Below are 55,832 nucleotides of genomic sequence, written 5' to 3' on the forward strand. Positions count from 1 at the left end.
AGCGTCGATATCGAGAGGACTTGGCACTCAAACAGGGATGCCTATTCTGATGGAAAAATCAAGAAGATTATTCCGGACAGCAGTGCGCCTGCGCGGGAACGACGTACTGGGGCAACTCCCCCGTCAGTGCAGCTTGACCAGCGGCGTACTACGCCGGATCAGGAAGCGCGCCACCGCCAGCAGCGCGGTGCGGGTAATGCCCATCACCGCCCGGTGGTGCATCAGGTGCAGGCTGGCGTACATCGTGCGCGCCACCGCGCCCTGCACGAACCAGCTGGCCCCGCGCAGCGAACCCATCAGGCTGCCGACGCTGGTGCTCTGCCCCACCGAGACCAGCGAACCGTAGTCGCGGTACTCATACGGCGTGTCCTGCGGCGCCTGGCCCTTGTCCATGCGCAGGAAGGCCGTCACCAGGTAATCGGCCTGCTGGTGCGCGGCCTGGGCGCGCGGCGGCACCGGTGCGCCATTGCCGTCGATGCAGACGGCGCAGTCGCCCAGCGCCCAGATATTCGGCACGCCTTTGACACGCAGATTGGCGTCGACGTCGAGCCCGCCGCCGCGCGCGGTCGGCAAGCCCAGGGTGGCCAGCAGTTCGGGCGCGCGGATGCCGGCGGCCCATACGCACAGGTCGGCCGGATACACATTGCCCTTGCCGTCGATGACCTTGTCGGCCTCGATCGCGGTGACGCGGCAGTCGGCCACCACATTGATGCCGCGCTTGCCGAGCAGGTCGTGCGCCGCGTTCGACACCCGTTCCGGCAGCGGCGCCAGGATGCGCGGCGCGCCTTCGAGGATGGTGATGCGCACGTCGCGCTTGACGTCCATGCGTGCGAAGCCATAGCGCGCATAGGCGCCCGAGGCTTCGCGCAGCTCGGCGGCCAGCTCGACGCCGGTGGCGCCGCCGCCGATGATGACCACGTCCAGGCCGGTTTCCTTGCCTTCTTCGCGCTGCTGTTCGACCGCCAGCATCAGGCGCAGCATGCGCAGGCGGAAGCGCTCGGCGTCCTCGGTCGCGTTGAGCGAGATCGAGTGCTCTTCGGCGCCCGGGACGCCGAAATAATTCGAGGTGCTGCCGATCGCCATCACCAGCGAGCCATAGCCCAGGCGCCGCACGGGCAGCACTTCTTCATTGTCGCTGGCGGCGCGCACGGCGCCGATCTCGATCGCCTGGCCGGCGGCATCGAGCCCCGTCATCGGGCCCAGCACGAAATTGAATCCATTGTCGTGGGCCAGCATGGCGTACGACAGTCCTTCCTGGTGGATGTCCAGGGTGCCGGCCGCGACTTCGTGCAGCGACGGCTTCCAGATATGATAAAGGCGGCTGTCGACCAGCGTCACCTTGGATGGGCCCAGTTTGCGGCCCAGTTTGCAGGCCAGCTCGAGTCCGCCGGCGCCGCCACCCACGATCACGATATCGCTACGCAAGTTGCCTCCTTCACAATGCCCTGCCCGGCAACGGCGCCGGGTCCTCGGACAATGTCGATTTTACTATGGCGGCGTGAATAACGTTGCGCGTGTCAATATTGTTGACTACATATTACGGAACAAGCCCATGAACGACTGACTGACAGTCAGCGTCTCGGGCCGGTTCCTGAGCCGGATCGTGCCGCGCCCGCTTTCGTCGCGCGCCACGCCCGCCACCGCGCGCAGGTTGACGATGGTCGAGCGGTGCACCTGCTTGAACATGGTCGGGTCGAGCACCTCGAGCAGGTCGCGGATGGGTTTGCGCAGCAGCGACTCCCCCTCGGCCGTCATCACCACCGTGTACTTGGAATCGGCCTGAAAATACGACACGTCGTCGACCAGAATCAGGCGCGTCTCGTTGCCGCGACTCGCCGTCAGCCACACCAGCGGCTGCGCGCGCGGCGCCGGCGGCGCCACCACCTGCAGCCGCGCCAGCAGCTCGGCCAGTTGGGCGGCGTCGACGCCGCCGCGCGCCAGCCGCTCGCGCACCCGCGCCACGGTAGCGTTCAGGCGCTCGCGCGCCACCGGCTTGAGCAGGTAATCAACCGCGCCGCGATCGAAGGCGTCGAGCGCATACTGGTCGTAGGCGGTGACGAACACGATTTCGGTACGCAGGCCCGCCGCCAGCATGTTGGACGCGACTTCCAGGCCCGACAGCCCCGGCATGCGGATGTCGAGGAAGGCGACCGCGGGCCGGTGGGTCTCGATGGCTTCCAGCGCGCTGCCGCCGTCCTCGCAGACGGCGACGATCTCCAGCCCGGGCCAGGCCTCGAGCAGCAACTTGACCAGTTCGTCGCGCAGCAGCGCTTCGTCTTCGGCAACCACGCAGGTGACGGAATCAGGCGGCATGGCGGCCTCCCGCTCCTTGCAGCGCCAGCGGCACCGTGATGGTCGCCGCCACCCCGCTCGGGAAGTTGGCGACGATGGCGAAGCTGGCGCCATTGCCGTAGGCCAGGCGCAGGCGCTCGCGCACATTGCGCAGGCCGATGCCGGTGCCGGCGCCTTCGCTCGAGAAGCCGCGGCCATCGTCGGCGACAGTCACGGCCACCGCCTGCGCATGTTCACCGCCCACCGCCCGCGCCAGGATCCAGACGGTGCCGCCGCCCGGTTTCGGCTCCAGCCCGTGCTTGATCGCGTTCTCGACCAGGGTCTGCAGCATCATCGGCGGGAACACCAGCCGGCGCAGCTCGTCCGGCACGTCGACCTGCAGCGCCAGGCGCGGCCCCATGCGGATGGCCAGGATGTCGAGGTAGGCGCGCGCCCTTTCCAGCTCTTCGCCCAGCGTCGACGGCGCATCCTCGGTGCGAGGCAACGAGTGGCGCAGATACTGGATCAGGTTGCCCAGCATGGCGTCGGCGCGCGCCGGGTCGCTGCGGGTGAGCACCTGGGCGCTGGCCAGCGTGTTGTACAAAAAGTGCGGTTCGACCTGGGCGTGCAGCAGGTTCAGGCGCGCCACCGTGAGTTCCTTCTCGGTCACGCTCTCGCGCACCTGATTCGCTTCGGCGCGGCGCCGCTCGGCGATGCGGCGTGCGATGGCGCGCACCACGGCCTCGGCGTTCTCGAGGTTGGTGCCGTGGTCGACCAGGAACCAGTCGGTCCAGGCCGGCGCCTCCGGCTCGCAGATCAGGGTGACGCTGCCGGCCACGTCGCCATTGGGCGTCACCGTCGCCAGGATCTGGTTGCGCCGGTTACCAAAGGCTTCCAGGCCCCACAGCTGGGATGCCTCCTTGCCATAGGGGTCGATGCGCGCGACCTTGGCCCGCACCTGCAGGCTGTCGCGTGCGCTGTCGACGACGGTGGCGCCGGGCAGTTCGCGGATGGCGGCGTCGATCATGTCGAAGGCCTCGCCCGCTTCGAGCGGAATCTCGATCTGGCGCCGCTGGCGGTTCGACAGGGTGCTGGCGTCCAGGCGGCCAGTCACCAGGCGCACCCGGCGCATATGCGAGAACACTTCCAGCAGCACCCAGCCGCACAGGGCGAAGCCGAACAGCGGACCGATGGGTCCGAGGTCGATGTCGACCCGATCGAGCCAGGTCTCATTCAGGGTGATGACCAGGGCGAGATAAACCGCCAGCCAGGCCAGCAACAGGCGGAATACGTGGAACAGGCTTGCAAACATGATGTGCTTTCGGATGGTGAGAATGGGGCCAGCATAGACAAACCATTCCTTGCAAGACAGCATTATGCGACGGAGTCGGGCCTGGGCCGACGAAATCGGGGCCGGGCGGCATGGAGCCGCTACGCGCTTGGACGAAAAGACTGTCGCTTTCTACCTTTCATTACAATTTTCCGACATGCCCTACCCCACCCCTGCCCGCTACAATCTCGCCTTTCCGATCAAAGGGTTTTACAGATGGTACTGAAACGCATCGTTGTCGCGCTGGCCGCCACGCTGGCCGCCGCTTCCGCCCACGCCGAGATCGGCGCCGCCGTCACCGCCACGCTGGGCACTACCGGCGCCGGCGTGCACCTGGTCGTGCCCATGGAGAGCAATCTCAACGGTCGTTTCGGCATCAATTACCTCAAGCACGATTTCGACAAGCGCACCGGCGGCATCAACTACGACGCCAAGGGCAAGCTGCAGACCTTCGACGTGCTGTTCGACTGGTATGTGATCGCCAACAGCCCGTTCCGGCTGACCGGCGGCATCCTCTACAACGGCAACGAGATCAAGGGCCGCGGCCGTCCGAATGCCAACGGCCAGTACCTGATCAATGGCCGCGGCTATACCGCGGCCGACGTCGGCAACCTGGACGCGAACGTCGATTTCCAGAAGGCCGCGCCGTATATCGGCATCGGTTGGGGCAACGCCCTCACCCCGAACCAGCGCTGGAACTTCAGCGCCGACCTCGGCACCTTCTACCAGGGCAAGGCGCACGTGAACCTGGTCAGCCGCGGCTGCACCAGCTCGCGCGTGACCTGCACCGTGCTGGCGACCGACGTCGCGCACGAAGAAGCGCGCCTGAGCGAAGAACTGTCGGACTACAAGTTCTTCCCGGTGCTGCGCGCCAGCGTCTCTTACAGCTTTTGAGCGGCAGCCGATGGGGTAGTTTGCGCGCTTATGCAGGGCGGTTTGCATCAGCATGTTCGATGCTGAACAATGCAGGTTGATCATTAAGCCGCCGAGTTCCCATGACCGCGTTCAAATATGGATTTTTCCTGGCTGTTTCACTGAGCTGCCACGCTGTTCAGGCCGCCCCAATGCAGGAGGCAGCGCCGCAAGCGCCAGCTGCCCAGCTTTCCGCGCAGGATGAGCGGCTGATCAGGATCCAGGCGCGCAAGGATATCGTGGACGAGTTCATCTCGGTTTGCGGCAAGATGTATCCGGCGACGCGGGACGAGATGCAGAAGCCGCATGATGCCTGGGTTCAGGCCCAGAAGCAGGATCTGGACAAGGCGGCGATTGTCATGCTGACCCACACCAGCCGCGAGGACGCGAAACTAGCGACCCGGCTGCTGGGCGAAGAGCATCAGAAGCTGCAGGGGTGGGCACGGAACGACCTGGGCATGCTGCGCGACGCCCCGCCGAAGGCAAGCGACTGCCTCAATCTGGCGAACAAATTGGACATGCTGCCTTCCTATCCACAGCCATGATTGAACAAGAATGATTGACGAGAACAGCTGAGTCGGACGTGGTCGTGATCGTCTACCGCTCGTCGATCATTAGGGCTGACTTTGCCTTTTCATGCACAGCGATTTGCGAAGTCATTCGCATTGCCAGACAATCCGGATTGTCCATGAAGCCAGCGAAGTTCCAATGACCGCTTTTAACTCTGCACTACTTCTGGCAGTCCTGCTCACATCCCATGCCGTCCAGGCAGCCCCGGTGAAGGATCTGAAACCGCAGGAACTGGCCGCCTACCTGGCTGCGCATGAGACCGTGGTGGTCCAGTTCACTTCCGCCGATCGGAAATGCAGATACTGTCCTGGCGCTGCGGACGCGTACGCGCGTGCGGTCGCGCCTGCCAAGGATCCGAGTGTGAAGTTCGCCCGCGTCCAGTGGCCGGTCTGGCACCAATTCCCCGATTTCGGAAAGGTCGAGAAACCTTTCGGGCTGCCCGAGCAGCTGATCTATTCAAAGGGTGAAGTCATCGGCAGTGTCAACGGCAAACCCGGCGATGCGAGGGTCTTTTTGGCGAAGGTCCAGCAGGCCCGCGACAATCCGATGAACTCCAAGGACCGCCAGCGGGCATACATGCTCGCGGCGCAGGAGCCGGCGAAGCCGATGTCGGCACACGAGGAGCGGCTCGTGCGCATCATGGCGCGCAAGGATTTGCTGACCGAATTCCTGTCGATCTGTGAGCAGCGCTTCCCCAAAGTGCGCAGCAAGGTAAGGAAGGCCCACCGCGACTGGGTGCAATCGCAGGAAAAGGACCTGGACCGCGCCGCCATCGTCATGCTGGCACGCAGCAACCACGAGGATGCGAAGCTGACGCTCTCGCTCGCGGACGAAGAGAACGGCAAACTTCAGACCTGGGTGACGGGGGATCTGGCGATCTTGCCCAGGAAGTCACCGGAAGCCGGGGACTGCCTGAAATTGGCAAATAGTCCCGGCTCGCTGCCTCCGATTACCCAGACCGAAATGATGCAATAACTCGGTCGGCGCATCCTTGTCGCGCGAGCGATCTCAGAATTAAGCACGGCCGAACAGATGAGCAAAAAAATCAGGACATCGATTTGCTTTCGGATTCATCTGCAAGTCCGCCGAGGAACGGAGTGTAGTGCACCGTCAGCCGGGCAGGCGGAATCTGCAGCCAGTCGTTCAGCAACATGGTAAGCGTACGCGCTAACTCGGCGTCAGCAACGTGCCACTCGATAGGCTGAGATGCCCTTGCATGGTCGAGCGCCGCGAGCTGCTGCCGCGCCTGGGCGACGAAGAACAGGCCACCAATCAGCGGCGCGTCGTCGCGCATGTGCGGAAGCAGATTGAACGGATAGCCTCCCAAGATCCTCTTGAACAGCCGCGCATAGAGCAGGACTCCGCGCTCGGCATCGTAGCCGTCGAACACGGTGAATGCAACTGCATATCCGCGGTCCGCCGGTGCGCTCGTCACCTGCTCAAGGTAGGCCTGCTCTTCCGCATCGAGCGGCAATCCGGCCAGCACATGCCGTTCGTTGAGATGGAATTGGTCGAAGACAGCCTGCATGGCCGCCCCTTGCGCGACCTGAACCTGATTGTGGGACTCGGGCACCGCGTCGCCCAGGCACAGGAGGATGCGGTCGTCGTCCAGCCGCGTGGCGGCGTATGGAAGCGTCTCCGGCAGACAGGGCACGATGAGCGGGTGACGCAGATAGTTGAACCAGCCTGCCCGCACCATGCGCGGGATCTCGTGATTACTGACAGCAGCCCTGTAAAAATCAGCCGGCCAGACTTCCAGATTGTCCGGGTCCCAGGACTGGATCGCTACCTCGACGATTGCACGCATGGCTTGCCCATTCAGGAAAGCCTGCTCCCCTGGTGGGAAGTTCATGGACACCCGCGAGGAAGCATTGTCCTCACCAAGGTAGAAACTCAGCTCGACCGGTTCGGGGCGCGAATATTCCATACCACCGCGGGATTTGGCGCCGGCAGAAAACAGAGAGAACGTGAAGCCAAACCGCGCGGTCGACGCATCGGTCAGGTTACCGTCCGCATCGAGTGCACTGACTTCGTGGCGATATTTTTTCTTGGGCTTATCAGCGGCGCGCAGCGTTTCGGACAAATTACCGAGGTCGTGCCGCAGCGGCTCGAACCGCTTCTTTCCAAGTACGTCCCAGTACGTGAGCTCAGGATGCACTTCTTTCAGTGCCAGCAGAAAGCTGCGCACCGCCTCCACGGCCTGCCCAAAATTGAAACGCCGGTTATAGACACGGAGAAACATTTTAACCGTTTGCACGAACACTCCAACCGAATTATCGAGCTTGAATGAGATGGCCAAGGAAGGATGGCGCTAGCGCCGATCACCTGTTCTTTTTCACCCGCGCGATTTCAGAATGCAAAGCGCGAATATTCTTCTCGTGTGCCAGGGTTGTCTCTTGAAGACGCTTGAACTGCTCTGCGTCGAGCTTGGCGCGCATAGCGGGATCTTGCAGAACGCGGATCTTCGACTCGAGCGCCACATTTTCGGCGTGCATCTCTTGTTCAAGAATACTTAGCCGGTCGCGGTCGCGCTGTTGCTGCTCGCCAGCTGCGATCTGGTAGCCTGCAGCCGTGGCTCGAGCCGGCTCAGCGCTCTTCGGGATCGCCAGGGCTCTGCTTACCGGCCCTGACGCGTTGCCATCCTCGCTGCCAACGCCTGCCGTCGGCGCCGGCCTCGCCGCGCGCCGTCCCTGGATCACTTCCACGCCCTGGGCGTTGACATAGCGCGGCGCATCGATCGCCTGTGCCTGCACGAAGGCTGGCGAGATGCACAGCAGCATTGCGCACGACATCGCCACCCGGGTAAAACTGCCTGGAGCTCGCTTGATCATTTGATTCAGCCTGCCGGTAGGTACTTGACATTGGTCCAGGCCCGGCGCAGCACCTCAGTCAGGTTGGGCAGCTTGCCCCTGGTGGTGTAAACGTTGAACACGACCGGGAACTTGCCGGGCGCCTGCCCGACGAACACCGAGACGTCCATCGCCACGCCGTCGGCCTTGCCTGTGAACCAGCCCTCGTAACCCTGGATGTCACCATACCGGGCTAGTCTGACCGGAATGGCGAGGCTGCGCTCGCGGCTCACGCCGAAGTTTTCGCTGGCGCGCCGGATCGCGGCGCCCGCCATCTGGTGCATTCCCTCCGCAGGCACCTTTTCTTCCGGCCAGCTTGCGTAGGTGATGACGGTTGGCGGGTGATAATTCGGCGGGCTTTCGGCCACGAAGGTGGGGCGGCCGGTCTCGTTCGACAAGCGTGTTTCCCACGGCGGCTGGTTCTCCACCCAGACCTCGAGTCCGAGCTCCTGCACATGAAAGATCTGCATGTGCCGCAGCTCGGGTGGCCTGCCATTCGTACCACGAGTCTGGGCACGGGCACCGGAAAATGGCAGCAGCCAGCCCAGCAGAAGTGCATGACTGCCCGCGAGCGCGAGACGGCGGCGCGGCCTCATTGCCCTCCCCCCGATCGCACGATCGCCCCGCCCATTCCCAGCAAGGTCAGGACGACGACGGCGAGTATGCTGTACCAGCGCCGGCTGCGAGTGAAAGCGAGCCGCCAGTCGAAACGGCTCGCCAGGAAGCATGCGACCCAGACCAGGACATAACTGACCAAGGCCCGGCCAAGCAGATTTCCAAGTACAAAGCTCAACGACATCCCGACTCCTCGTTATTGACCGTCGAACAGCGCCCAGCTGCCGCTGCGCCGCACCATCACCTGGGTCGACAGCCGGTGCGCATCGTTGTGCTCGTCAAAGAACTGCTGCGCCTGCTCGCGCAGGGTCACTACCGCATTCGGGTCGGCGCTGTCGCACATCAGGATGCGGTCGCGGCGCGGCGCGCTGACCAGGATGTCGCCACGCACCTGCGACGCCATGGCGTCCCACAAGCCATCCACGAGCAGCAAGGTCGCTTCCAGGTCTTCCCCGGTCACGGCGACCTTGCAACCGTCCTTGGCAAAAAACTTCGGCTGCGGCAAGGCACGCTCGAGATTGGCCCGTGCGATTCCGGGAAGCGCGGTCGCAGAGACAGCGACGCTCTCGACCAGCTTCGGGGTGGCCATCATGAAACTGTCGGGCAAATCGAAAGCATAAGTGACGATCAGCTCGCCGCACAGCGGTGCGTGACTCGGTTGCTGCTCGGGCGGCACGCCCGCGGCCTGCAGCGCCCGCAAGAAATTGATGTGCTTGAGGCGGGGCTGCAGCTGGTCGGCGCGCAAGGCCGGCAGTGCGGCTTGGGCGGGTGCTTTCTTCTTGAACAGTCCAAACATGGCGAGTCCTTATGCTGGTTAATCGTTGTAGACGGCTGCGGGCGTGCGGGTGCGGATTTTCAGGGTGTTGCTCAGTTCGATGAGTTCGGCGTGGTAGTCGGCCTTGACGACGACGGCATGCCAGGCGTCGTCGTCGTTGTCGAGGTCGACCAGGCGGTAGCCGCGCGCTTCCAGCCAGGACGAGAAGGCAAGCAACCCCGCACTGCAGCGGGCCGGTCCAGAAGGTGGTCCCGCTGGACCATCGAATCCGCCGAGCGCCCGATCTTCGGCCACATTGGATGCTTGAATCAAGACCGTTTCGTCGTCCTTGATATCACCGTGAACGGCTTGACCAGCTTCGCTCAGTGCTTCCATCAGTTCATGGATATCATCGAGTTTGCGTGGTTTTCCTATCACTTCCAGAACCGACTCGGTTGCATCCACGTTGCCGTCGCAGACCAGTTCGATCCAGCGTGCTATGCCTTTGCGTTTGGTTTTCGCGAGGTCAGCTTTTTTCGGTGGCGGCGGAGCAATGATCTGTACTCCGGGCCCGGCAGCTATGGGTCGCCACGCATCGCGAGTGTGGCGCACATGCATTCGGTAGTAATCGACCAGATCGCGAGGATAGTAAGGATGGTCATTGAACATGCTGTCGTCGATATCATACGCGCACACCGCCAGCGCAACCTCAAATGCAAAGTCGCAGAACAAGCGATCCTTGCCTGGCGCAGTATCAAGATCAGGCTTCCATCCCCAAGGGCGCATCATGCGACACCAGTTTTTCATATAGGCTGCCAATGCCTCGTTACGATGGTCCGCATCGGCAGCAAGTGCACGCAAAAACGGATCCATCCAGGCCGCCGCGTACTTGTCCGTCTTATATTTTTTTGCGAGAGCGTGATCCGGAATAAACGCTTTCACCAGCAGATCAATAACATAGCTCCTCTTCTCGAAATCGACAGGCAGGAATTTTTGAAACACTGACAGATATTCCGATGACTCGACGAATAGCAGGGCGATGCCCACAAAAGCTGCATCTGCCCGATTTATCGCCTCAATCGTCGAATAATTTCTCTGTTCAGCTCTACCATTAATCCGTATGAATTCGCTATTCTCGGCCATTAAATTGGCACGATCAAGGATCAAACCCTTGATCGATTCTACCGTATCACCGGCACCATATTTACGCACAACAAGCCTTAACGTGGTAGCCACGGCCTGCAACTTAAACCAGGCCTCCTCCTCCAACGATTCTGGCACAAGGGAAGAAATAAATTCTTCTTGCTGAATTATTTCACCAATTTCTTTTCGATAGCGCCCCAAATTACCAAGCGGGTCACGCATTTCCTTCTGATTAGTCATGGATTCCATTTCTTGCCTATCTCTACGTCTCGATTGCCATTATTCGTAATTTCATGATAAGACGTTCCCTTCTCGTCAGTTAACGCGTAAACTTTTTTTACCCTGTTTGCGGCAACGAGGTTTTTTATTTTCTGAGCCTCTGCTGGATCGTCAATCAGGCCATCGATACGGTCCTGCAACCATTCGTTACTCATTTGCCGCGCACCACTTTTCACCGTGCATAACCTGTCAACGCAACCTTCGGGATCCGCTTTTTTCGTTCCGCCGGTCGCTTTTGATTCGATAATCACATAATTTCCATTCTTGTCTTTGTAGATACCATCAATCCCTGTCTGGCCGTCCCAAGCCTTGAAGGCGTCGTCAGGACTCATACCACGCGGATCGAACGATTTCCCAACAGGCTCATAACCTTTTGCCAAAAGGTCAATGAAAACCTCACGCTCGCCCCGGTAACCCTTTTCTTTAGGCGACAGCTTGTCCCAAGCCTTCGTATGAAGTTCGATACTGCACGGCCCAGCATTGTGAACCCATATCTGTTGAGCACCCACGAAATAGCTGTGCGTGTGGGCAACGCTGAAATTGTAGACCTTACGGGGATGCTGAACTATGTCGTTGGCGACGACGACCGTGTCGCCTTGCGCGCTCGCGATGACATCGCCAGGTACCAGCTTGCCAGCTTCGACCCATCCTTTCCCCTGCTGCCACAGAGGATGCTCTTCAGTGATCTCAAACGTCTCTAACTGTGTCGCGAGCCGCCGATAGCTGGGCGCCACCCGGCCGAATACATCGGTAACAACTTGCGGCCGGTCGGCGAAACTATTCTCGTTGCGTGATCCAACGTGCTGCCCCACAACGATCGACTCAATGGACTTGAATCCCTCAGCAGTAAGCACCAGCGTACCCGCCACAAAGCTGGCGCAACCGTACTCCTTGCGCAACGCCTTAGCAGCATCGCCGAGCTTGCCCGAGAACTTGGTCAAGTTAGTTGCCAGCTTGAGTCCAAACGCCGGACTGACATAACTACCGATTACCTTCCCCAAGTCGTAGGCACCGCACTGAGTTGCGCGTGTGAAGGTATCGACCGCCTCCTGACCGAGCATCTGGCCAAGCGCTTGCATCGTTCCCTTCGGATCGTTAAAGAAGGACTTGCCCAGTTCAACCAGACCTGAAATGACCTCGCCCGGATTGGTCACCATATTCCACAGGTCCGCGATCTGGCCCTTGAGCCCCGCAACTACCCCTTTAACGAACTCGTACCCGTAAGTGACCGAACCCTTAACGCTATCCCACAGTGAGCCCCAGAATCCCTTGTCACGCTCATTGGCACCTTTGTGGTCATCGTCGGCACTCGGCTTCTCGCACACGTCCTCGGGAAACTGGCAGTTGTTCTTCTTAGCGTACTCTTCACGTGCCTGCTTTGTCGGGCAAGTCCCGGGCATATCGCAAATCAGCTTGATGCCGCCGCCAGAGCCTGGCGGAACAGGCGTCATTCCGCCTCCGCCACCATTTCCGGGCAACGGTATCTGCCCCAATGCCGCGCCAACAGGCGCCACGCACAGCATGACCGCCACAATGAACAGCAGCACGCACCTGCCGAGCGCCAATCTCATCTTGCCTAACATGTAGGGCCTCCTGGCGGATCTTCCGGGTCGGTCGGGTCGGTAGGATCGATCGGTTCAAAAGGTCCGCCCGGCTCATTCGGATCACCCGGCGCGCCCGTATCGGGAGGCGTCCCCGATCCGCCCCCCAGGTTCTCTTCATGAAAAGCCGACTGCATGCGCAGGATCGCCTCGCTCCGAATCTGCACCCGCGGTCCGCGCACACCCGGCGCCGAACAGGGCGCATCCATCCCCGGCGTCGGGCCGATGCCGAACGGGTTTTGCATGCCACTCCCTTCAGTGGCCGCCGACACCGCATTCACCGCCGAATGCAGCATGCGGTCGATCACCGGCACGACCAGGCGGAAGCAGTAGGTCACGCGCACGTGCAGCAGGTTCGCGTCCTGCACCGACAGCTGCGAGCTGCTGCCCGCGGCCGTGGTGCGGTAATGCAGCGTGTCGTTGGGCAGCTCGCGCCCATCCTCGCCATCCAGCCGCGCGCGGCCGAAGTCGGCAAGCGCGGCGCCGGTGGGGTTGAGCACCTCGATGTCGGTGATATTGCTGGCGGTCGCCGTCTCCAGATTGGCCTTGGCCAGCGCTTCGGCGTAGCCGGCGGAGCTGGCCTGGTGTGCGAACAGCGGGGTCAGGCCGCGCGCGAGCGCATTGCGCATGGCGCCGTGGTCGCCGTTGTGCAGCGCGCCGGCGCGCGCGGCCAGCATGGTGGCGTAGTTGAGCGTCGCGCGCGCCTGGTACATCAGGCCGAGCTGTATTGTCCCGAACAGCATCACCACCAGCACCGGCAGCACCACCAGCAGCTCGACACCGGCCTGTCCAAGCTGGCGCGCGTTCACGGGGCCTCCAGCGGCAGGCGCACGCCCGGTGCGATGGCGCAGCGCGCGGCTTCGCCCGCGGCCAGCTCCAGCACCGCGGCGGCGCGCCAGTGGCCGCGCATGCGGCGCGGCTGCACACCGCCGGCGACCTTCAGCACCAGGCCGTCGCGGCGCAGGAAGACGACGTCGATGGCATAGCCCATGCCGATCGTATGCACCATATTGCATGGGCTGATGTACAGGGCTTCGTGGGCCCGCAACGGCGGACGCGCCAGCAGGCCGCGCATCCGCGCCAGCACGGTCGTGGCTATCATCACGTCGAGCCGGCGCGGCGTGGAGGCGGTTTCGAACTGGATCGGGATGGTCTTGAGCATGGCAATTCAGAACTTGATGCCCGACGCCATGAACTTCATCGCGATCGGGAACATCAGCACCAGGAAGGTCACGGGGAAGATGAAGACGACCAGCGGGAAGATCAGCTTGACGGGCGCCTCCATCGCCAGCTTCTCGGCCAGCTGGAAGCGCTCGACGCGCCGCTGTTCGGACTGCGCGCGGAAGGTCGCGCCCAGGCTGGCGCCCATGCGCTCGGCCTGGATCACGGCGCTGATGAAGCTCGACACCTGCGGGATGCGCACGCGCGCGTCCATGCGGCGCAGCGCGTCCGCGCGGGTCAGGCCGGCGCGCAGGTCGCGCAGCACGAAGGCGAACTCGTTCTTGAGCGGGCCGGCCGGTCCCTTGTCGACCGCCTGGGCGATCGCCCCGGCCATGTTCAGGCCTGCTTCCACCGACATCGTCAGAAAGTCGAGGTAGGCCGGCAGCGCCTTGACGATCAACTTCTGGCGCCGCTTGAGCGTCTCCTTGAGCCAGATGCGCGGATAGATGAAGCCCAGGCCCGCGAGGGCGATGACCCAGAACGGGTTGAACAGGCCCGCCATCGACAGCACCAGCGCAGTGAACCCGGAAAACAGCGTCAGGCTGACCAGGCACAGGGCGATGAACTGCGTCGGGTTCATCAGGTAGAGCATGCCGGACAGCCGCAGCGTCTCGCCCGGGCCGGCCAGCAGGGACTTCGGTATGTTCCGGCACAGGTGGTAATCGACCAGGCGGACCACGGGCCACAGCAGGCGCAATGGCCGCGGCAAGGGGTCGAGGTAGGCGCGGTCTTCCTCGGGCACGTCTTCCTTCAGGCGTACCGCGCCGTGGATCAGGGCGGCGGCCAGCAGCACGAAGGCGGCGCCGACCAGCAGAGCAATGACGAATGGGTTCATGGTCGCGGCTTCCCGTTCAGACGTCGATGGTCGTGATGCGGCGGATGAAGTGGTAGCCGACCAGGATCGTCACCACCATCACGCCCAGCGTCACCCAGCCGTACCAGGCGTTGAACAGCGGCGCCATGGCTTCCGGCTCCATCACGTTCAACACCGCCACCAGCATCACCGGCAGGCCCGCCATGACCAGGCCCTGCATCTTGCCCTGCGCGGTCAGGCTCCTGATCTTGCCTTCCATTTGCAGCTTGGCGCGGATGGTTCTGGCGATCGATTCGAGCGTCGCCGCCAGGTTGGCCCCGACCTCGCGCGACAGCGCCATGCCGGCCGTGACCAGCGCCAGGTCTTCCAGCGGCACCCGCTTTTCCATCGATTCCAGGGCCACGGCAAAGTCGACGCCCAGGCGCATCTCGCGCAGCAGCAACGCGAACTCCTGCGAAATCGGCGGCTTGCCTTCGCTGGCCACGCTGTCGAGGGCGAGCGGCAGGCTGGCGCCCGCGCGCAGGGCGCCGGTGATCATCATCAGGGCGTCGGGCAGTTGCTGCTCGAACTGCCGCAGCCGGCGCCGGGCGATGTGGGCCACCACCAGGCGCGGAGCGACGAAGGCCAGCGCGACGGACATCAGCACGAATACCAGGTTGCCGCTCACGACCCAGGCCGCCAAAGGCAGGACGATCAGCACCGACAGGTTGATCACCATGATGCGGCGCTCGTCGGTAAAGATGAACATGCTCTCCAGGTCGGCCCTGGCGCTGATCGCCACCTCGGCCTGGCGCGTGCGGAACCAGCGGCTGCCGAAGTGCAGCGCCAGCCAGGCCAGCGCCAGCATGGCGAAGAAGATCGCGGCGATGATGAAGGTGCGCTCGTTCATGCCGGATGCACCCGCTTCATCGGCACGCTGTCGCGCCGGAAGATGGAAACGTCCACCGGCATCCCGCGCCGCATCAGGTCCTGGTAGAAGTCCGGTATGTGCCCGGTGGGTACCAGGCGTCCGCACACCTTGCCGTTGGCGTCGAATCCGTCCTGCTCGAACTGGAAAATGTCCTGCAGCTGGATCAGGTTGCCCTCGATGCCGGTCACCTCGCTGATATACGTCACCTTGCGGCTGCCGCAGGAAAAGCGGGTCTGCTGGACGATCAGGTCCACCGCCGACGCCACCTGCTCGCGGATCGCCTGCATCGGGATCTCCAGGCCGCTCATCAGGGTCATCACCTCGAGCCGCGACAGGCAGTCGCGCGGGCTGTTGGCGTGGGCCGTGGTGAGCGAGCCATCGTGGCCCGTGTTCATCGCCTGCAGCATGTCGAGCGCTTCGCCGCCGCGGCACTCGCCCACGATGATGCGGTCGGGGCGCATGCGCAGGCAGTTCTTTACCAGGTCGCGGATGGTGACCGCGCCGCGGCCCTCGATATTGGCGGGCCGCGCTTCGAGCGACACCAGGTTGGGCTGGTTCAGCTGCAGCTCGGCGGCGTCTTCCACCGTCACGATGCGCTCGTCGTCCGGGATGAAGTTGGACAGCACGTTGAGCAAGGTGGTCTTGCCCGAGCCGGTGCCGCCCGACACCACGATGTTGGCGCGCAGCTTCACCGCCACTTGCAGAAAGGCGATCATCTCGGCGCTGATGGCGCCGAAGCGGATCAGGTCCTCGCCCACCAGCTTGTTGCGCGCGAACTTGCGGATGGTGATGCTCGGCCCGCGAATCGCCAGCGGCGGGATGATGGCATTCACGCGCGAACCGTCCTTCAGGCGCGCGTCGACCATCGGCGAACTCTCGTCGATGCGGCGTCCGAGCGGCGAGACGATGCGTTCGATTGCCGAAATCACCGCCGCGTCGTTGGAGAACGAGATGTTCGATCGCTCCAGGCGCCCTGCCCGTTCGACGAACACGTCGTTGTGGCGGTTGACCATCACCTCGCTCACCTCGTCGTCCGCCAGCAGCGACTCCAGCGGGCCCAGGCCCACCACCTCATTGAGCACGACGTCGCACAGCGCCGCACGCTGCTCGCGCATCGACTCGAAGGCGCTGTCGGTGTCGATCAGTTCCTCGATCAGCTTCTGCACGGTGGAGCGCAGCTCGGCGTCGGCCATGCGCGCCACGTTGACACGGCGCAGGTCCATGGCGGCGATCAGCATGCGGTGCAACTGGCCGCGCATGGCGATGCCTTCGGGACGCTCCAGCGGGTTCGCGCTCGGCTCAGGCTGCGGCTGGCGCGCCGCCGCCGCTGCATGCGGCAGCGCCGTCACCGGAAGCGGCGCCGGCGCCGGATGAGGTCGCGCCTCTTCGGACACGTGCGCCATGATCCGGTAGTCGGCCAGCTCGATGGTATCGTTGCTGGCCAGCGGTCCGTATTCATTGACCTCCTTGCCGTTGACCTTGAGCGGCGCCATGCCGCCGCCGTCCCTGACGAACAGCCCTTCCTCGCCCAACGCGAACTCGAGCTGGCGACGTCCCACGCGCCAGCCCTGCAGCACGATGAGGCTGCCGGCTTCCTTGCCGAGGAAGCAGCTGGCTCCCTTGCTGGTCGCTTCCGCCACCAACTGGGCGCGCCGAAATACCTGGATGCGTATCATGCAAACTCCGATTTTAGTTCCGATAGAAGTCGAGGGACGAATCGGGGATGGGAGTCTGGGACTCCTTGCGCTGCAGTTCCAGCACCTGGTCCTCGAAGCCCTTCTTGTTCGCTTTACCGCGTTCGCGCAACTGCTGCGCCAGTCCGTCGCCAGGCGCGATGATCTCGGGTTCGAGCAGCACCACCAGCTCGGATTTGCTGTTGCGGAAGTCGTCCGAGCGGAACAACCGGCCCAGGATCGGGATGCGGCTGATGCCCGGCACGCGATCGACCGCGTTCGCCATTTCGCTGTTGACGAGGCCCGACAGGGCCACCATCTCGCCCTCCTTGACGCTGATTTCGGTGTTGGTATTGCGGGTCAGGAAGCCGGGGACGCCGGCCACGGTCACCGCCGGATCGATCTGCGACAGCTCGGTCGAGACCTTGGCGGTGATGATGCCGTCGGCGTCGATCTGCGGCTCGATCTGCAGGATGATCCCGTAGGGCTTGAATTCCACGGTGGTGGAGCCGAACGCCCCGGCGAGCGGAATCGGCACTTCGCCACCCACCTGGAGGCGCGCCTTACCGCCGCTTTTCGCGGTCAGCTCGGGCGAGGCCAGCACCTGCACGTCGCCGCTGGACACGCCCAGGTTCAGGCGCGACGTCAGCGAGGTCGCCAGCCCCAGGAAGTGGCCGCCCTTGCTGCCATTGCGGGTCACGAAGGGCGGTATCGGCGACAGCAGGTCGTCCTCGGGCGTGTAGGCGCGCGGCGGGTCGTACACTCCCTTGTCGGTGGCGATGCCGATATAGCCAGCGGTGGGGCCGTTGGCGCTCTTGGCCCAGTTGATGCCGATCGATTCGAGCAGCGAGCGCCTGACCTCCACGAAGTGCAGCCGGAACAGCACCGAGCGGGTGAAGGCGCTGCCCTGGTCTTCCTTCACGTTGAGCACCACGCCCGGCACGCCGCGCAGGCCGGCCCCCAGCCTGGCCAGCGCGTCGCGGTGGGCCACGCCGGTCAGCACGATCTCGTTGCCCAGCGTCTCTACCTTCACGCCGTTCAGGTCGCGCGTGAGCAGGTCGATCTTGGCGCGCGTCTCGGCCAGGTCCTTCGGCACCACGTGCACCCGGTAGGAATGCACTTCGTCCCTGGTCCATACCAGCAGGCTGGTGGTGCCGACCTGTTCGGCGATCAGGAGCAGGTTGGCGTCGACCGTGGTGGTCGACAGGATGTCGCCGCTGCCCAGCGCCAGGCGCACGATCTTGCCGCGGATCGGCAGCATCGCGATCTCGCCGGCCACGATCGTGATCGGTTTGCTCTGGTGGTAGGTGATGCCGGGAGCGGCGTCGCGCGTCCGTGCGGGCGCGGGCGCGCCTTCGGCATGCGCAGTGTGGGGCAGCGCGAAGGCGATGACAAGCAGGGCAAGTACGAAAGACGGCTTGAGCATGATGATTGTTTTTCTGGTTCAGGTTAGAAGCCGCCGCCGCGCAGCGAAGGAACGGGTTCGGTGACGCTCGCCGGCACCGGCACGGGTGGCAGTTGCACGGCCGGGGCCTCCGGAGCCGACGCCGGCATTGCACCGCGTCCCTGCTCGCCGGCCGCCTGCATGGCCCGGATCTGCGACGGCAGCAGGTCCATGCGCGCCACCAGGTTGCCGCGTCCGCCGACGATGAACTCGATCCCGGCATCGCGCCCGCGCGCCGCGATCGGCATCAGGTCGCGCGCACGCAGCGTGCGCAGCGCCAGCGCGTCGCGGTCGTTGCGGCCACGCAGCACCACCCGGAAGGTGCCCATGCGCTGGCCTACCATCAGCTTGGCCGCCTCCTGCGGCTTGACCAGCAGCGTGATCGAATCGAAGCTGCGTTCTTGGTCGGTCTCGGCGCCGCCCTCGACCTCGCCCGGCCGCGCCATCCGGTTGGGGTCGAGCGCCGGATTGCTCACGTCCTGGAATTCGCGGCCGGTCGCCAGCACCACGATGTCCTGCATGAAGAGCGATGCCTGCTCCAGGGCCTTGTCGTCCTGTCCCTGCTGGCGCTCGTGCTGTCCGCCGGACGAGCGCGAGATCAGGAAGATGTCGACCCGGTGGTTGGGCCGCAGGGTCTGGGCAATCGAATTGAGGTTGTCGATATCGATCGTCATCGCCCGGGTTCCGTGTGGCAGTACGGCGGCGACGTCGTCGACCTCGGGCTGCTGCAGGTCAGACATGCGCACCGGGCGACCGCGCAGCACCGGCCGCGCCAGGCGCAGGCCCTGGGCCGACGGGAAGTCCTTGGCCAGCAAGGTGTCCGGATAGACCAGGTCGTCGTCCACCGGGCGCGACACGAAGCGCGCGCCACCCAGCACCGTGCCGGCTTCGACGTCGGCATTGGGCACCACCACCTGGACCTTGGGCGTGGTCTTGACGCGGCTGCTCGCGGCCAGCTCGGCGCGCATGGTCTCTTCACGCTGTTGCAGGTAGTGGTAGGCGAGCGCGGCCACCCCGGCCGCGATCAGGGCGGCGAAGAGCAGGAGCGCGAGCGGGCTGGTGAGCCGCGCGGCGAGTTTCGAGTTGATGGCCATGTCGTTACATTCAAAAAAGAAGGAGTCGGTCAGACACTCATGGAGATCGCGTATGAGAACGCCAGGTAGGCGCGCCGGATCGCGTCCAGCAAGGCGTCGAGCGGCGACGGATCGAGCGCGGCCAGCACCAGCGCCACCACGGTCAGCGCCAGTACGATCGTGTACTCGGTCATCGCCTGGCCAGCTTCGTTGCGGCGGGGCGCGGTCATAGCGCCTCCGAGATGGTCATGACGATCTGCGTGCCGCCCTCGCGCCACATCATCAGCTCGACCTGGCCGCGCCCGCGGCGGGCATTCACCAGCAGCGAGGCGACGCCGTTGGCCGGGTTGACGATCTGGTGCGAGCGCAGGCCGTTCCAGCCCTGGTCGCCCAGCTGGCGCATGAAGAACTCGCCCAGCTGGTCGAGCGTCCGCTGGGAGCTCATGGTCACCACCAGGCCCTTGCGGCCGTCGTCGTCGCTGGCCACGCTCGACGCCACCCTGGCGTCGGGCGGCAGCGGCACGCCCATCGCCGCCGGGCTGGCGGCGGCGCCGCTGTGCGGGGTGCTGCGCGCGAGGTAGCCGAACACGCCGTTGCGGTTCACCAGCTGCAGGGTCACCAGGCAGCCCTTGCCCATGGCGGAAACAGTGTCCCAGCCCATCGCATTGCCGCGCCGGACGTCGAATCCACCCTGCTTCCACTGTTGTTCGACCCGATCGAGCACGCTGCTTGCCGTGCCCGGCCCCTGCACCTGGTTGATCGCCATCGACAGGCCGTTGACCACGGCCTTGCTGGCCACCGGTACCGCCGTGAGGCCTGGCGGCACCTGGCCGGGGCAGGCTTGCGCAAAGGCCAGGGGCATCAGGAGGCACAGCCCGGCGAGGCTGGAAAGATGGAGCGTCTTCATGGCGGTCAGGGCGAGGTGCAGCGATCTGCGATGCGGGTCAAGGTGGCGCGGTCGGTGATCTTGATCGGCACTTTCCCGTGAAGGCGCGCGATGGCCTGCCGGCCCGCCGCGGCTTCCTCGGGTGTGCGGGCCTTGGCCAGGGCTTGTTGCAGGGCAGCTTCGGCTGCGACGCGATCGCGCGCCATGTGCGCCTCGCGGCGCGGTAGATCGGCCAGGGCCTTGGCGGCGCGCGCGCGGTCGGCGGGCGACTCGGCGCTCTTGGCCGCCATCTGCAGCATGGTGAGGGTGCCGTCGAGATTCGGCGTGGTGCCGCTCGACATGTCCATCTCTGTCACGTATTCCCAGGTCCTGGCGTCCAGGCGCCGGATCGTGAGCGTCAGCTTGCCGGTTGGGCAGCTTTCCACCAGCACCACGCCCTGCGCGCTGCGCCGCGTTTCCTGGTTGGTGCAAGTGCCCTTGCCGAACGCCGGCGGCAGCGTGGGCGGTCCCGCCTTCACGCACTGGGTGACCGGCGCGCCGCCCTTGTAGACCTTACGGCCGCTGTCCGCGCCCGCGACCACCGAGCGCGTGGCCTGGTCGCCGCTGGCGCCGTCTTCCTCGGTCGTGATAATCGCCTGATGCGGCCCGACCTGGTGCTCCGCCTTGCCCACGGTGTCGACCCGGTACAGGCCGGGCGTTGGCAGCTCTTGCGCGAGCGCGGCGCCGGCATGGGCCGCCAGCGCGAACAGGACCGGTACGATGGTTCGGCGCAGCATCAGCGCACCACCATTTCAACGCGCCGGTTCTTGGCGCGTCCATCTTCGCTGGTGTTCGGGGCGGTTGGCGCGAAATTGGCCACGCCCTGCGCCTGCAGGCGCGCCGCCGCGATGCCATGGCGCGTGACCAGCGCGTCGACCACCGCCTGCGCGCGGCGCCGTGACAGCTCGACATTGCCCGCCACCGCACCCTGGTTGTCGGTATGGCCGACGATGAACACGGACAGCGCCGGGTTGGCCTTGAGCGCCGCGGCCATCTCGCCCAGCGTGTCGCCGGACTCCGGCTTGATCACGGCCTGGTTGGTATCGAACAGGACGCCGTACAGCGCGATGCGGCCCTCGCGCTCGAGCGACGCGCCGATCGTCGCCGCGTTGACGCTGACCTTGCCCCCCTCGATGTTGGCCGACTCGATCACCTGCACCAGTTGCTGCACCCGGCCCGCGTTGTCGCGGTCGTTGTCGCCCGCGCGCAGCGCGATCTGGACATTGACCGAGTCGGCTCCGCTGCGCTTGCGTGCATGCAGGTAGTGAAACCCGGGCTTGTATTCGAACATGCGCCGGACGTACCCATCCGATCGTCCTCTGCCGGTCCAGCTCATGTTTTCGACCCAGCGCACGATCTTGTCCTGCACGCGACCGCGCTTGCACTGTGCTTCCTCGCAGCGGTAGAGGATCTCGAAACCTGCCTGCCTTAGCGCCTCTTCGTAGTTGCGGAACACCTCGAGTGGCGCGCGTCCTGCCGGGGCCCAATAGATGCGGTTCGTTAGCTTGCCTTCGAGCTGCTCGATCTCGACACCCTTGCTGCCGGCAACCAGGGCCTTGGCCGGACCATAGTTCTCGCCGCCATGCAGGTAGAGCATGGAGCCGGCATAGCGCGAGATGAGCGGATGGTCGACCGCGCCGGGCAAGTCGGTGTCATACCTGCCCGCATGCGCGATGACGCTGGCGCCGGCCAGCAGCAGCGCGGCGACCGGGACGAACACAGCGCGGTGGAAAAACGATTGCATCGATTCGAACCTTTCTCTCGTAGTAAACAATGTGCGCATGCGCGCTATCTCAAACGGTCGGCCGGAACGACGTCGACCGCGATCTTGCCGACCTCGATGCCCGGGGCAGCGGCCGCATCCCAGGCCCGGATGCCCTCCCTGGCGGCCGTCACGACGGCGCCCATGCCCTGGGCCGTCGGCACGGTGCGCGCGACCATCGCGCGGGTGGCGCCGCTGCCGTTGGCGCCCCAGGTATTCGAGAGGATCGCGCCGGTGGCGCTGAAGTCGAGGCCTTGCCAGCCGCCGGGCGTGCCTCCCCACAGGCGCGCATAGACGGCGCTGTCGCGCGCGATGTCCGCCAGCGACACGGTCGACAGCGCCAGCGTGTCGGTCGGCAGCGGCGGCACGAAACCGGCCACGCCCCTGACCTCGATCGCGGACAGCGCCGCCATCGAGGCGCCGGCGACGTCGCGCCGGGGCGTCGTGCGCGCGCCTTGCGCATCGAAGCTGTCGTAGCTGGCCAGGTAGGCGACGCCGGCCGCATCGCGCCACATCGGGTCGATGCCGTTGGCCAGCGCCGTATTGGCGCCGTCGGTACCGCGGATGATGCTGGCGGCGCCGGCGCGGTCGCTGAACAGGCGCGCCGCGATCTCGCCCTTGATGGCGGCGGCGCTCTTCTGGTTGGGCCCATTGATGCCGTTGAAATCCGTGCCCGACTCGTCGTACCAGACGGTGCGTTCCCAGGCGCCGTAGCGCGCCGCCATCGTGGCGACGTGCTGGACGTCGACGAATTTTCCGAGCGCGGCGACCGCCAGGAACAGCGGCACCAGGAGCAGCACCGCGGCCACCAGGAATTCGGCGATTGCCTGGCCGCCCTGCCGGCCGCGCGGTTGTGAGCGCCGGCTCATTGGGCTGCCCACGATGCGGCGCGATCGTCGATGCTGCGGTCGACCAGCCGGCTCTGCCAATACGGGTTGAACTGGTTCGCGACTTCGGTCTTGCCGTCGCCGCGGCGCCAGCCGGTACGCGTGAAACTGCCGGCGGCCTCGTTGCCAGGGCGGTAGAAATAGGCATGGGCCGACGACAGCGCGCGCATCGTCTCGCCCCGCATGCCATCCTCCAGCCGCAATTGGTCCGAATCGTGCAGGATTCGCGACGAGGTACGCATCGTGTCGGCGATGCGCTGGACTTCGATCGTGACCGGGGCGGCGCCGCCATTCAGCTCGGGCGCCTGGTTGGCCGGGATGGCGCTGCCCGGATTGGCCACGTCGCGATAATAGTCTTGCAGGCCGCCGGCGCCGTCGAGCGTGCCCCCCGGCCCCTCGGACTGGTAGCGTATGAAGCCCTGGCCAAGGGCGGAGGCGCCGCCGAAGGCATAGCTTGCCGTGGGGTTGCCGCGGTAGCCGCGCAGGCTGTCGTAGTCGCCTCCCCTGCCGGCCACCGCGCCGCCGGCGCCGCCGAGGCCGAAATTGCCGTCGATATGCGGTTCGGTGCTGGTGCTGTAGCAGACACCGGTCCAGCAGGGATACCAGATGGTGCAGCTCGCGACACCCCCACCGGTGGTGGCGTCGAGCGCCAGCCAGCGCTTCTTGTCTTCGCTGAGCTGGCTGGCGCCGGCATGGACGAAGTCGAAGCGGGTGTACGACCTGACATGGTTTGGCAAAATCCGGCACAGCTTGCTCGTGCTGGACCAGCGTGGCAGCGGCGAGGATGGACGCACCCGGCTGAAGCGGTCGGTCGACTGTTCGCTGACCACCACGTCGGCGAAGCGGTCCGCCTCGGGCGATGGATCGTTGGCCCGATGGCGGACGGTTGCATTGCCCCACTTCACGATCTGGACATCGGTGCGGCCGAGCCGGAAAGCACCATTGGTTAGTTCAGCCGCGGGGTCGTTGCGTGCGACAACTTCGTCGGCCACGAGCGCCATATCGAGAATGGTGGCGGCGTGGTGCGCGTGCTGCGCCGTCTCATGGGCCCTGATCAGGCGGCCGAGACCCGACACCGCGACCGGTGCCACGGCCGAGAACGCCGCATCCACTTGCCTGATCGGCACCGACTTGCCGAGATTCCAGGTGGGCTTGGAGGTCGGGTAGATGGACGACTGCAGGTCCAGCGCCAGTTCGTCCATCCGGTCACGGGTGTCGGCCGCGTCTTCGAGATAGGATTTCAGGCTGACCATCTGGACCACCGCCACCTGGTTGGCCACGATCGAGCGGTTGGTGTAGGCGGCAAAATTATGGTCCCGCGCCTGCAACAGCGCCGCGCTGTAGGCGCCGGCATCCGCCGCGTTCTGCAGACGGGTCTTGGCGTTGGCCAGCATGCCGCTATTGAACAGAAGCAGCGCGATCAGGGCGGCAACGGCGCCGAACACCAGCACGAACGCCATTGCTTGCCCGCCCTGCCGCATCGCCGCGTGTCCACCTGCGGTTTTTCTGCGTGCCAACATCATCATCCCGTCAGACCGTCGACCGTCGTGGTCAGTCGGGGGCCTGACCACCGGTTCCGCCACCGCCGCCCTGGTCATTCTCGGCGTTGTAGGTGGCCATCCCCTTGGTGTTATCAGCGCGGGTCCCTGCCGTGCGGGCGGTTGCTGCTGCAGCCGAAATCTGGGTGCCGGAATCGACACCCGCCATCTCGTTGGCCAGGCCGGCGGTCTGGTTACGCATCGTCTGGCCGAATACGGAATACACACCGATTGCGGCGACCGCGATCAGGGCCACGATAATCACGTATTCCATCATTCCCTGACCGCGCTGGCGATACAGGCTCAACTTGAATTTACTCATTATTTTCTCCATTAAATAATCGGTCATCATATTAATCCGGATCAAACACTTCGAATGCGGGCCAATAATATAATCAGTTTTCGCGCACAACAAGAAGTTTTTGATTTTTATCTACCAAATATAATGGAGTCAACATTCATTTATTTTTGTTAATACAATTTCCAAAATACAATCGCCCGAGTATCGAAGCAATAATGCACCACTAGATAACACATTCCTAATAGCAATTATTTTAATAACAAAGATATTCATCTCAACTATTTCCAGATAGTGGTAATCGATATAATATTTGTATTTACAAAATGCAATCAGATGGATCGCGGACCGGCCGCTCATAGAGAGCGAGGGCAGATTGCGGCGGAATGGGCGCAGGGATCGCCAGAGTGCCCAGGCACAGGATCGGGGCAGCGATAACCCTTCAGGTAGCGTGTGCGTCGCGGTTTGCGCGTTTAGGAACTCTTTCGAGATTTTCGGGATTTTCGTGCGGCGCTATTCGGACCGGGTATGCAATCGACATAAACTCCGGACTCATTGTTTAGCGGTCTCCCGATGCCACATAATCGATCTACACATCGATAGCCAGCATCCGATAATATTCGTGAGAATTAATAAATTTGACTTCTTGAATATTCACCAAAACTCACCCGTAAGGATTTTCGCGTTTTTCGCTATTTTGCCTAGAATATAAAGAAGCGTTTATGCACAGGGCATTTCGAAAGTGCGCCTTAACCAAACTTATTCCAATCGATTATTCCAACCGCATGAGTTGAATATACAAGATGCTTGCGAAAGATTGATTGTTATTGACTGGAGTAAATATGCACGCCAAGCCTGGCAAACAGCGTGTAATCGCAAGCGCCAAGCGCGCGATGAATCTGGCAGGCGATAGAGCGCGCCACGCCGTGCCCGGTCGGCGTAAGATGGATTCATACCAACCGGAGGAGATCATCATGCAACGACGCATCCTTCCCGCCGCCGCGCTCATCCTGGCCTGCCTGTCCCTCGGCGCGTGCCGCGAACACAACGAGCCGGTCAAGCCGATCGCCGACCTCTCCGCCAGCGTGCTCACTACGAGCGCGCCGGCAGCGTAATCCCGCACGCCGATCGGCCACGCAAGACCCCGGTGCGGCCGTCGACCAGCCGCCGTTATCGCCATGCCGGCCGCGGCAGGGTAAACTACGCGCTGTTCATTTCCGTCCCAAGGTCCTCCCACCCATGTCGTTCGCATCCCTCGGCCTGATCGACCAGATCGTCCGCACCCTCGACGCCCTCGCCTACCACACCCCCACCGCCGTCCAGGAGCAGGCGATTCCCGCCGTGCTGGCCGGCCGCGACGTGATGGCCGCGGCCCAGACCGGCACCGGCAAGACCGCCGGCTTCACCCTGCCGATCCTCCAGCGCCTGGCCAAGAGCGGCGAGGTGGGTAGCAATGCGGTGCGCGCGCTGATCCTGGTGCCCACCCGCGAGCTGGCCGAGCAGGTGCACGAAAGCGTGCGCACTTACGCCGAAGGTCTGCCGCTGCGCACCATGGTTGCCTACGGCGGAGTGAGCATCAATCCGCAGATGATGGCGCTGCGCAAAGGCGTCGACGTGATGGTCGCCACGCCCGGCCGCCTGCTCGACCTGCAGCGCCAGAACGCGGTGCGCTTCAATGAAGTCAAGACCCTGGTGCTCGACGAAGCCGACCGCATGCTCGACCTGGGCTTCGCGCGCGAGCTCGACGGCATCATGAAACTGCTGCCCAAGAAGCGCCAGACCCTGCTGTTCTCGGCCACCTTTTCGGACCAGATCCGCGCGCTATCGAACCAGATGCTGCGCGAGCCGGTACGCATCGAGGCCACGCCGCGCAACACCACCGTCGCCGCAGTGAAGCAGTGGATCATCACCGTCGACAAGAAGCGCAAACCCGAGCTGTTCGTGCATCTGCTGAAACGCCATGACTGGACCCAGGTGCTGGCCTTCGCCCGCACCCGCAAGGGCGTGGATGAACTGGTGTCCCTGCTCGAAGCCAAGCGCATCACGGCCGACTCGATCCACGGCGACAAGCCGCAACCGGCGCGCCTGCGTGCGCTGGAGCGCTTCAAGGCCGGCGAGGTGCGGGTGCTGGTCGCGACCGACGTCGCCGCGCGCGGGATCGACATCGACGACCTGCCGGCCGTGATCAACGTCGACCTGCCGATCGTGGCCGAAGACTATGTGCACCGCACCGGCCGCACGGGCCGCGCCGGCGCCACCGGCGAGGCGGTGTCGCTGGTGTGTGCCGACGAAGTCGAGCAGCTGGCGGCGATCGAGGTACTGACCCGGCAAACGCTCGAGCGCGTCGAAGAGCCGGGATTCGCACCCGACCACCGGGTGCCGCTGACGGATGCGAAGGGGCAGATCGTCAAGAAACCGAAAAAGCCCAAGAAGCCGAAGGGCGATGCGGCGGTGGTCAGCGAGGACGTGCGGTTCCGGCGCTAGCGCGCGAACTCAGTCCGCTTGCCAAGATTCCAGTGTCTTGCGCATGGCATAGCGCGCGCCGCCCGGCGGAAAGCCCTCGAGGCGGCTGAATACCGTGTAGCCGAGCTTCTCGTAGAAACCGAGCGCCTGGAAGCTGAGCGTTTCGAGGAAGGCCTGCGTGCAGCCGCGGCGCACGGCTTCGCGCTCGGCTTCGAGCATCAGGGCGCGTCCCATGCCGCGCCCACGCATATCGTCGGCAAGCCACAGTGCATGCACCTGCAGCCAGCCCACCCAGGTGTCGCCGGACAGGCCGCCGACCACTTTCCCGTCATGGTCGCGCAAGGTTACCAGGAGCTCTTGCGGCGCGGCCCCGCCGGCATGCGCCGCGTTAAAGTCGATCAGGCCCTGGATGACGACGTTCGCGTCGCGGTAGTCCGGTCGCGGTTCGACCGCAATCGAGAGGTCAATGGGATGGTCTGGCATGGCTGACGTGCAAATGAAGGCGATTCTATGATAAGCGCCGGGGCGCGCAATGCATGCTGCGCCATGCCGACGGCGTGACGCCGACGCCGCCCTTGAAGCGGCGGGTGAAGTGACTCTGGTCGGCGAATCCGCATTCGAGCGCCACCGCCGTGAGCGGCATGCCGCGACGGATCAGCGCTTGCGCCTGCCTGATGCGCATGGCGTTCAGGTAGACGTGCGGCGGCATGTGATACGCCGCGCTGAACGCGCGTGTCAGGTGCGCGCGCGACAAGCCTGCCACGGCGGCCAGGTCCGCGACCGTCAAATCGTGCGCGTAATACGTCCGGATGTAATCCCTGACCCGTGACAGCGCGGCATTGTCCGCACCGCGGGCGTGAGTCGCATCCGCCTGCGGCCGCTCTCCGTGCCGACCCAGCATTGTGCCGATGAATACGCGCATCAGGGATTCGGTGCGCAGCGATTCTGCGCCCAAGCCGGTGTTCGCTTCGGCCAGGCCGCCCGACAAGGCCCTGAACCGCTCGGCCATGTGGCGGTCGGTGACATGCGGATTGGCGAAGTAGCGCTTGCGTCCCGGTTCGACGTCCGCGTCCGTGCAACTGGCGACGAAGTCCTCTGGAACGTACCATAGCGTGTAGCGAAAGCCTTCTTCCGTCCCGCGCCGGCCATCGTGGTCTTCGTCCGGGTTGAACAGCACGAAGTCCCCGGCCTGGCTGTCGTACTGGCGGCCCTTGCAACGGAAGCGCTGGATGCCGTACGTCGTGGCGCCGATCACGAAGCCCTCGTGGCTATGCCGCTCGAAAGCATGGTCGGCAAAGTCGGCCTGCATCAGCGTCACGCCATGGGGCAGCACCCCGAATGTGGCCTGGTTGACTGGACGGCGAACGTGTTTACTCATGCAACAATTGTACAAGACCGCAGCACGCGGACCGGCAAGAATGGCGCTTTCATTCAAGGGGCGCCCTATGCACACTCCGATCGACCTGGCCGCCAGGCTGGCCACCTTCAACGAGGCCTGGCAGCCGCGCACCGTCGCGCTGTTCAATGGCCATGACGTGATGGTGGCGAAGCTGCGCGGCGACTACCACTGGCACGTCCACGACGACACCGACGACTTCTTCCTGGTCCTGCACGGCCGGCTGGACATCGACCTCGACGATGGGGAAACCGTCAGCCTGACCGCCGGCCAGGTGTATATCGTCCCTGCCGGCGTTCGTCACCGGCCGCGGGCCATTGAAGAGGCGCATATCCTGCTGATCGAACCGACCGGGACCCCGAACAGCGGCGACCCGCTGACCGCCGCCCCACGCCGCGTCATTTGACGGATGCCGGCGGCTCCCCGTTCCTGGCGACGTAGCGCCGGTACTGCCACTCGAAGGCATACCAGGTCAGGACGCCGAACACGGTGCCCGCGATCAGCCAGGACGGGATGTTGTAGACGAGGGAAGGCAGGAACTGTTCGGGCTTGCTGAACCATCCGGAGATCACGAAGAACAGGTACATCGGGATGCCGTAGGCGAGCAGTCCCCGCTTGACGATCCACGATGCCATGCCGGCTTCGCGGTACCTGGACCACCTGATCGCGTGTACTTCCTTCATCACGCTGCTAGCGCCGATCCAGGCCACGCTCGATCGATGCGCCGGCCGCGTATAGCAGGATGAAGGCCGGTGTCATGAACAGGCCATAGGCATCGGGCCATGAGATGATTTCCAGCGCCCGGTCCAGGCCCAGCCAGTGCGCCAGCGCCAGCTGGGCCGCGATCGGCAGCTCCAGGTAGGTGAACTGTGACTGGTAGTCGACATTGCCCAGCGAGACGATGCCGAGACAGGCCGCGATGAACAGGGCGTAGGGAGCGCAAAAAAAGAGACCGAGTCGGGACATCGTGATCGATACGAGGTTCGAATTGCAAAGGTTGCAGCGGATCGTCACGACGTGACAGGGCGACAAGTACGGCAAGAATGGGCGCTACGATACCATCGTGGCTGCGCGCAAAGTTCACCTTTTGTCACAAAACGTCGCAAAACCCTAACGTAATGCAAGGCGCATTTTTCGGATGCCTTCCTCGCCGTCGATCGTCACCTCGAAACCCAGCTTTTTCACCATGGCGACGATGCGCGAATTCTGCGGCAACGCCTCGCCCACGATCTCGCCGGTGCCGCGCGCCCGGCAATACTCGATCAGCTTGGTCATCATGATGCGCCCCAGCCCCATGCCCTTCAGGTCGGAGCGCACGGTGACGGCGAATTCGGCGCTGGTGTTGTCGGGGTCGGCCACCACCCGGCCCACCGCCAGCGTCTCGTTGACGCCTTCGGCATTCTTGCGGGTGGCGATGAAGGCCATCTCGCGGTCGTAGTCGATCTGGGTGAAGCGCGCCAGCTGCGAGGGCTGCAGCTCGCGGATGCGCACGAACATGCGGTAGCGAATGTCGTCCGGGGTCAGCGCATCGAAGAACGCCAGGTGGGCCGGGCCATCCTCTGGACGGATCGGGCGCAGCAGCAGCGGCGCGCCATGCCAGTCGATCGTCTCTTCGAGCTCGCGCGGATAGGGACGGATCGCCAGTCGGTCGAGCGTGCTGCCCGAGCGGTCGGCCAGCGCCAGGCGCATCCGCGCGTCGAGCACGGTCGCGCCCTTGCTGTCGGCCAGCAGCGGGTTGATGTCCAGTTCGACGATCTCGGGGATGTCGGAGACCAGGCGCGAGACCTGGATCAGCACCGCCAGGATCGCGTCCAGGTTGGCCGGCGGACGGTTGCGGTAGCCGGCCAGCAGGCGCGCCACCCGCGTGCGGTCGACCAGGTCGCGCGCCAGCACCAGATTCAGCGGCGGCAGGGCCACCGAATAGTCGTCGGTGACCTCCACCGCTATCCCACCCTGGCCGAACACCAGCACCGGCCCGAACACCGGGTCGGTGGCGGCGCCGACGATCAGTTCATGGCCGTTGGCACGCCGGCACATGGCCTGCACCGAAAAACCGTCGAAGCGCGCCTGGGGAAACAACTCGTCCAGGCGCTTCTTCATGCGCTGGGCGCTGGCGCGCACCGCGTCGGCGGAGTCGAGGTCGAGCGTCACGCCGCCGAAATCCGACTTGTGCATCACGTCGGGGGTCAGGATCTTGACCGCGACCGGATAACCGATGGCGCGCGCCGCCGCCACCGCGGCCTCGACGTCGGGCGCGGCGCGGGTTTCGACCAGGGCCAGACCGTAGGCGCGCAGGATGGCCTTGGTCTCGGGATCGGACAACAGCAGGCGTTTATTGGCGATCGCCTCGCGCACCAGCGCCCGCGCGCTGCTGCGGTCGGGCGCCATGTGGCCGACCATCGAGGGCGGCACTTCCATCAGGAGGTTCTGGTTGCGGCGGTAGTTCACCAGCTGCAGGAAGCCGGCCACGCCATCCTCGGGTGTGCGGAAGGTGGGCATGCGCGCATTGGCGGCGATGGTGCGCGCCTCGAGCACCGAGGCGCCGCCCAGCCAGCACGACAGGATCGGGCGCGAGGCGGCGCGCGCCAGCGGCGCGATGGCGTTCGCCACTTCGCGGCTGTCGACGGTGGCGGTCGGGGAATGCACCACCAGCACGGCGTCGACCTGCGGGTCCTTGAGCAGGATCTCGAGCGCGGCGGCGTAGCGTTCGGGCGGCGCGCCGCCCAGCAGATTGACCGGCAGGTTGGCCGACTGTACGCCCGCCTCGCCGGGCAGCAGCGCGTCGAGTTGGGCGATCGACTCGGGCGACAAGGTGGCGGCCGTGCCTTTGCCGTAGCGCAGTGCGTCGCGCGCCAGCACGCCGGGACCCGCGCCGTTGCTGACGATGGCCAGCCGCTCGCCATGCAGCGGGCGCGCATAGGCCAGGGTCTCGACCGCCGCGAACAGCTGCTCGGTTGTATACACCCGCAGCATGCCGGCGCGCCGCACTGCGGCGTCGAACACGTCGTCCTCGCTGGCCAGGGCCCCGCTCTCGCTGGCCACGGCGCGCACGCCGTCCTCGCTGGAGCGCGACTTGAGCACCAGCACCGGCTTGCTGCGCGCCGCGGCGCGCGCCGCCGACATGAACTTGCGCGCATAGCGCAGCTGGTCGACGTGGAGCAGGATGGCGCCCGCGTGGCCGTCGCTGGCCAGGTAATCCAGCACGTCGCCCAGGTCGACGTCGCTCGAGTCGCCCAGCGAGATGAAGTGCGAAAAACCGATGCCGCGCGTGCGGGCCCAGTCCAGCACGCCCGTCATCAGGGAACCGGATTGCGAGACGAAGGCGATCCGCCCCGGCAGCGCGCCGCTGTGGGCCACACTGGCATTCAGGCCGAGGCCGGGCGCCAGCAGGCCGGCGCTGTTCGGTCCGAGCAGGCGCAGCAGATAGGGATGGGCCGCATCGAGCGCGGCCTGGCGCAGGCTGCGGCCGCGTCCATCGCGCGCCTTCGCCATGCCGCTGCTGAGCACCACGGCCGCGCGCGTGCCGCGCTCGCCCAGCTGGCGCACCAGCTGCGGCACGGTCGCCGGCGGCGTGCAGATCACGGCCAGCTCGGGCGCCTCGGGCAGGTCGGCCACGCTGTCGTAGCAGGGCAGCTCGCCGACCTGCTCGTACTTGGGGTTGACCGCGTACAGCTTGCCCTTGAAGCCGCCGCCCAGCAGGTTGTCGAGCAGGGTCGTGCCCATGCTGCCGGGGCGCTCGGAGGCGCCGATCAGGGCCACCGATTTCGGCGCGAACAGGTATTGCAGGTTACGGACGCTCATTGATGGGGGACCTTTTCAACGGCAAGTAGTGACGTATCGTATCAAACGCCGCGGGCCAACGGCGCGTCGAAGCCGGGGCTTGCCGGCAACGGCGCCGGGCGTGCTAGAATCGCCGCGTGAAATATTCCGTCCGTCTCCTGTTCGTATGGCTGATGCTGCTGGCGATCCCTTTCCAGGGAATCGCTTCGGCCGCCATGCTCGCATGCGCGCACGATGCAGGCAATAGCGCGGCGCAAGGGACGCAGCAGGCCGCGCCTGCTGCTACGGCGCAGCACAACGCCGCGAGCAGCCCTTGCCACGAGATGCAGGACAAGACGCCGGACCTTGCCCAGGATGCGCACGATCACGACGGCAGCTGCAGTGCCTGCGCCGCATGCTGCATGGGCGCCGCCATGGCGCCCGCGGCAGGCGTCGCGCCGCCTCCACCAACCCTGACCACTGCTCTCCTCGTGGCCGCCACCGGCCGCCTCGCCGCGGTCGACCTCGCGCTGCCCGAACGACCGCCCCGCTTCCCGCTCGCCTGATATCGCCCGCCGCGCCCCGTGCGCGGCCCGCCGTATTTCATTCGAACGAGGACACCATGTTTATCCATACCGCCGCGCCATGGCGCGCGGCCGCCCTGCTGGGCGCATTGCTCGCGGCCATGCCCGCCGTCGCCCAGCACACAGCCGACGATCCCACAGCCGGCGTTCCCGAGACGCGCTACCAGAGCGCCCACGTCCAGCGGCCGGCTGCCGCCGCTGCGGCCACGCCGGACCGCAACTGGCAGGAAAGCAACCGCACCGTGGCCAGCCAGCCGGCACACTCTCATCACGGCGCACACGCCGATCATTCCACGCATGCCGGCCACGCCAAGCCCGCGCAACAGGCAAAACCGAAAGCCGAAGACCATGAACACCATGGCCACCACGGACATGGAGAACACCACTGATGGCGGCCTTGATGATGTCGCGCAGCGCGCTGGCCGCGGCTGCCGCGCTGCTGCTGGCCGGCTGCGCCAGCACTAATCCCGATACCGCATTCCGCATCAGCGCGGACGAGGCGCGCACCCGCACCGGCGTCGAAGCGCGCCTGCTGCAGAGCGACGATGACCGGCGCTCGCTGGCATCCGAGATCGACGCCCTGCTCAAGGAACCCCTAGCCCTGGACGCTGCCGTGCGCATCGCCGTCCTGAACCACCCGGGCCTGCAGGCGAGCTACTGGGACGCCGGCATCGCCCAGGCCGACCTGGCCCAGGCCGCGCGCCTGCGCAATCCCTCGTTCGGCTTCACGCGCATGGATGGCGGCGGCAGCCGCGAGATCGAGCGCGGCGTGTCGCTCGACCTGGCGGGCCTCTTGACCATGCCGCTGCGCCAGCGCATGGCCGAGCGGCGCTACCAGGAAACGACCTTGCAGGTCGCCGCCGCCATCGAACGCCATGCGATCGCCACCCGGCGCGCCTGGATCGAGGCCGTGGCCGCTGGCCAGGCGCTCGACTATGCGCGCCAGGTCGCCGCGGCCGCCGACGCCTCCAGCGAACTGATGGAGCGCATGACCCTGGCCGGTAATGCCAGCGCGCTCGACCTGGCGCGCGAATCGGCCTTCCATGCCGAAGCCGGCGCCGCCGTGCTGCGCGCCGGCCGTGCGCGCGACGCCGCCCGCGAACACCTGACGCGCCAGCTCGGCCTGTGGGGCTTTCATGCCGGCTACGCGCTGCCCGATCGCCTGCCCGAGCTGCCGGCGCAGCCGGTCGAACTGGCCGGCATCGAGCGCCTGGCCCTCGAGCAGCGACTCGACGTGCGCGCCGCGCGCACCGCCGCCGCCGGCACCGCCGCCGACCTGGGGCTGACGCGCACCACGCGCATCGTCAATGTGCTCGACCTAGGCTATGCCAGCAAGAGCGAGACCGGCGAGCCGCGCAGCGAAGGCTATGAGATCTCGCTCGAACTGCCGCTGTTCGACTGGGGCGGCGCCCGCGTAGCGCGCGCGGAAGGCATGTATATGCAGGCCGTCGGACGGGTCGCCGAGACGGCCGTCAACGCCCGCAGCGAAGCGCGCGCCGGCTACCTGGGCTACCGCGCCAGCCACGACGTCGCGCGCCACTACCGTGACCAGGTGATCCCGCTACGCCAGAAGATCGCGGCCGAGACCCTGCTGCGCTACAACGGCATGCTGGCCAGCCCCTTCGAGCTGCTGGCCGATGCACGCGAACAGGCGGCGGCGGTGCACGCCACCATCGACGCCCTCAAGGATTTCTGGCTGGCCGAGGCCGACCTCGAAGCCGCCCTGGGAGGCCGCTTGCCGCCCGCACACGAACACAAGGAAGCACAATGACCAACCGCAGATCGTTCCTGACCGGCGCCGGCGTGACCATGCTGGGCGCCTCGCTGGTGAGCAAGGCCGGCGCCGCCGGGCTTCCCGAAGCCCCCGTCCACACCTCCGCCGCCACCGCGGCCCCGCTGGCGCCGACTAGCGGCCGCCCGTACAACCCGGTCGTGACCCTCAACGGCTGGACCCTGCCCTGGCGCATGAAGGACGGCGTCAAGGAATTCCACCTGGTGGCCGAACCCGTGGTGCGCGAGCTGGCGCCCGGCATGCAGGCCAATCTGTGGGGCTATAACGGCCAGAGCCCGGGCCCCACGATCGAGGTGGTCGAAGGCGACCGGGTGCGCATTTTTGTTACCAACAAGCTGCCCGAGCACACCAGCGTCCACTGGCACGGCCAGCTGCTGCCATGCGGGATGGACGGCGTTACCGGCCTCACGCAACCCGGCATCCAGCCCGGTAAAACCTTCGTCTACGAATTCGTGGCGCGCCATGCCGGCACCTTCATGTACCACCCGCACGCCGACGAGATGCAGCAGATGGCGATGGGGATGATGGGCTTCTGGGTGACGCATCCGAAGAATCCGCGCCAGCATGCCGTCGACCGCGATTACGTCATGTTGCTGTCGTCCTACGATATCGAGCCGGGCAGCTACACCCCGCGCACCAACACCATGCTCGACTTCAATCTGTGGACCATCAATAGCCGGGTGTTCCCGGGCCTGGATTCGATGGTGGCCGGGCTGAACGAGAAGGTGCGCATCCGGGTCGGCAACCTGACCATGACCAACCACCCGATCCACCTGCACGGCCACCGCTTCGAGGTGGCCGGCACCGACGGCGGCTGGGTGCCCAAGTCGGCGCGCTGGCCCGAGGTCACCACCGACGTCGCCGTGGGCCAGATGCGGGCCATCGAGTTCGTCGCCGACGCGCCGGGCGACTGGGCCTTCCACTGCCATAAATCGCACCACACGATGAATGCCATGGGCCATGACGTGCCGACCCTGATCGGCGTCGACCATCGCGGCGTGGCCGAGAAGATCAACAAGCTGGTGCCGGGCTATATGGTCATGGGCGACAAGGGCGGCTCGATGGGCGACATGAAGATGGCGCTGCCGCACAACACGCTGCCGATGATGAGCGGCGACGGCCCCTTCGGCAACCTGGAAATGGGCGGCATGTTCACGGTGCTGAAGGTGCGCGAAGGCCAGAAGCGCGGCGACTACCGCGATCCCGGCTGGTACCGTCACCCGGCTGGCAGCGTCGCGCACGAATGGACCGGCGAGGTGCCGGCCGCCACCAGCGCACCGGCCGCCAGCCCGGCGGCGCCGGCCGGCCCGGCCCTCAACGCGCGCAAGCCTGGCGCCAAGGACCACGGCGGCCACCAGCACTAAGCCTGTTCCACCCCGCGCAGCAGCTCGATCAGCTGCTGCGGCGCCACCGGCTTGGTCAAGTGATGATCGAAGCCGGCCGCCAGCGAGGCGGCGTGGTCTTCCTGCCGGCCGCGCCCCGTGACCGCCACCAGGTAGGGGCGCGGGCACTTGGCGGCCAGGATGGCCGCCACTTCGAGTCCGCTCATCTCGGGCATGCCGAGATCGAGCACCACGATGTCGGCGCAGCGCGCATGGTATAGCCGCAGCGCCTGGGCGCCGTCGTGGGCCACCGTCACGCTCGCGCCTTCCGAACGCAGCAGCCAGGCCAGCGACTCGGCGGCATCGACGTTATCGTCGGCGACCAGGATATGCCTGCCGGTGACCGCGCCGCCGGCCGACTCGCCCTCGGCCTGGGCCTCCGGCTCGGCCGCCTCGCACAGCGGCAGGCGCACGATGAAGGTGGCGCCCTTCCCCTCCCCGTCGCTGTCGGCGCGGACGCTGCCGCCATGCAGTTCGACGAAGCCCTTGGCGAGCGACAGCCCGATCCCCAGGCCACCCTGGGCCAGGTGGCGCGCGCTGCCGACCTGCACGAAAGGATCGAACACGCGCTCGATCATGCCGCCGTCCAGGCCCACGCCATTGTCGGCCACCCAGGCCACCGCCTCGCCATTCTCCGAGCGCAGTCCGATCTCGAGCGCGCCGCCGGGCGGCGTGTACTTGGCCGCATTGTTGATCAGGTTCGCGAACACCTGGGTCAGGCGCAGCGCGTCGGCGTCGGCCCACAGGGGCTCGTCGACCAGCCGCAACGCCACCTGGTGGCGCCCGCTCTCGATCAGCGACATGCTGGCCTGCAGGGCGTCGCGGATCAGGCGCCCGAGTTCGACCCGCGTGCGTCGCAGCTCGATCTTGCCGCGGCCGATGCGAGACACGTCCAGCAGGTCGTCCAGCAGGCGCGCCATCTGGCCCACCTGGCGCCCCACCATGGCGGCGATCCACTCGATGCGCTCGGGCGACAGCGACTTGGCGCGCAGCAGCGAGGCCGCATTGGCGATCGGCGCCAGCGGGTTGCGCAGCTCGTGCGCCAGGGTGGCGATGTACACGTCCTTGCGCTGGTCGGCCTCGCGCAGGCCGTCCATCGCCTGTTCGCGCTCGGTCACGTCCAGCACCAGCGAGAACACGGTCAGAATCTGGCCGGCCTCGTCGACCAGCACCGAGTTGTACCACTCGCAGCACAGCACGCGGCCGTCGCGGGTGAGGTTGCGGTTGCGCGACTTGGCGTGGCGGGTGGGCGAATCGAGCAGGCGCCGGATCATCTGGCCCACCTGATCGGCATCGCTCTCGTGGATCATCGGCAGCGCATCGATGCGGGAGCCGACCACTTCATGCTGGCGCCAGCCGAACAATTCCTCGGCGCGACCGTTCCACAGGGTGACGACCAGGTCGCGGTTCCATTCAATGACGGCCAGCGGCGTGTTCTCGACCAGGTAGCGCGTCTGGTCCAGCGCGCGCGCCAGGGCCGCGCTGGCCTCGGTGCGCTCGGTGATGTCGGCCACCACGATCACCGCCGCCGCCAGTTCGGCGGCGCCGTCGCGCAGCGGCGCGCCGCTCACCGTATAGGTGCGCCGCACGCCGTCATGGTCGCTTTCCAGCACGGCGTCGTGAAATGTCTCGCCGCCGACCGCGCGCGCCACCGGATCACGGATCAAATCGAGCATCGCCGCGATGCCGGTTCTAGTCCCGGTTTGCGCGCCTAGGGCATTCGGCGCGAAGCTGGCCGCCATCCGGCCGGCCTGGTCGTTGGCCATCACGCAGCGGCCGGCCGCGTCGACGATCAGAACCCCGTCCGGCAACTGCTGCAGCACCGTCCCCAGCAGGCTTTGCCACTGGGCGTGGGCGCGGGTCTCCATCATTTCCTGGAAGGTCGCGTGCAGGCGCGCATGCAGGGCGATATTGTCGATCGCCAGCGCCCCCAGCACGAACAGCGCCGCCGCCAGGCCGTACAGGCGGCCGGCATAGAAACCGAGGTCGAACATGCCGCCATTGAGCACGCAGGACAGTGCGACCTCGAACACCCAGGCCGCCATCGCCACCGCCAGCCAGACATCGAGCACGGTGCGTGGACGCTTGCGCACGATGGCCCACAGCACCCCGACCGCCAGAATGAGTACGGCGCCCGCGATCCAGTGATAGAGCGGGAGCGTGCGGTCGCCGTCCATCAACGGCGGCAGCCAGCGTGCGCCCGAGGTCGACACCAGCACCAGCAGCGCCACGACCAGCACGATCAGCAAGGCGCCGACGCGCATGAAGTGCGGCGGCAGCAGCGGCGCATGGGTGCTGCGGGTATAGCCGAGCACGAACAGGGGGAATAGCGCATGCCAGGCGACGTGCAGCCAGGGCGTGGTCTGGTGATTGCCGCCCAGCACGCCCTGGTCGGCGAACAGGCCGGGAAAGGTCAGCAGGTGGGCGCTGGCGATCAGCGCCGTGAGCAGGTAGCCCAGCACCAGGATGCCGAGTGCGCGCGAGCGTCCCGTGTGGACGTGCCCGAGCAGCAGGATGCCGGTCAGCAGGTTGGCGCCGATCAGCACCGATCCGTACATCGGGATGAATTCCGGCGCCCGCGCCAGCGCCAACCCGGCGGCCGGCGCAAGCAGCGCGAAGACCAGCGCCAGGCCGGCCAGCACCCACACCACGTGGCGCAGCTGGGCGCCGCTCGGATGATGCTTCACCAGGTCCGTCGGTTCTGCCAGAACGCCGTGTCGCATGTATCTCCCCGTGGAGGATCCGGCGGGGGCAGCATGGTTGTTGGGCTGTCCGGGCGGCGCCTGGTTTTATTGTCGTTTCAATAAAATATAGCGCAATTCCCCCTGCATAGATAGGGAATTAAATGACTTATCGTCCATATTTGATACCGCGCGGCCTAAAAACCTTAGGCAGAGGCGCGTCCTGTGACCGGATAGCCGGCGCCGTCGATGGCCGCCACGATGCGGTCGAGGTCGGCCTGGCTGTCGATGCGCACGCTGGCCTTGTCGAGGTCGATCGCGACCTTGGCGTCGGCGTCGACCGCCTGCACCGATTTGGTGACGCGGCCCACGCAGTGGTTGCAGCTCATGCCTTCCACGGTCAGTTCATACATGGTGTTTTCTCCTGTCGTTTGGGGCGGGACCGCCCCGGTGGTTGAAATAGGTTCGGATACGGGTGCGCGCGCGGGCGCCGTCGCAGCCGGCGTCCAGCGCCGCAGCAGCAGCGCGTTGGCGACCACGCTCACCGAGCTGAGCGCCATCGCGGCGCCGGCCAGCACCGGATCGAGCAGCCCGAACGCCGCCAGCGGCAGGCCGATCACGTTATAGACGAAGGCCCAGCCCAGGTTCTGGCGGATCTTGCGGTAGGTGCGGCGCGATACCGCGATGGCGTCGGCCACCAGCCGCGGGTCGCCGCGCATCAGGGTCACGCCGGCGCTGTGCATGGCGACGTCGGTGCCGGTCGCCATTGCCATGCCGACGTCGGCCGCGGCCAGGGCCGGCGCGTCGTTGATGCCGTCGCCGACCATCGCCACCTTGCGCCCCTCCTGGCGCAAGCCGGTGACGATCTGCGCTTTGTCGGCCGGCAGCACCTCGGCATGCACGCGCTCGATGCCGAGTGCCTGCGCCACCGTGCGCGCGGCGCCCAGGCTGTCGCCGCTGAGCAGGACCGGCTCGATGCCGGCCTCCTTCAGGCGCGCGATCGCGCTTGGTGCGCCCGGCTTGATGCGGTCGCCAAATGCGAGCAGACCCAGCACCTGCAGCCGGCCATCCCTGCGCTCGGCCAGCCAGGAGACGGTGCGCCCGGCCGCTTCATGTTGCGCGCCACCCGCCGCCGGCACGCCGAGTTCCTCCATAAGGCGCCGGTTGCCGAGCACGATGGTGACGCCGTCGACCTCGGCCTCGACGCCGCGGCCCGGCAAGGCGCGCGCAGCACTGGCCACTGGCGGCGCCAGCCCCTGGCGCGCCGCTTCCTCGATCACCGCGCCCGCCAGCGGATGGGAACTGCCGCCCTGCACGCTGGCGGCCAGCGCCAGCAGCCGCGCCGGGTCGACGCCTTCATGGGCCACCAGCTGCGGCTTGCCCTCGGTCAGGGTGCCGGTCTTGTCGAACACGACGACGTCCAGCGCATGCGCGGTCTCCAGCGCCTCGGCGTCCTTGATCAGGATGCCGTGGCGGGCCGCCGCGCCGGTGCCAACCATCACCGCGGTGGGCGTGGCCAGCCCCAGCGCGCAGGGGCAGGCGATCACCAGCACCGCCACCGCATTGAGCAGGGCCGCCTGCCAGTCGCCGCCGGCCAGGCCCCAGCCCAGCAGGGTCGCCAGCGCGATCGCGAGCACCACCGGCACGAACACCGCGCTGACCCGGTCCACCAGGCGCTGGATCGGCGCCTTGACCGCCTGCGCATCCTCGACCATGCGGATGATCTGCGACAGCATGGTCGCCGCGCCGACCGCCGTCGCCTCGACCAGCAGCAGGCCGTCGGCATTGACCGCGCCGCCGGCGACCCGGTCGCCCGGCTCTTTCGCCACCGGCAGGCTCTCGCCGGTCAGCAGCGACTCGTCCAGATGGCTGCGACCGTCGACTACGACGCCGTCGGCCGGCACCCGCGCGCCGGGCCTGACCACCATCAGCTCGCCCACGCGCAACTCGGCCAGCGCCACCCGCACGTCCTTGCCGTTGCGCCGCACCAGCGCCTCGTCGGGCCGCAGGCGGCCCAGTGCATCCAGCGCCGCCAGGGTCTGGCGCTTGGCGCGACCTTCCAGCCATTTGCCGAGCAGGACCAGCGCGATCACGACCGCCGAGGTTTCGAAATACAGATGCGGTTCGGCATGGGCGCCGTGCGCGCCCGCGCTCACGAGCAGATAGACCGACAGGCCATAGGCGGCGCTGGTGCCGAGCGCCACCAGCAAGTCCATATTGCCGCTGCCGGCGCGCAGCGCCTTCCAGCCGGCGCGGTAGAAGCGTGCGCCGAGCCAGAACTGGACCGGCGTGGCCAGGGCCAGCTGCAGCCAGCCAGGCAGCATCACGTCATGACCGAACGGTGCCGCCAGCATCGGCAGCACCAGCGGCAGGCTCAGCAGCATGGCGGCGGCCACCGGCCACCAGGCCGGCAGCGTACCGCCCGCTTCCCTGCGCCGCGCGGGGGCCGCGCCGGTGGCGTCGGGCAGCTCGATATCCGCCTCGTAGCCGGCCGCGCGCACGGCGGCCGCCAGGGCATCCGGCGCGGCCTGGCCCTGCACGCTGGCCTTCTCGGTGGCCAGGTTGACGCTGGCGCCGCTCACGCCCGGCACCGCGCGCAGCGCCTTCTCGACCCGCGCCACGCAGGAGGCGCAGGTCATGCCGTCGATGTTCAGGACAGTGTTGTTCATTTGCTTGTTCCTTGGATCCATACCGAGAGGATAGTCCTTCCCACGGTGGGAAGGTCAAGCGTTTCGTATTTAGTTCGCGCAACCGACTTGCGCAGGTCGCAGGCACGTGTCCACCGAAGGGAATACAACTAGAGCCGGGCCTCGCTTCGAGGATTCGGCACCGAGCCGCGGGAGGACACATGAAGTCGCCAACCACGCTATTGCTATGGATACTGATGACCGTCCTGTTGTCCGCCTGCGGCAGCGACGACGACAGGTCCCAGGCCGAACGCGCCGGCATCGGCGCCATCGACCAGTCCGCTGGCGCCACACCCTTCGTGGCGCAGCTGAGCTACGCGCTGGACAATTTCGCCCACCTCGACAGCGTGCACTACACGATCGCAGGCCGCCCGGGCTCGCATTCGCGACCGGTCGCGGTCACCTACGACCACGCCTGGCTCGGACGGCGCGCGGCCTGGGACGCGTCCGGCAAGCGCATCGCCCTCCCCGTCTTCGGCCTGTACGCCAACCACCGCAACGAACTCACGCTCACGACGCGCTTTCGCGACGGATCGACCCACGTGGCGCGGGTGGCGCTGGCCACCGGCCCCTACACCGGCCCGGCCACGGTCTATGCCACGCCCGAGGTGCGCACCGCGCGCGGGGCGGCCTCGCCCGGCGTCGAGTACATGCTGATCAAGAACGGCGTCACGACGCCGGTCATCCTCGACAGCGACGGCCAGATGCGCTGGGCCGGCAACACGCCCGGCAGTTCCTTCTCCTCGGTGCTCGGCGACGATGCCTTCTATGTCGGCGACCAGCTCGCGCCACTGCTGCACCAGGTCGACGTCGACGGCACCGTGCGCAGCAGCCGCCTCGACGATCCGCGCTTTACCAACTTCCACCACGAACTGGCGCGCGGCAAGACCGGCTTTCTGGCCGAACTCGATGCCGTGGTCGGCGGCGTGCGGCTGGTGGAGTCGATCCTGGCCGAGATCGACATCTCGGGGCGGGTGCTCAAGGAATGGGACCTGGGCCAGATCTTCCGCGCGGCGATGCGCGCCGGCGGCGACGATCCCGACAACTTCGTGCGCGACGGCATCGACTGGTTCCACATGAACTCGGCCATCTACGATGCCAATGACAATTCGCTGCTGATCTCGAGCCGCGAGAACTTCGTCGTCAAGCTCGACTACGAGTCGGGCGCCATCCGCTGGCTGCTGGGCGACACCAGCAAGCACTGGTACGTCAACTACCAGTCGCTGCGGGCGCTGGCCCTGCGCGTCACCGAGGGCAAGGCGCCGATCGGCCAGCATTCGCTGTCGGTCGCACCCAACCGCGAACTGATCATGTTCAATAACGGGATGGCCAGCCTCAACCCGCCCCCGGGAGCGCCAGCGGGCGAAAACCGCAGCTACAGCACGCCTTCGCGCTACGCGATCGACGAGACGGCGCGCACCGCGCGTGAAGTCTGGACCTGGGATGCGAACCGCGAACTGCTGTCGAACGTCTGCTCATCCGCCTATGAAGGCGCCACCGGTCAATATCTGGTGGCCTACGCCGCGCTGGAAGAGTACACGCTGGCGCGGCTGATCGCCGTCGACAGCGCCGGCCAGGTGGCCTTCGATTATGCCTACCCGACTACGGCCTGCAATACCGTCTTCATCGCCCAGCCCTTGCGCCTCGAAGACCTGCGCCTGCATTGAGCAGTCGCACGCAGCCGGACTCAGCTGCCGAGCTTGAACAAGACGCCAACCGCCAGCTCCAGCCACAGCCACACGGCGGCCAGCGCCACCGCAGCGACGGCGGCGATCCGCTGCCACGGCTGCCGGTGCGCCACCCGGCGCGCTGTGCGCAGGCAGGCCAGCCCGGCGCCGGACAACAGCAGTGCGGCGATGGCGAAATCGAAGCCGGTCCACGCCACCTGGTGCGTAAACTGCATGGCGACCAGCGGCGCCAGCAGGATCACCGCGGTCGCCAGGCCGACCCGCAACAGATCGATGCGCAGCGTGCCCTTGTGCGCGACGGCGTCGCGTGAATCCGCGGTATGCATGGTGTTCTCCTGGATGTTGGGTGGCCGACAGGCGGAAAAGGCCAAATGCCGTGTTCACCATCCTAATCCTGTTACGACGAGGAAGGAAGCGGCAGAACACAACCACGCCCGGATTTCTTGGCCTCGTACATCCAGTGGTCGGCTTCCTTGATCAACTCTTCCGGCGTGGGCGCCTGCCCGGGCGCCTGGACGGCGATGCCGATACTGGCCCCGACCCGGACCGTCGCGCCGCACAGTTCGACGGGCATGGAGACCGCCTCGACCAGCTTGCGGCCGACGCGGTGCGCATCGCCCAGGCCGTCGGCCAGGTCCGCGAGCAGCACCGTGAACTCGTCGCCCGCCAGCCGGAACACGCTGTCGGTGCGCCGCACCGCCTGGCGCAGGCGCGCCGCGATGGCCTGCAACAAGGCGTCGCCGCCGTCGTGGCCGAGCTGGTCGTTGACCGCCTTGAAGCCGTCCAGGTCGATGAACAGCAGGCCGAGCCGGCCCTGGGCGCGGTCGGCGCGTGCCTGCGCCAGCGGCAGCGCCTCCATCAGCGCGCGCCGGTTCTGCAGGCCGGTCAGCAGGTCGTGCCGGGTCTCGTATTCGCGCTGGGCATCGCGCTGCTTGCGCAGGGTGACGTCGTGCAGGAAAGCGCTGAAGACAGGTTCGCCGCGCACCTCGTGACGGCGGATGCGCACCTCGACCGTCAGCCGGCTGCCGTCGCGCCGCAGCGCCGGCAGTTCGACCCGGCGGTCGAGGATGCGCGAGGTGCCGGTGCGCAGGTAGAGCTGCATGCCGCCGCGGTGGGCGCCGGCCAGCTCGGCCGGGATGATCAGCGCGTCGAGTGGCCGGCCCAGCGCCTCCTTCGCGCTCCAGCCGAAAGTCTGCTCGGCCTGGCGGTTCCAGGCGGTGACCCGGCCGTTGCGATCCAGGCTGATGTAGGCGTCGTTGGCATTGTCGATCACGCTGCGCAGTTCTTCCTCGCGCTCGCCCAGCTCGCGCGTGCGCGCCTCGACCCGCCGCTCGAGATCGGCGTGCAGGCGTGCCAGTTCTTCTTCCGCCAGCTTTTGCGCGTGGATGTCCTTGATCACCGACACGTCGTATTCGGGCCGCCCTGCGGCGTCGCGCTTGCGCTTGACGTCGACCTCGACCCAGATCGGCGAGCCGTCCCGGCGCAGGTAGCGTTTCTGGCGCCGCAGGAAGTCGGTCTCGCCCCGCGCCAGCCGGTCCATCAGGGCCGCGTCCTTGGCGCGGTCGTCCGGGTGGGTGACGTCGGCGAAACCGCGCCCCTGCAGCTCGTCGGCCGTATAGCCGAGCAGCTCGCACAGCGCCCGGTTGACGCTGATCCAGCGCCCGTCCGGCGTCGTCAGCGCGATGCCGACGCTGGCGATCTCGAACACGGCGCGAAAGCGCTCTTCGCTGGCGTCCAGCACCGCGTCGCTGTGCTGCAGCCGCGAGCGCGCCGCCGCCAGCCGTTCGCGGTACTGCACTTCGCGCATGATGATGGCGGCCAGGTCGACCAGCACCGCCTTCTGCTCGGCGTCGAGCTGGCGCGGGACGACGTCGATCGCGCACAGGGCGCCCAGCGCCAGGCCGTCGCTCGAGCGCACCGGGACGCCGGCGTAGAAGCGGATGTCGGGGGCGCCGGTGACGAGTGGATTATGGGCAAAGCGCGGGTCGCGGCGCGCATCCGGCACCACCAGCGGCTCGTCCTGCAGGATCGTGTGGGCGCAGAACGCATCCGCGCGCGGCGTCTCGGCAGCCTCGACGCCCACCCGCGACTTGAACCACTGGCGCTCGGTGTCGATCAGCGAAAACGCCGCCATCGGCACCTCCAGCAGACGGCTGGCCAGGCGCACCACCCGGTCGAATACCGGCTCGGCCGGCGTGTCCAGCAGGTCGAGCTCGCGCAGCAGCGCGAGGCGCTCGGTTTCGTCGGGAGGCAGGGCGGCTGCAGTCATGGCGTCAAGAAAATCATCTCCGGGTCGTTCGCCGATTGGCCGTATGCTACTGTAGCAGAGCAAGCTCCCGAGTCCCCGCACATGGGACCCGGTACTATCCACAGTGCAAGAATGCAAAACTTTGTTACATACCGGCTCTCGAGACTTTATATACTTGCGCGTGCGATCATTCACTTGCCCACCATGCGAATCCTGCCTTCCCTGTCGTACGCCCTGCTCTGCCTCGCCGTGTACCAGCCAGCCGCCGCAGCGACGGCCGAAGACATCACCTTGTCCAGCACGTCCAGGCCCACATCCTCTGCAGGTACGGCCGGCGCCGCGCGTGAGGTCGCGGCCCTGCGCGCGGCCGAGCAACGGCGCGCCAAGGCAGTGTCCAGCCGCGATGTGGCCACCCTGCGCGACCTGATCAGCCGCGACTATTACCACGTCGAGACCCGCGGCCGCGCCCGCACCAAGACTGAATTCCTGCAACTGCTGACACGCGACGAATACGAGTTCCGCTCCTACGAAATCGACGATTCGGAGATCCGGATGCTCGACAATGGCCAGGCGGCGCTGGTCACGGGCCGGTTCCGGGCCGCGGCCCAGGGCGCCGACGGGCCGCGCGAACTGCGCGGACGTTATGTACGCATGTGGGTGCTGGGGCCGGAAGGATGGCGCAACACCATGCAGCAGACCACCGAAATCCGCCCGCTTGCGATCCAGCGCGACCTTCGGACACAGCACTAAACGGCAGCCCTTCCCGATCGCTCCGACCTGCGGGCGCGGCGCCGATGTCTGTCGGCCACGGACGTGCTCAATTTCCATGCGACTGCTTGTCAAGGCGGCGTGATGCATCTATCATGAGAATGATTATCATTTGCTGTCGCATTTACAGTTTTTCATTCTGCCACGCCCAACCAGCGCGACCATGACCTCACTCACTCTCACGCCCCGCCACATCGCCTCGCGCACCGCGGTGGCCATCCTCGGCGGCTACGTCTTCACCTGGGGCGTCGTCGCCCTGGGCATCGCCCTGCTGTACAGCCTCGGCATGGAATTCCACGATGCCGAGCACCTGTCCTACATCATCGGTTTCCTGGTCTTCCTGACCGCCTTCCTGGTGGCCTTCGCTACCCAGGGATTGCGCAAGGTGGCGCTGGTACTGGTGGGCGGCGGCGCGCTGATGAGCGCGGTGGCCTGGTGGCTGCAGAGCCTGATCATCGCATCGGGGGTCTGATATGTTCCCTAATTTCCGCCACACGATGGCCTGGCTGCACACCTGGTTCGGCATGGCGCTGGGCCTGGTGCTGATGGTCGTGTTCTTCTTCGGCTCGCTGTCCGTGTTCGACCGCGAGATCGACCGCTGGGCCATCCCCGACACCCGCTACGAACCGCAGCCGATGCCGTCGTTCGACAAGATGCTGGCGCCGATCTTCAAGGAAATGCAGCCCGACGACGCCGCCCGCGCCATGACGGCGCCGCTGGCCAACGGCCCGCTACCGGCCCACTTCGACACACCGCGCAGCTGGGGCGCCTACACCACCCACCGCGACCCGGTGCTGCTGCTGTTCGCCGGCTATGAAGTGCCGAACGCGAAAGACCATGAGACGGCGATCTGGGCCAACCGCACGGTCGATCCGCGCACGGGCGAAGCCCTGCCGGTGGACCGCCTCAAGATCGGCAGCGAATTCTTCTATCCCCTGCACTACAGCCTGACCTTCGACTGGAAGAATGTCGGCTACTGGATCGTGGGCTTCTCGGCCCTCATGATGCTGATGGCCCTGGTCACCGGCGTCATCATGCACCGCAAGATCTTCCGCGAACTGTTCACCTTCCGTCCGAAGAAGAGCACCCAGCGCAGCATGCTCGACCTGCATAACCTGACCGGCGTCGTGGCCCTGCCCTTCCACTTCTTCTTCGCTTTCACCGGCTTGGTGATCTTTGCCTACATTTATTTCCCGGTGACGCATACCCAGCTGACCCCGCTGCACGACCGCCATGAACTGATGGAATCGAAGGAAACCGGCCTGCCGCACGACCGCGCCGGCGTGGCGGCCCCGATTGCCTCGGTCGACGCCATGGTGGCCGAAGCCCAGCGCCGTTGGGCAGCGAAAGGCATGGCCGGCGACGTCGGCTACCTGAACATCACCCATGTCGGCGACGCCAACGGCTATGTCAGCGTCTACCGCGCCGGCACCGACCGCGTCCAGCTGACCGGCGAAGGCATCCACTTCAAGGCCTCCACCGGCGAGCTGCTGCGCGAAGATCCGCCGCCGACCGTGGTGGCCCGCATCAATGAATTCCTGACCGGCCTGCACCTGCAGCACTTCAAGCACTGGCTGCTGCGCTGGCTGTACGTGCTGGGCGGCCTGTCGGGCGCGGCCTGCATCGCCACCGGCCTGTTCTTCTTCGTCGAGAAGCGCAAGCGCCAGCACGCCAAGCAGGGCGTGAGCGGCGCGCGCGTGGTCGACGCGATGTCGGTCACGGTCGTCACCGGCATGCTGGTGGCCACCCTGTGCATGCTGATCGCCAACCGCCTGCTGCCGGACGTCATGCCGGCCGGCTGGCCGCTGCGCGGCGCCATGGAGAAATACCTGTTCTGGGGTAGTTGGGTCGTGGCCGGCGCGCACGCCTTCTGGCGCACCGCCGCCGTCGCCGAGGGCCGCCTGGCCCCGGCCTGGCGCGAGCAGTGCCTGGCGGTCGCGGTGCTGGCGGTGACGGCGCCGGTACTCAACTGGATCACCACCGGCGACCACCTGCTGCGCACCATCGCTTCCGGCTACTGGCCGGTGGCCGGCGCCGACCTGTTCATGCTCACCGGCGCCGCGCTGGCGGTGCTGGCCGCGCGCAAGCTGCGCCAGCGCGAAGCGCGCCCGCTGGCGGTCAAGAACGTGAGCCTGGAGGCCGGTCATGCCTGACGCGCTGCTCCTGCTGTTGGCCCTGCTGGCCTCCCTGGCCGGCATGGGCTGGTTCGCCCTGTCGATGGACGTGCACTGGGCCCAGGCTAGGGGCGCGGCACCGCTCTCCCCGGCCCTGGTCAAGACCCTGCGCCTGGGCGGGGCCGCGGCCCTGCTGCTGTCGCTGGTCCTCTGCCTGACGGTGGATTCGCCATCGATCGCGGTGCTGGTATGGTTCATGGCGCTGGCCGGCGCCACACTGACGATCGCCTTCACGCTCACCTGGCGCGCCAGCATCCTCGGGATGCTGGTATTCTGGACAGGATCAGGCGCCCGGTAAGTCGTCCCTGGGGTGCGCGTCCGTGCGCCCCGCCCTTCTTGCCGGTTTCGCCCGCATGGCACGTCGCCGGAACGGCGCGATCGAGAGGGTCGCGCATTCCACTTGACCTCAAGTACGCTTGAGCTTGTGTAATACGACCTGACCATGCAAACCGCGGGACCGACCGGTCCCGGTGCAACGTTTCATGCCGGAACAGTGTTCCCAACCATCTGAACGGAGAATGATCATGCCTTACGCACTGCCGCCACTGCCATACGCCTACGATGCCCTCGAGCCGCATTTCGATGCGCGCACGATGGAAATCCATCACACCAAGCACCACCAGACCTATATCACCAACGTCAACAACGCCCTGGCCGAGGCCAGCTTGGCCGAGGTGCCGGTCGAAGAACTGATCGGCAATATCGGCGCGCTGCCGCAGAACATCCAGAACGTGGTGCGCAACAACGGCGGCGGCCACGCCAACCACGCGCTGTTCTGGACCGTGCTGAGCCCGGATGGCGGCCAGCCTTCCGACAAGGTGGCCAAGGCCATCGAGGACGATCTGGGCGGCTTCGACCGCTTCAAGGACGCCTTCACCAAGGCCGCGCAAACCCGCTTCGGTAGCGGCTGGGCCTGGCTGACCCTGGGCAAGGACGGCAAGCTGCTGGTCGAAAGCAGCGCCAACCAGGACAGCCCGCTGATGGGCGAGTTCGCCGGCATGTCGGGCGGCACGCCGATCCTGGGCCTGGACGTCTGGGAGCACGCCTATTACCTGCAATACCAGAACAAGCGCCCCGACTATATCGCGGCCTTCTTCAACATCATCAACTGGGCCGAAGTCGAACGCCGCTACGAGGCGGCGCTGGGCAGCCAGGTCGGCTAAGCAGGCCAGCTACTAAAAAAACGGGCGCGCCAATTGGCGCGCCCGTTTTGCTTTCAAACCGCCAGTCGTCGACTCACAGTTTCACGTTCAGCGACACATACGCCGCGCGGCCATTACCCGACGAATACATTGGCTGCGCCTGGCTCGCCGGCCAGAAGAAATTGTCGTACCACGCGTATTCATAGCGGCGGTCGGCGATGTTCTTGACCTGCACGTCGACGCTCACACGCGGCGTGATCGCATAGCGCACATTGGCGTCGAACAGCACGAAGCCGCCGTACTTGCCCAGCTCGTTCGGGCTATCGATGAAGTAATTGCCCTGGGCCCGGCCCTGCACGCCCAGATGCCAGCGCGCGGACGGGTGATAGTCGAGGCCCACGTTGCTGATGTGGCGCGGCGTCGAAAACACTTCCTTGCCCGCCAGCGACACGCCGTCGGCGGCAAAGGCGCTCACCACCTCGGCTTTTTGCAGCGAGTGCGAAGCCCACAGCTCGAGCTTGTCCGTGACCTTGCCCGACAGTTGCAGGTCGATGCCTTCGCGCCGCGTCTCGCCCAGGCCGACCGTGGTGCCAGTGGCCGGCATATTCGCCACTTCGCCGGTCGCGTCCTGGCGCCAGATCGCCAGGCGCAGGTCGCTGCGCGAACCAGGCTTGAGCTTGATCCCGAGTTCCTTGCCGGTATTGATCGAGGCATCGAATGGCCCTTGACCCGGCACCAGGTAGGCGGGCCCGACCGATCCGGTGAGAATCTGGAAGGTGCGCCCCCAGTTGCCGTACACGCTCACGTCCTTGGCCGGGCTGTACACCATGCTGAACTTGGGCTGCTTGATCCAGCCGTAGTCCTGCAAGCCGGCGGTCTGACCGGCCGCCGCCACGCCCGGCAGGGAGCTGCTGCCCGTGAAGCGGTCGACGCGGTAGCCCGGGACGATCCTCAGGGTGTCGCTGGCCTTGATGACCGCCTGCACATAGGCGCCGACATTGTTGAGCTTGTAGCGGTCGTCGTTCTGGATCGCAGCCGGGATACTGAAGTCGCTCGGCAGCGCGTACAGGTAGCGCTGGCGCTTGTAGCCATTGTCCTGGCGCTCGGTGTTGACGCCACCATCGACCGTCACGCGCTCGCTGGCGCGCCAGGTCAGCGTGCTCATGAAGCCGAGCTGCTGCTCGTCCCACAGGCGGCGCTGGCGCGGGGCATGGCCGGCCGGGTTGCTGGTGAAGGTGACGCGGCGGTCGTCCTTGTACTCGTTGTAGTACAGCTTGTTACTGAGGAAGGCATTTGGCGAGATCTGCCAGTCCAGGTGCGCGCTCGCATGGTGCATGTCGCGCTCGGTAAAATCATTGGCATTCTTGGCCGGCGACTGGCGCCGGTCCTGGGCCAGTTCGGCGGCCGTCAGGAAGCCAGGCTCGTCGGCGTCGTGGCGGTATGTGCGCAGGATCACGCCGCCGGTCAGCGACTTGTCCTTCGAGGTCAGGAACCACTTGCCGCCGACCGAGTACTTGTCGGAATCGCCGTGATTGCGGCGGTAGCTGTCGGTGTCCTGTTTGGCCAAGAAATAGTTCTGCGAAAAACCATCAGCCTCCTTGCCATAGGCCAGCTGGGCCTCGCGGGTATTGAAGCTGCCGACCGTGAAGCGGCCGTCGAGGTAGTTACCGCCCTGGCGCGTGCCGAAATTGATGTTGCCGCCAATATTGTGCAGGCCATAGCGCGGGTCATTGGTGCCGCGCACCACCTCGATATAGTCGACTTCCAGCGGGAAGATCATGTCAATGAAGCGCTGGTTGCCGCTGTTGACATTGCTCGGAATCCCATCGATCAGCACCTTGATGCCATTGATATAGCCTTCGCCATTGAAGGCGCGGAAAGTCACCTTGCCCGACTCGGCGCCCATGCGGGTTTCGGTGAGCTGGATGCCGGGCAATTGACCGACCAGCTCCCAGCTATTGGTGACGTTCTTGTCTTCGATCTTGTCGGCGCCGAGCACGTCGACCGAGGTCAGGACGGTGCTCGAGCGCAACGCGCCGGCGTCGCGCTGGGCACTCACGCGCACTTCGCCCATCACGATGGCGGGGTCGGCGGCGTAGACGGCCGGCGCGAGGCCGGACAGGCCCAGCGCCAAGGGGAGCAGCTTTATTTTCATTATCGGGGAACTCGGAGTATCACGGGAATCCGATAATGATATCCCATTCTCAATAATATCGGCAAGCCAATCCCGGGCCGCCGGATCCGGCACGGTCAGCCCACGGCGCAGGCGCGCGCCATCGGCATCGCCGCCAGCACCGTCCCGGCGCATTCGCCGAAACCGATGCGGCGGTAGCCCGGCCGCTCGCAGAAACCGCGCAGGATCACGGTGTCGCCATCGGCGAGCCAGCGGCGCGTCTCGCCATTCGACAACGCCAGCGAGCGCCGCCCGGCGGCGCCCAGCTCGAGCAGCGAACCGCCCTGCTCCGGCCGCGGTCCGGACAGGGTGCCGGTGCCGAGCAGGTCGCCGCTGCGCAGGTTGCAGCCGCCTATCGCATGATGGGCGATCATCTGCGCCACGGTCCAGTAGGCGTCGCGGTAGTTCGACCGCATGAGGCGTTCGGGCGGCAGGCCGGCGCGCGCCATGGCCGCGCTCTGGAGCCATACTTCGAGCGTGATGTCGATCGCGCCACGCTCGCGGTTGCGCGCCGAGTCGAGATACGGCAGCGGCGCGGGGTCGCCCTCGGGCCGCGACGATGGCGCGCGAAACGGCGCCAGCGCCTCGGGCGTGACGATCCAGGGCGAGATGGTGGTGGCGAAGCTCTTCGACAGGAAAGGCCCGAGCGGATGGTATTCCCAGGCCTGGATGTCGCGCGCGCTCCAGTCGTTGAGCAGGGTGAAGCCGAACAGGTGTTCCTCGGCGTCGCCGATCGCGACCCTGGCGCCAGGCGCGTTCGGCTTGCCGATGAAGGCGCCCAGTTCGAGCTCGAAATCGACGCAGGACGAGGGCCCGAGCGTCGGCTCAATGGCGGCCGCGCCCGGCGCCAGCGCCTGGCCGTGCGGACGGTGGAACCGCTGGCCGGAGACGCCGATCGACGAGGCGCGGCCGTGATAGGCCAGCGGCACCCACTTGTAATTGGCGCCCAGCGGATTGTCGGGAAAGACCATGCGCCCGACCGTGGTCGCATGGTGGATGCCGGTATAGAAATCGGTGTAGTCGCCGATCGCGCACGGCAGACCCAGCTCGACCTCGGCCTGGGCCACCACGGCGGCGCGCGCCAGCCACGCTTCGCGCCTGGCGCTGCCTTCGGCCAGACCGCGCGAGACGGCCAGACGCAGGGCTTCGCGCGCCACCCTTCCCTGCCCCATCAGGCGATTCATGTCGGCATCCGCCACCAGCCCCGCGCGTTGCAGGTCGAGCACCTGGTCGCCGATGGCGACGCCGATGCACCAGGCCGGTTCGCCCTTGCGCCGGAAGCGCCCGAACGGCAGGTTCTGGATCGGGAAGTCGGTGTCCGCGGCGTTCGCCGACGCCACCCAGCTGTAGAGGTCGGGATCCAGCGTGCGGTCGAGCTGTGGCTTGTCCATATCGGGTCCTTCGGCCAGCATCAGTGATTGAGGAAGTCGAGCAGGGCTTCGTTGAAGCCGGCCGGATCCTGCCACGGCGCGAAGTGGCTGACCTTGCGCAGCACGAGCAGGCGCACGTCGGGAATGGCGGCGGCCGCGTACTTGAAGTGGCTCATGGTGATGAATTCGTCGTGGTCGGCCGCCGCGATCGCGATCGCCGAGCCGCGTAGCGCCGCCAGCTGGGCGTCGGTGTAGTCTGGCTCCTTCGCCTGCATCGCCGCCACCGCGTCGCCCAGGCGCATGAAGCCCTGCGGATCGGGAGCGATGGCCTCGTAGTCGGCGCGCAGGCGCGGACCGATCAGCGGCAGCACCGGCGATGGCAGCGGCGCCTCGATGTGGCGTCGATTGACGTTGGGCCCGAAGGCGAACAGCCGGCTCACGCGCTGCGGCTGGCGCATCGACAGCTCCAGGCCGACGATGGCGCCGTCGCTCCAGCCGGCCACCGCGGCGCGGCGCAGCTTGAGCCGGTCCATCACCGCCGCGACGTCCTGCGCCATCAAGGCATACGACAGCGGCTGCTCGCCCAGGGTGCTGCGGCCGTGGCCGCGGCTGTCGACCAGGATCACGCGGTGCTTGCGCGCCACCAGCGCGCGCACCTGGTGCCCCCAGCCCAGGCTGCTGGCGCGGCCGCCATGCAGCAGGATCACCGGCGAGCCATGGCCCACGATGCCATACCAGATGCGCGCGCCGGCGTGCTCCACGTGGCCCTCTTCGGCCAGCGCCGGCAGCGGCGGCACCGCGGGCAGGGTTTCGTAGCGCGGCGGACGGGCGCTCGCAGTCGCGATGGCGTCGGTCTGTGCGCTCGCGCTGGCGCTGGCGGCGGCCAGCAGCAGCGCCGCCAGCAGGGTCGTGAGGGCGCTCAGGCAGCAATACAGCAGGACCGGGTGCTCGGCGTCATTGGCGTGAGCGACGTGTCGGGATGGCTTGTTCATCGTGCTTTCCATGGAAGTGGGAGGGGTGCAGCGTTCCCGGATAGTTACGCTGCGCCGTCCCGACCGGATGCACGATAGTCCTGCTACTCCAGCGCCGCCCCGGACTGCCTGACCAGCGCCGTGTGCTTGTCCATCTCGGACGCCAGGAAGGCGGCCGCCTGCGCCGGGCTGTTGCCGATGAACGTCATTCCCTGCCGCGCCAGGGCATCCCGGACCTCGGTCGATGCCAGTGCCTCCTGGGCCAGCGCATGGTAGCGCGCTACCAGCTGTGGCGGCAGGCCGGCCGGCGCCACCAGCGCCAGCCAGGCATCGAAGCTGTAGCCCGGCAAGCCCTGCTCGGCCAGCGTCGGCACGCGCGGTAGAAGGGCCGAGCGCTCCCGGGTCGACACGCCCAGCGCGCGCAGCTTGCCGCTGCGGATCAGGGGCGTCGCCACCGTCACCGACAGGAAGCCGAACTGCACCTGTTGGCGCAGCAGGTCGGCCGTCATCTGCGCCGTGCCGTTATAAGGCACGTGCTGGACGTCGAATCCGCCCGCCTCGGCGCGCAGCAGCTCTACGGCCAGGTGCAGCAGGCTGCCGGTACCGCCGGACCCGTAGTTGAGCACGCCCGGCCGCGCCCTGGCCAGCGCGATCAGGTCCTGCGCGCCTGCCACCGGCAAGGAGGGCACCGCCACCAGCACCAGCGGAAAGCTGCCGATCACGGTGATCGGCGCCACGCCGGTGAGCGGATCGAACGGCAGCGCCTTGCCCATCGCGCGGTTGATGACGTGGTTCGAGGCGACCATGCCCAGCACCGATCCATCCCTGGCCCCGCGCACGATCTGCGCGGTCGCCGGCACACCGGAGGCGGCGGGCTGGTTCTCGACCACCACCGGTCGCCCCAGCGCCTGTGAAAAATGGCGGCCGAAGAGGCGCGCCGCGAGGTCGGCGGTGGTCCCGGGGGCGAGCGGCACGATCATGTGCAGCGGCTGCGCGTCGGCCGGGGCCGCGTGCGCCGGGGCTGGCGGTGCCAGGGCCAAGGCTAAAGCCAGAAACGTCTTCGTCGCGCTCCACTGCATCCGGATTCCTTTCCTTCGATGCCGGCGAAGATAGCAGATTGGGACCGGCGGCGCCCTCCTGCCAATGGCCGGGCACCGCTTCTCCATCCTCCGCGGCGGCCGTGCACAGCGTGGGTATCAGCCCGCGTCCAGCCCTTTGAGAAAGCCGATGAGTTCCTCGTTCAGGCGCTGCGCCGCCTCGTGCTGGACCCAGTGGCCGACGTCTTCCAGCCGCACCTGCTTTACCAGCCGGGGCTGGAAGCGCTGCAGTTCTTCCAGCGACGGCGTCGTCGGGTGGAAAAACCGGCACAGGCCGTCGGCCGCGCCCCAGACATACAGCGAGGGCTGGCGGATGACGGCATTCCGGAAGGCCGGCATCAGATCGAAACTGAGGGGCAAGGCCCGGTAGTAATTCAAGCCGCCGCAAAAGCCGCTCTTCTCGAAGGCGCGTACCGTGTGCCGCACATAGGCCGGATCGACCCATGGCGGCGCGGCCACCGGCGCCGGGCGCAGCATGTCGCGCGCCGGATCGATCGGATCCCAGCGCTGTCCGGGCGGCGGGCTGGCCGATAGCCAGTACAGGATTGCGGGGATCGATTGCGATGGGGGCGCGAACAAGGTTTCCCG

Annotated in this window: 53 protein-coding genes (1 of these 53 running past the window's edge); 16 read left to right on the forward strand and 37 right to left on the reverse strand. The window is 66.4% G+C overall.

What is annotated here, in order from left to right; all coding sequences use genetic code 11:
* Window positions 1-123: 123 nt before the first annotated feature.
* The 3 genes from FVD38_RS11885 to FVD38_RS11895 form a co-directional block, all read right to left on the reverse strand.
* Entirely contained in the window at window positions 124-1,425 is a 1,302-nt protein-coding gene (locus FVD38_RS11885; protein WP_147935004.1) for an NAD(P)/FAD-dependent oxidoreductase, read from the reverse strand.
* 105 nt (window positions 1,426-1,530) lie between these two features.
* Entirely contained in the window at window positions 1,531-2,313 is a 783-nt protein-coding gene (locus FVD38_RS11890) for a LytR/AlgR family response regulator transcription factor (RefSeq protein WP_147935005.1), read from the reverse strand.
* A complete protein-coding gene (locus FVD38_RS11895; RefSeq protein ID WP_147935006.1) occupies window positions 2,303-3,583 on the reverse strand; it encodes a sensor histidine kinase in 1,281 nt (426 codons plus the stop codon). The genes FVD38_RS11890 and FVD38_RS11895 overlap by 11 nt, the downstream gene beginning before the upstream one ends.
* 234 nt (window positions 3,584-3,817) lie before the next feature.
* Between FVD38_RS11895 and FVD38_RS11900 the strand changes: the two genes are divergently transcribed.
* From FVD38_RS11900 to FVD38_RS11910, 3 genes are all read left to right on the forward strand, one after another.
* Window positions 3,818-4,495, forward strand: a complete 678-nt coding sequence (locus FVD38_RS11900; RefSeq protein ID WP_147935007.1) for a hypothetical protein — start codon at window positions 3,818-3,820, stop codon at window positions 4,493-4,495.
* Window positions 4,496-4,596: 101 nt separating this feature from the next.
* Window positions 4,597-5,058, forward strand: a complete 462-nt coding sequence (locus FVD38_RS11905; protein WP_147935008.1) for a hypothetical protein — start codon at window positions 4,597-4,599, stop codon at window positions 5,056-5,058.
* Window positions 5,059-5,221: 163 nt separating this feature from the next.
* On the forward strand, window positions 5,222-6,058 hold the full coding sequence (locus FVD38_RS11910; RefSeq protein ID WP_147935009.1) for a hypothetical protein: 837 nt from the start codon (window positions 5,222-5,224) through the stop codon (window positions 6,056-6,058).
* 70 nt (window positions 6,059-6,128) lie between these two features.
* On the opposite strand, the gene FVD38_RS11915 is transcribed toward FVD38_RS11910, so the two are convergent.
* From FVD38_RS11915 to FVD38_RS12010, 20 genes are all read right to left on the reverse strand, one after another.
* A complete protein-coding gene (locus FVD38_RS11915; RefSeq protein ID WP_147935010.1) occupies window positions 6,129-7,340 on the reverse strand; it encodes a hypothetical protein in 1,212 nt (403 codons plus the stop codon).
* Window positions 7,341-7,404: 64 nt separating this feature from the next.
* Window positions 7,405-7,914, reverse strand: coding sequence for a hypothetical protein (locus tag FVD38_RS11920; RefSeq protein ID WP_147935011.1), 510 nt, complete (start codon window positions 7,912-7,914; stop codon window positions 7,405-7,407).
* Window positions 7,915-7,919: 5 nt separating this feature from the next.
* Window positions 7,920-8,402, reverse strand: a complete 483-nt coding sequence (locus FVD38_RS11925) for a hypothetical protein (RefSeq protein WP_229493600.1) — start codon at window positions 8,400-8,402, stop codon at window positions 7,920-7,922.
* Between the two features lie 341 nt (window positions 8,403-8,743).
* Window positions 8,744-9,343 (reverse strand): DUF1444 domain-containing protein, encoded by a 600-nt coding sequence (locus tag FVD38_RS11935; protein WP_147935014.1) that lies wholly within the window; start codon window positions 9,341-9,343, stop codon window positions 8,744-8,746.
* 18 nt (window positions 9,344-9,361) lie between these two features.
* On the reverse strand, window positions 9,362-10,684 hold the full coding sequence (locus FVD38_RS11940) for a DUF6630 family protein (RefSeq protein WP_229493601.1): 1,323 nt from the start codon (window positions 10,682-10,684) through the stop codon (window positions 9,362-9,364).
* On the reverse strand, window positions 10,681-12,306 hold the full coding sequence (locus FVD38_RS11945; RefSeq protein WP_147935015.1) for a polymorphic toxin-type HINT domain-containing protein: 1,626 nt from the start codon (window positions 12,304-12,306) through the stop codon (window positions 10,681-10,683). Before FVD38_RS11945 ends, FVD38_RS11940 begins: the two co-directional genes overlap by 4 nt.
* On the reverse strand, window positions 12,300-13,133 hold the full coding sequence (locus FVD38_RS11950) for a TadE/TadG family type IV pilus assembly protein (protein WP_187271558.1): 834 nt from the start codon (window positions 13,131-13,133) through the stop codon (window positions 12,300-12,302). The genes FVD38_RS11945 and FVD38_RS11950 overlap by 7 nt, the downstream gene beginning before the upstream one ends.
* The gene (locus FVD38_RS11955; RefSeq protein ID WP_229493603.1) at window positions 13,130-13,486 is read right to left on the reverse strand and encodes a DUF192 domain-containing protein; all 357 of its coding nucleotides are present in this window, start codon (window positions 13,484-13,486) and stop codon (window positions 13,130-13,132) included. Before FVD38_RS11955 ends, FVD38_RS11950 begins: the two co-directional genes overlap by 4 nt.
* A gap of 6 nt (window positions 13,487-13,492) precedes the next feature.
* Window positions 13,493-14,380 carry a type II secretion system F family protein gene (locus FVD38_RS11960; protein ID WP_147935017.1) on the reverse strand — a complete coding sequence of 296 codons (888 nt, stop codon included), beginning with the start codon at window positions 14,378-14,380 and terminating at the stop codon, window positions 13,493-13,495.
* Between the two features lie 16 nt (window positions 14,381-14,396).
* The gene (locus tag FVD38_RS11965; protein ID WP_147935018.1) at window positions 14,397-15,248 is read right to left on the reverse strand and encodes a type II secretion system F family protein; all 852 of its coding nucleotides are present in this window, start codon (window positions 15,246-15,248) and stop codon (window positions 14,397-14,399) included.
* Window positions 15,245-16,945, reverse strand: coding sequence for a TadA family conjugal transfer-associated ATPase (locus FVD38_RS11970; protein WP_147935019.1), 1,701 nt, complete (start codon window positions 16,943-16,945; stop codon window positions 15,245-15,247). Before FVD38_RS11970 ends, FVD38_RS11965 begins: the two co-directional genes overlap by 4 nt.
* A gap of 13 nt (window positions 16,946-16,958) precedes the next feature.
* Complete coding sequence (locus FVD38_RS11975; RefSeq protein ID WP_147935020.1) at window positions 16,959-18,368, reverse strand: type II and III secretion system protein family protein; 1,410 nt, start codon at window positions 18,366-18,368, stop codon at window positions 16,959-16,961.
* Window positions 18,369-18,391: 23 nt separating this feature from the next.
* Window positions 18,392-19,480: a Flp pilus assembly protein CpaB gene (gene cpaB / locus FVD38_RS11980; protein WP_147935021.1), complete on the reverse strand. Its 1,089-nt coding sequence runs from the start codon at window positions 19,478-19,480 to the stop codon at window positions 18,392-18,394.
* Window positions 19,481-19,509: 29 nt separating this feature from the next.
* Complete coding sequence (locus FVD38_RS11985) at window positions 19,510-19,689, reverse strand: hypothetical protein (protein WP_147935022.1); 180 nt, start codon at window positions 19,687-19,689, stop codon at window positions 19,510-19,512.
* The gene (locus tag FVD38_RS11990; RefSeq protein WP_147935023.1) at window positions 19,686-20,366 is read right to left on the reverse strand and encodes a hypothetical protein; all 681 of its coding nucleotides are present in this window, start codon (window positions 20,364-20,366) and stop codon (window positions 19,686-19,688) included. Before FVD38_RS11990 ends, FVD38_RS11985 begins: the two co-directional genes overlap by 4 nt.
* A gap of 5 nt (window positions 20,367-20,371) precedes the next feature.
* Entirely contained in the window at window positions 20,372-21,121 is a 750-nt protein-coding gene (locus tag FVD38_RS11995; protein WP_147935024.1) for a hypothetical protein, read from the reverse strand.
* The gene (locus tag FVD38_RS26475) at window positions 21,121-22,128 is read right to left on the reverse strand and encodes an OmpA family protein (protein WP_187271559.1); all 1,008 of its coding nucleotides are present in this window, start codon (window positions 22,126-22,128) and stop codon (window positions 21,121-21,123) included. Before FVD38_RS26475 ends, FVD38_RS11995 begins: the two co-directional genes overlap by 1 nt.
* Before the next feature lie 44 nt (window positions 22,129-22,172).
* Entirely contained in the window at window positions 22,173-23,015 is an 843-nt protein-coding gene (locus tag FVD38_RS26480; RefSeq protein ID WP_187271560.1) for a hypothetical protein, read from the reverse strand.
* Complete coding sequence (locus tag FVD38_RS12005; RefSeq protein ID WP_187271561.1) at window positions 23,012-24,493, reverse strand: pilus assembly protein TadG-related protein; 1,482 nt, start codon at window positions 24,491-24,493, stop codon at window positions 23,012-23,014. The genes FVD38_RS26480 and FVD38_RS12005 overlap by 4 nt, the downstream gene beginning before the upstream one ends.
* A gap of 91 nt (window positions 24,494-24,584) precedes the next feature.
* On the reverse strand, window positions 24,585-24,923 hold the full coding sequence (locus tag FVD38_RS12010) for a Flp family type IVb pilin (RefSeq protein WP_229493605.1): 339 nt from the start codon (window positions 24,921-24,923) through the stop codon (window positions 24,585-24,587).
* A gap of 788 nt (window positions 24,924-25,711) precedes the next feature.
* Here FVD38_RS12010 and FVD38_RS26650 point away from each other — a divergent pair.
* Together FVD38_RS26650 and FVD38_RS12020 are read left to right on the forward strand one after the other, a co-directional pair.
* Complete coding sequence (locus FVD38_RS26650) at window positions 25,712-25,984, forward strand: hypothetical protein (RefSeq protein WP_147935026.1); 273 nt, start codon at window positions 25,712-25,714, stop codon at window positions 25,982-25,984.
* Between the two features lie 124 nt (window positions 25,985-26,108).
* A complete protein-coding gene (locus FVD38_RS12020; protein WP_147935027.1) occupies window positions 26,109-27,353 on the forward strand; it encodes a DEAD/DEAH box helicase in 1,245 nt (414 codons plus the stop codon).
* Window positions 27,354-27,362: 9 nt separating this feature from the next.
* Here the strand turns inward: FVD38_RS12020 and FVD38_RS12025 are convergent, their stop codons facing one another.
* On the reverse strand, window positions 27,363-27,815 hold the full coding sequence (locus FVD38_RS12025) for a GNAT family N-acetyltransferase (RefSeq protein WP_147935028.1): 453 nt from the start codon (window positions 27,813-27,815) through the stop codon (window positions 27,363-27,365).
* 25 nt (window positions 27,816-27,840) lie between these two features.
* Window positions 27,841-28,710 (reverse strand): AraC family transcriptional regulator, encoded by an 870-nt coding sequence (locus FVD38_RS12030; RefSeq protein ID WP_147935029.1) that lies wholly within the window; start codon window positions 28,708-28,710, stop codon window positions 27,841-27,843.
* Between the two features lie 67 nt (window positions 28,711-28,777).
* On the opposite strand from FVD38_RS12030, the gene FVD38_RS12035 reads away from it, so the two are divergent.
* A complete protein-coding gene (locus FVD38_RS12035; protein ID WP_147935030.1) occupies window positions 28,778-29,134 on the forward strand; it encodes a cupin domain-containing protein in 357 nt (118 codons plus the stop codon).
* Here the strand turns inward: FVD38_RS12035 and FVD38_RS12040 are convergent.
* The 3 genes from FVD38_RS12040 to FVD38_RS12050 all read right to left on the reverse strand — a co-directional run bounded on the left by FVD38_RS12040 (window position 29,127) and on the right by FVD38_RS12050 (window position 32,529).
* Window positions 29,127-29,411: a hypothetical protein gene (locus FVD38_RS12040; RefSeq protein ID WP_147935031.1), complete on the reverse strand. Its 285-nt coding sequence runs from the start codon at window positions 29,409-29,411 to the stop codon at window positions 29,127-29,129. The genes FVD38_RS12035 and FVD38_RS12040 overlap by 8 nt on opposite strands.
* Window positions 29,412-29,418: 7 nt before the next feature.
* A complete protein-coding gene (locus FVD38_RS12045) occupies window positions 29,419-29,694 on the reverse strand; it encodes a hypothetical protein (protein WP_221176219.1) in 276 nt (91 codons plus the stop codon).
* A gap of 144 nt (window positions 29,695-29,838) precedes the next feature.
* A complete protein-coding gene (locus FVD38_RS12050) occupies window positions 29,839-32,529 on the reverse strand; it encodes a bifunctional acetate--CoA ligase family protein/GNAT family N-acetyltransferase (RefSeq protein ID WP_147935032.1) in 2,691 nt (896 codons plus the stop codon).
* A 116-nt stretch (window positions 32,530-32,645) separates the two neighbouring features.
* Here FVD38_RS12050 and FVD38_RS26490 point away from each other — a divergent pair, with 116 nt between their 5' ends.
* Genes FVD38_RS26490 through FVD38_RS12075 form a run of 4 tightly spaced genes read left to right on the forward strand, consistent with a single transcriptional unit; the run spans window position 32,646 to window position 36,227 of the window.
* The gene (locus FVD38_RS26490; protein WP_187271563.1) at window positions 32,646-33,053 is read left to right on the forward strand and encodes a hypothetical protein; all 408 of its coding nucleotides are present in this window, start codon (window positions 32,646-32,648) and stop codon (window positions 33,051-33,053) included.
* A gap of 56 nt (window positions 33,054-33,109) precedes the next feature.
* On the forward strand, window positions 33,110-33,460 hold the full coding sequence (locus FVD38_RS12065; protein ID WP_147935035.1) for a hypothetical protein: 351 nt from the start codon (window positions 33,110-33,112) through the stop codon (window positions 33,458-33,460).
* Window positions 33,460-34,842 carry a TolC family protein gene (locus tag FVD38_RS12070; RefSeq protein WP_147935036.1) on the forward strand — a complete coding sequence of 461 codons (1,383 nt, stop codon included), beginning with the start codon at window positions 33,460-33,462 and terminating at the stop codon, window positions 34,840-34,842. Before FVD38_RS12065 ends, FVD38_RS12070 begins: the two co-directional genes overlap by 1 nt.
* Entirely contained in the window at window positions 34,839-36,227 is a 1,389-nt protein-coding gene (locus FVD38_RS12075; protein ID WP_147935037.1) for a multicopper oxidase family protein, read from the forward strand. The genes FVD38_RS12070 and FVD38_RS12075 overlap by 4 nt, the downstream gene beginning before the upstream one ends.
* Here FVD38_RS12075 and FVD38_RS12080 read toward each other — a convergent pair.
* Together FVD38_RS12080 and FVD38_RS12085 are read right to left on the reverse strand one after the other, a co-directional pair.
* Window positions 36,224-38,968, reverse strand: a complete 2,745-nt coding sequence (locus FVD38_RS12080; RefSeq protein WP_147935038.1) for a PAS domain S-box protein — start codon at window positions 38,966-38,968, stop codon at window positions 36,224-36,226. The genes FVD38_RS12075 and FVD38_RS12080 overlap by 4 nt on opposite strands.
* 164 nt (window positions 38,969-39,132) lie before the next feature.
* Window positions 39,133-41,616, reverse strand: a complete 2,484-nt coding sequence (locus tag FVD38_RS12085) for a heavy metal translocating P-type ATPase (protein ID WP_147935039.1) — start codon at window positions 41,614-41,616, stop codon at window positions 39,133-39,135.
* 158 nt (window positions 41,617-41,774) lie between these two features.
* Between FVD38_RS12085 and FVD38_RS12090 the strand changes: the two genes are divergently transcribed.
* Window positions 41,775-43,280, forward strand: coding sequence for an aryl-sulfate sulfotransferase (locus tag FVD38_RS12090; RefSeq protein ID WP_147935040.1), 1,506 nt, complete (start codon window positions 41,775-41,777; stop codon window positions 43,278-43,280).
* Between the two features lie 20 nt (window positions 43,281-43,300).
* Here the strand turns inward: FVD38_RS12090 and FVD38_RS12095 are convergent, their stop codons facing one another.
* Together FVD38_RS12095 and FVD38_RS12100 are read right to left on the reverse strand one after the other, a co-directional pair.
* A complete protein-coding gene (locus FVD38_RS12095) occupies window positions 43,301-43,627 on the reverse strand; it encodes a hypothetical protein (protein WP_123072067.1) in 327 nt (108 codons plus the stop codon).
* 71 nt (window positions 43,628-43,698) lie between these two features.
* Window positions 43,699-45,570 (reverse strand): PAS domain S-box protein, encoded by a 1,872-nt coding sequence (locus FVD38_RS12100; protein WP_147935041.1) that lies wholly within the window; start codon window positions 45,568-45,570, stop codon window positions 43,699-43,701.
* A 183-nt stretch (window positions 45,571-45,753) separates the two neighbouring features.
* On the opposite strand from FVD38_RS12100, the gene FVD38_RS12105 reads away from it, so the two are divergent.
* From FVD38_RS12105 to FVD38_RS12125, 5 genes are all read left to right on the forward strand, one after another.
* Window positions 45,754-46,299, forward strand: coding sequence for a nuclear transport factor 2 family protein (locus tag FVD38_RS12105; RefSeq protein WP_222706918.1), 546 nt, complete (start codon window positions 45,754-45,756; stop codon window positions 46,297-46,299).
* A gap of 181 nt (window positions 46,300-46,480) precedes the next feature.
* Complete coding sequence (locus FVD38_RS12110; RefSeq protein ID WP_147935043.1) at window positions 46,481-46,789, forward strand: iron uptake protein; 309 nt, start codon at window positions 46,481-46,483, stop codon at window positions 46,787-46,789.
* Between the two features lies 1 nt (window position 46,790).
* Window positions 46,791-48,470: a PepSY-associated TM helix domain-containing protein gene (locus FVD38_RS12115; protein WP_147935044.1), complete on the forward strand. Its 1,680-nt coding sequence runs from the start codon at window positions 46,791-46,793 to the stop codon at window positions 48,468-48,470.
* Window positions 48,463-48,789 carry a DUF3325 family protein gene (locus FVD38_RS12120; RefSeq protein ID WP_147935045.1) on the forward strand — a complete coding sequence of 109 codons (327 nt, stop codon included), beginning with the start codon at window positions 48,463-48,465 and terminating at the stop codon, window positions 48,787-48,789. The genes FVD38_RS12115 and FVD38_RS12120 overlap by 8 nt, the downstream gene beginning before the upstream one ends.
* A gap of 226 nt (window positions 48,790-49,015) precedes the next feature.
* Complete coding sequence (locus tag FVD38_RS12125; protein WP_147935046.1) at window positions 49,016-49,654, forward strand: superoxide dismutase; 639 nt, start codon at window positions 49,016-49,018, stop codon at window positions 49,652-49,654.
* A 73-nt stretch (window positions 49,655-49,727) separates the two neighbouring features.
* Here FVD38_RS12125 and FVD38_RS12130 read toward each other — a convergent pair whose 3' ends face one another.
* The 5 genes from FVD38_RS12130 to FVD38_RS12150 form a co-directional block, all read right to left on the reverse strand.
* Window positions 49,728-51,788: a TonB-dependent receptor gene (locus tag FVD38_RS12130; protein ID WP_147935047.1), complete on the reverse strand. Its 2,061-nt coding sequence runs from the start codon at window positions 51,786-51,788 to the stop codon at window positions 49,728-49,730.
* 95 nt (window positions 51,789-51,883) lie between these two features.
* Complete coding sequence (fahA, locus tag FVD38_RS12135) at window positions 51,884-53,197, reverse strand: fumarylacetoacetase (protein ID WP_147935048.1); 1,314 nt, start codon at window positions 53,195-53,197, stop codon at window positions 51,884-51,886.
* 20 nt (window positions 53,198-53,217) lie between these two features.
* The gene (locus FVD38_RS12140; RefSeq protein WP_187271565.1) at window positions 53,218-54,168 is read right to left on the reverse strand and encodes an alpha/beta fold hydrolase; all 951 of its coding nucleotides are present in this window, start codon (window positions 54,166-54,168) and stop codon (window positions 53,218-53,220) included.
* Between the two features lie 83 nt (window positions 54,169-54,251).
* On the reverse strand, window positions 54,252-55,187 hold the full coding sequence (locus tag FVD38_RS12145; protein WP_229493607.1) for a tripartite tricarboxylate transporter substrate-binding protein: 936 nt from the start codon (window positions 55,185-55,187) through the stop codon (window positions 54,252-54,254).
* 156 nt (window positions 55,188-55,343) lie between these two features.
* On the reverse strand, window positions 55,344-55,832 hold the 3' portion of the coding sequence (locus tag FVD38_RS12150; RefSeq protein ID WP_147935051.1) for an alpha/beta fold hydrolase. Its footprint extends 513 nt past the window's final position; 489 of the gene's 1,002 nt are visible here — the last part of the coding sequence; its start codon lies off the right edge, out of view — the gene reads right to left on this strand; it ends in the stop codon at window positions 55,344-55,346.

This window comes from Massilia arenae (assembly GCF_008014745.1).
In the GTDB taxonomy this organism is placed as follows: domain Bacteria; phylum Pseudomonadota; class Gammaproteobacteria; order Burkholderiales; family Burkholderiaceae_D; genus Telluria; species Telluria arenae.

Excerpts from the sequence above, each read along its gene's own strand:
- FVD38_RS11890 (WP_147935005.1), bottom strand. The coding sequence starts at position 2,313 with ATGCCGCCTGATTCCGTCACCTGCGTGGTTGCCGAAGACGAAGCGCTG.
- FVD38_RS11895 (WP_147935006.1), bottom strand. The coding sequence starts at position 3,583 with ATGTTTGCAAGCCTGTTCCACGTATTCCGCCTGTTGCTGGCCTGGCTG.
- FVD38_RS11900 (WP_147935007.1), top strand. The coding sequence starts at position 3,818 with ATGGTACTGAAACGCATCGTTGTCGCGCTGGCCGCCACGCTGGCCGCC.
- FVD38_RS11905 (WP_147935008.1), top strand. The coding sequence starts at position 4,597 with ATGACCGCGTTCAAATATGGATTTTTCCTGGCTGTTTCACTGAGCTGC.
- FVD38_RS11910 (WP_147935009.1), top strand. The coding sequence starts at position 5,222 with ATGACCGCTTTTAACTCTGCACTACTTCTGGCAGTCCTGCTCACATCC.
- FVD38_RS11920 (WP_147935011.1), bottom strand. The coding sequence starts at position 7,914 with ATGATCAAGCGAGCTCCAGGCAGTTTTACCCGGGTGGCGATGTCGTGC.
- FVD38_RS11925 (WP_229493600.1), bottom strand. The coding sequence starts at position 8,402 with ATGCAGATCTTTCATGTGCAGGAGCTCGGACTCGAGGTCTGGGTGGAG.
- FVD38_RS11935 (WP_147935014.1), bottom strand. The coding sequence starts at position 9,343 with ATGTTTGGACTGTTCAAGAAGAAAGCACCCGCCCAAGCCGCACTGCCG.
- FVD38_RS11940 (WP_229493601.1), bottom strand. The coding sequence starts at position 10,684 with ATGACTAATCAGAAGGAAATGCGTGACCCGCTTGGTAATTTGGGGCGC.
- FVD38_RS11945 (WP_147935015.1), bottom strand. The coding sequence starts at position 12,306 with ATGTTAGGCAAGATGAGATTGGCGCTCGGCAGGTGCGTGCTGCTGTTC.
- FVD38_RS11955 (WP_229493603.1), bottom strand. The coding sequence starts at position 13,486 with ATGCTCAAGACCATCCCGATCCAGTTCGAAACCGCCTCCACGCCGCGC.
- FVD38_RS11960 (WP_147935017.1), bottom strand. The coding sequence starts at position 14,380 with ATGAACCCATTCGTCATTGCTCTGCTGGTCGGCGCCGCCTTCGTGCTG.
- FVD38_RS11965 (WP_147935018.1), bottom strand. The coding sequence starts at position 15,248 with ATGAACGAGCGCACCTTCATCATCGCCGCGATCTTCTTCGCCATGCTG.
- FVD38_RS11970 (WP_147935019.1), bottom strand. The coding sequence starts at position 16,945 with ATGATACGCATCCAGGTATTTCGGCGCGCCCAGTTGGTGGCGGAAGCG.
- FVD38_RS11975 (WP_147935020.1), bottom strand. The coding sequence starts at position 18,368 with ATGCTCAAGCCGTCTTTCGTACTTGCCCTGCTTGTCATCGCCTTCGCG.
- cpaB (WP_147935021.1), bottom strand. The coding sequence starts at position 19,480 with ATGGCCATCAACTCGAAACTCGCCGCGCGGCTCACCAGCCCGCTCGCG.
- FVD38_RS11985 (WP_147935022.1), bottom strand. The coding sequence starts at position 19,689 with ATGACCGCGCCCCGCCGCAACGAAGCTGGCCAGGCGATGACCGAGTAC.
- FVD38_RS11990 (WP_147935023.1), bottom strand. The coding sequence starts at position 20,366 with ATGAAGACGCTCCATCTTTCCAGCCTCGCCGGGCTGTGCCTCCTGATG.
- FVD38_RS11995 (WP_147935024.1), bottom strand. The coding sequence starts at position 21,121 with ATGCTGCGCCGAACCATCGTACCGGTCCTGTTCGCGCTGGCGGCCCAT.
- FVD38_RS26475 (WP_187271559.1), bottom strand. The coding sequence starts at position 22,128 with ATGCAATCGTTTTTCCACCGCGCTGTGTTCGTCCCGGTCGCCGCGCTG.
- FVD38_RS26480 (WP_187271560.1), bottom strand. The coding sequence starts at position 23,015 with ATGAGCCGGCGCTCACAACCGCGCGGCCGGCAGGGCGGCCAGGCAATC.
- FVD38_RS12005 (WP_187271561.1), bottom strand. The coding sequence starts at position 24,493 with ATGGCGTTCGTGCTGGTGTTCGGCGCCGTTGCCGCCCTGATCGCGCTG.
- FVD38_RS12010 (WP_229493605.1), bottom strand. The coding sequence starts at position 24,923 with ATGATGACCGATTATTTAATGGAGAAAATAATGAGTAAATTCAAGTTG.
- FVD38_RS26650 (WP_147935026.1), top strand. The coding sequence starts at position 25,712 with ATGCACGCCAAGCCTGGCAAACAGCGTGTAATCGCAAGCGCCAAGCGC.
- FVD38_RS12020 (WP_147935027.1), top strand. The coding sequence starts at position 26,109 with ATGTCGTTCGCATCCCTCGGCCTGATCGACCAGATCGTCCGCACCCTC.
- FVD38_RS12025 (WP_147935028.1), bottom strand. The coding sequence starts at position 27,815 with ATGCCAGACCATCCCATTGACCTCTCGATTGCGGTCGAACCGCGACCG.
- FVD38_RS12030 (WP_147935029.1), bottom strand. The coding sequence starts at position 28,710 with ATGAGTAAACACGTTCGCCGTCCAGTCAACCAGGCCACATTCGGGGTG.
- FVD38_RS12035 (WP_147935030.1), top strand. The coding sequence starts at position 28,778 with ATGCACACTCCGATCGACCTGGCCGCCAGGCTGGCCACCTTCAACGAG.
- FVD38_RS12040 (WP_147935031.1), bottom strand. The coding sequence starts at position 29,411 with ATGAAGGAAGTACACGCGATCAGGTGGTCCAGGTACCGCGAAGCCGGC.
- FVD38_RS12045 (WP_221176219.1), bottom strand. The coding sequence starts at position 29,694 with ATGTCCCGACTCGGTCTCTTTTTTTGCGCTCCCTACGCCCTGTTCATC.
- FVD38_RS12050 (WP_147935032.1), bottom strand. The coding sequence starts at position 32,529 with ATGAGCGTCCGTAACCTGCAATACCTGTTCGCGCCGAAATCGGTGGCC.
- FVD38_RS12065 (WP_147935035.1), top strand. The coding sequence starts at position 33,110 with ATGTTTATCCATACCGCCGCGCCATGGCGCGCGGCCGCCCTGCTGGGC.
- FVD38_RS12070 (WP_147935036.1), top strand. The coding sequence starts at position 33,460 with ATGGCGGCCTTGATGATGTCGCGCAGCGCGCTGGCCGCGGCTGCCGCG.
- FVD38_RS12075 (WP_147935037.1), top strand. The coding sequence starts at position 34,839 with ATGACCAACCGCAGATCGTTCCTGACCGGCGCCGGCGTGACCATGCTG.
- FVD38_RS12080 (WP_147935038.1), bottom strand. The coding sequence starts at position 38,968 with ATGCGACACGGCGTTCTGGCAGAACCGACGGACCTGGTGAAGCATCAT.
- FVD38_RS12085 (WP_147935039.1), bottom strand. The coding sequence starts at position 41,616 with ATGGATCCAAGGAACAAGCAAATGAACAACACTGTCCTGAACATCGAC.
- FVD38_RS12090 (WP_147935040.1), top strand. The coding sequence starts at position 41,775 with ATGAAGTCGCCAACCACGCTATTGCTATGGATACTGATGACCGTCCTG.
- FVD38_RS12095 (WP_123072067.1), bottom strand. The coding sequence starts at position 43,627 with ATGCATACCGCGGATTCACGCGACGCCGTCGCGCACAAGGGCACGCTG.
- FVD38_RS12100 (WP_147935041.1), bottom strand. The coding sequence starts at position 45,570 with ATGACTGCAGCCGCCCTGCCTCCCGACGAAACCGAGCGCCTCGCGCTG.
- FVD38_RS12105 (WP_222706918.1), top strand. The coding sequence starts at position 45,754 with ATGCGAATCCTGCCTTCCCTGTCGTACGCCCTGCTCTGCCTCGCCGTG.
- FVD38_RS12110 (WP_147935043.1), top strand. The coding sequence starts at position 46,481 with ATGACCTCACTCACTCTCACGCCCCGCCACATCGCCTCGCGCACCGCG.
- FVD38_RS12115 (WP_147935044.1), top strand. The coding sequence starts at position 46,791 with ATGTTCCCTAATTTCCGCCACACGATGGCCTGGCTGCACACCTGGTTC.
- FVD38_RS12120 (WP_147935045.1), top strand. The coding sequence starts at position 48,463 with ATGCCTGACGCGCTGCTCCTGCTGTTGGCCCTGCTGGCCTCCCTGGCC.
- FVD38_RS12125 (WP_147935046.1), top strand. The coding sequence starts at position 49,016 with ATGCCTTACGCACTGCCGCCACTGCCATACGCCTACGATGCCCTCGAG.
- FVD38_RS12130 (WP_147935047.1), bottom strand. The coding sequence starts at position 51,788 with ATGAAAATAAAGCTGCTCCCCTTGGCGCTGGGCCTGTCCGGCCTCGCG.
- fahA (WP_147935048.1), bottom strand. The coding sequence starts at position 53,197 with ATGGACAAGCCACAGCTCGACCGCACGCTGGATCCCGACCTCTACAGC.
- FVD38_RS12140 (WP_187271565.1), bottom strand. The coding sequence starts at position 54,168 with ATGAACAAGCCATCCCGACACGTCGCTCACGCCAATGACGCCGAGCAC.